The organism is Pseudomonas sp. FG13, from assembly GCF_057809755.1.
In genome coordinates this window covers 1-55343 of the sequence record NZ_JBMDKO010000027.1, presented here as the reverse complement: position 1 = coordinate 55343, position 55343 = coordinate 1, and the positions used below count along the sequence as shown (strand labels likewise).

Annotated in this window: 56 protein-coding genes and 1 pseudogene (1 of these 57 running past the window's edge); 33 read left to right on the top strand and 24 right to left on the bottom strand. The window is 60.5% G+C overall.

Annotation, left to right across the window (positions count from 1 at the left end; translation table 11 throughout):
• Positions 1 to 126, top strand: partial view of a DUF1161 domain-containing protein gene (locus ACODTO_RS19980; protein ID WP_139641599.1) — the 3' portion only. 108 nt of this gene lie to the left of the window's left edge; 126 of the gene's 234 nt are visible here — the last part of the coding sequence; its start codon lies beyond the left edge, outside the window; its stop codon occupies positions 124 to 126.
• Here ACODTO_RS19980 and ACODTO_RS19975 read toward each other — a convergent pair.
• Together ACODTO_RS19975 and ACODTO_RS19970 are read right to left on the bottom strand one after the other, a co-directional pair.
• Positions 123 to 548, bottom strand: coding sequence for a PA0061/PA0062 family lipoprotein (locus ACODTO_RS19975; RefSeq protein ID WP_139641597.1), 426 nt, complete (start codon positions 546 to 548; stop codon positions 123 to 125). The genes ACODTO_RS19980 and ACODTO_RS19975 overlap by 4 nt on opposite strands.
• Before the next feature lie 39 nt (positions 549 to 587).
• Positions 588 to 1001, bottom strand: a complete 414-nt coding sequence (locus ACODTO_RS19970) for a PA0061/PA0062 family lipoprotein (protein WP_175385346.1) — start codon at positions 999 to 1001, stop codon at positions 588 to 590.
• A gap of 60 nt (positions 1002 to 1061) precedes the next feature.
• Between ACODTO_RS19970 and ACODTO_RS19965 the strand changes: the two genes are divergently transcribed.
• Entirely contained in the window at positions 1062 to 2138 is a 1077-nt protein-coding gene (locus tag ACODTO_RS19965) for an aminopeptidase (RefSeq protein WP_175385347.1), read from the top strand.
• Between the two features lie 131 nt (positions 2139 to 2269).
• Here ACODTO_RS19965 and ACODTO_RS19960 read toward each other — a convergent pair whose 3' ends face one another.
• The 3 genes from ACODTO_RS19960 to ACODTO_RS19950 form a co-directional block, all read right to left on the bottom strand.
• Positions 2270 to 2728, bottom strand: a complete 459-nt coding sequence (locus ACODTO_RS19960; RefSeq protein WP_139641591.1) for an REP-associated tyrosine transposase — start codon at positions 2726 to 2728, stop codon at positions 2270 to 2272.
• 187 nt (positions 2729 to 2915) lie between these two features.
• Entirely contained in the window at positions 2916 to 3566 is a 651-nt protein-coding gene (locus tag ACODTO_RS19955; RefSeq protein WP_139641589.1) for an HAD family hydrolase, read from the bottom strand.
• Between the two features lie 67 nt (positions 3567 to 3633).
• Entirely contained in the window at positions 3634 to 4179 is a 546-nt protein-coding gene (locus tag ACODTO_RS19950; RefSeq protein ID WP_139641587.1) for a gamma carbonic anhydrase family protein, read from the bottom strand.
• Positions 4180 to 4278: 99 nt separating this feature from the next.
• On the opposite strand from ACODTO_RS19950, the gene prlC reads away from it, so the two are divergent.
• The 3 genes from prlC to ACODTO_RS19935 all read left to right on the top strand — a co-directional run bounded on the left by prlC (position 4279) and on the right by ACODTO_RS19935 (position 8716).
• Positions 4279 to 6330 (top strand): oligopeptidase A, encoded by a 2052-nt coding sequence (gene prlC / locus ACODTO_RS19945; protein ID WP_489106953.1) that lies wholly within the window; start codon positions 4279 to 4281, stop codon positions 6328 to 6330.
• Positions 6327 to 6605 carry a YheV family putative zinc ribbon protein gene (locus tag ACODTO_RS19940; protein ID WP_024778466.1) on the top strand — a complete coding sequence of 93 codons (279 nt, stop codon included), beginning with the start codon at positions 6327 to 6329 and terminating at the stop codon, positions 6603 to 6605. Before prlC ends, ACODTO_RS19940 begins: the two co-directional genes overlap by 4 nt.
• A 113-nt stretch (positions 6606 to 6718) precedes the next feature.
• Complete coding sequence (locus ACODTO_RS19935; protein WP_489106952.1) at positions 6719 to 8716, top strand: M3 family metallopeptidase; 1998 nt, start codon at positions 6719 to 6721, stop codon at positions 8714 to 8716.
• On the opposite strand, the gene ACODTO_RS19930 is transcribed toward ACODTO_RS19935, so the two are convergent.
• A complete protein-coding gene (locus ACODTO_RS19930; protein WP_139641582.1) occupies positions 8697 to 9377 on the bottom strand; it encodes a phosphatase domain-containing protein in 681 nt (226 codons plus the stop codon). The two genes, ACODTO_RS19935 and ACODTO_RS19930, sit on opposite strands and share 20 nt — an antisense overlap.
• Before the next feature lie 195 nt (positions 9378 to 9572).
• Between ACODTO_RS19930 and ACODTO_RS19925 the strand changes: the two genes are divergently transcribed.
• The 4 genes from ACODTO_RS19925 to ACODTO_RS19910 all read left to right on the top strand — a co-directional run bounded on the left by ACODTO_RS19925 (position 9573) and on the right by ACODTO_RS19910 (position 13955).
• Complete coding sequence (locus ACODTO_RS19925) at positions 9573 to 10631, top strand: PA0069 family radical SAM protein (RefSeq protein ID WP_489106951.1); 1059 nt, start codon at positions 9573 to 9575, stop codon at positions 10629 to 10631.
• A gap of 195 nt (positions 10632 to 10826) precedes the next feature.
• Positions 10827 to 11558: a carbonic anhydrase gene (locus ACODTO_RS19920; protein WP_041020152.1), complete on the top strand. Its 732-nt coding sequence runs from the start codon at positions 10827 to 10829 to the stop codon at positions 11556 to 11558.
• Between the two features lie 92 nt (positions 11559 to 11650).
• On the top strand, positions 11651 to 13180 hold the full coding sequence (locus ACODTO_RS19915) for a SulP family inorganic anion transporter (protein ID WP_139641578.1): 1530 nt from the start codon (positions 11651 to 11653) through the stop codon (positions 13178 to 13180).
• A gap of 232 nt (positions 13181 to 13412) precedes the next feature.
• Positions 13413 to 13955, top strand: coding sequence for a hypothetical protein (locus tag ACODTO_RS19910; RefSeq protein WP_175362225.1), 543 nt, complete (start codon positions 13413 to 13415; stop codon positions 13953 to 13955).
• A 142-nt stretch (positions 13956 to 14097) separates the two neighbouring features.
• Here the strand turns inward: ACODTO_RS19910 and ACODTO_RS19905 are convergent, their stop codons facing one another.
• A complete protein-coding gene (locus ACODTO_RS19905; protein WP_139641574.1) occupies positions 14098 to 14748 on the bottom strand; it encodes a hypothetical protein in 651 nt (216 codons plus the stop codon).
• 373 nt (positions 14749 to 15121) lie between these two features.
• Here ACODTO_RS19905 and coxB point away from each other — a divergent pair, with 373 nt between their 5' ends.
• The 4 genes from coxB (at position 15122) to ACODTO_RS19885 (ending at position 19505) form a co-directional block, all read left to right on the top strand.
• Positions 15122 to 16249 carry a cytochrome c oxidase subunit II gene (coxB, locus tag ACODTO_RS19900; protein ID WP_139641572.1) on the top strand — a complete coding sequence of 376 codons (1128 nt, stop codon included), beginning with the start codon at positions 15122 to 15124 and terminating at the stop codon, positions 16247 to 16249.
• 82 nt (positions 16250 to 16331) lie between these two features.
• Positions 16332 to 17924: a cytochrome c oxidase subunit I gene (gene ctaD / locus ACODTO_RS19895; RefSeq protein WP_024778458.1), complete on the top strand. Its 1593-nt coding sequence runs from the start codon at positions 16332 to 16334 to the stop codon at positions 17922 to 17924.
• 117 nt (positions 17925 to 18041) lie between these two features.
• Positions 18042 to 18593, top strand: coding sequence for a cytochrome c oxidase assembly protein (locus tag ACODTO_RS19890; RefSeq protein WP_464710062.1), 552 nt, complete (start codon positions 18042 to 18044; stop codon positions 18591 to 18593).
• Between the two features lie 24 nt (positions 18594 to 18617).
• Positions 18618 to 19505, top strand: coding sequence for a cytochrome c oxidase subunit 3 (locus tag ACODTO_RS19885; protein ID WP_024778456.1), 888 nt, complete (start codon positions 18618 to 18620; stop codon positions 19503 to 19505).
• A 5-nt stretch (positions 19506 to 19510) separates the two neighbouring features.
• On the opposite strand, the gene ACODTO_RS19880 is transcribed toward ACODTO_RS19885, so the two are convergent.
• Entirely contained in the window at positions 19511 to 19714 is a 204-nt protein-coding gene (locus ACODTO_RS19880) for a twin transmembrane helix small protein (protein WP_024778455.1), read from the bottom strand.
• 70 nt (positions 19715 to 19784) lie between these two features.
• On the opposite strand from ACODTO_RS19880, the gene ACODTO_RS19875 reads away from it, so the two are divergent.
• From ACODTO_RS19875 to ACODTO_RS19850, 6 genes are all read left to right on the top strand, one after another.
• Positions 19785 to 20522, top strand: coding sequence for an SURF1 family protein (locus ACODTO_RS19875; protein WP_208555120.1), 738 nt, complete (start codon positions 19785 to 19787; stop codon positions 20520 to 20522).
• Positions 20488 to 21081, top strand: a complete 594-nt coding sequence (locus tag ACODTO_RS19870; protein ID WP_208555119.1) for a hypothetical protein — start codon at positions 20488 to 20490, stop codon at positions 21079 to 21081. Before ACODTO_RS19875 ends, ACODTO_RS19870 begins: the two co-directional genes overlap by 35 nt.
• A gap of 10 nt (positions 21082 to 21091) precedes the next feature.
• Positions 21092 to 22171, top strand: a complete 1080-nt coding sequence (locus ACODTO_RS19865) for a COX15/CtaA family protein (RefSeq protein WP_175362226.1) — start codon at positions 21092 to 21094, stop codon at positions 22169 to 22171.
• Entirely contained in the window at positions 22159 to 23058 is a 900-nt protein-coding gene (gene cyoE / locus ACODTO_RS19860) for a heme o synthase (RefSeq protein WP_139641563.1), read from the top strand. Before ACODTO_RS19865 ends, cyoE begins: the two co-directional genes overlap by 13 nt.
• Positions 23055 to 23690, top strand: coding sequence for an SCO family protein (locus ACODTO_RS19855; protein ID WP_489106950.1), 636 nt, complete (start codon positions 23055 to 23057; stop codon positions 23688 to 23690). Before cyoE ends, ACODTO_RS19855 begins: the two co-directional genes overlap by 4 nt.
• A gap of 612 nt (positions 23691 to 24302) precedes the next feature.
• Positions 24303 to 24659, top strand: coding sequence for a DUF6124 family protein (locus ACODTO_RS19850; RefSeq protein WP_489106949.1), 357 nt, complete (start codon positions 24303 to 24305; stop codon positions 24657 to 24659).
• A gap of 1411 nt (positions 24660 to 26070) precedes the next feature.
• On the opposite strand, the gene ybiA is transcribed toward ACODTO_RS19850, so the two are convergent.
• Positions 26071 to 26634: a riboflavin biosynthesis intermediates N-glycosidase gene (ybiA, locus tag ACODTO_RS19845; RefSeq protein WP_489106948.1), complete on the bottom strand. Its 564-nt coding sequence runs from the start codon at positions 26632 to 26634 to the stop codon at positions 26071 to 26073.
• Positions 26635 to 26831: 197 nt separating this feature from the next.
• On the opposite strand from ybiA, the pseudogene ACODTO_RS19840 reads away from it, so the two are divergent.
• The 3 genes and pseudogenes from ACODTO_RS19840 to ACODTO_RS19830 form a co-directional block, all read left to right on the top strand.
• A pseudogene (locus ACODTO_RS19840) lies at positions 26832 to 27128 on the top strand (winged helix-turn-helix transcriptional regulator); the annotation flags it as partial.
• A 299-nt stretch (positions 27129 to 27427) separates the two neighbouring features.
• Positions 27428 to 28576, top strand: coding sequence for an ImmA/IrrE family metallo-endopeptidase (locus ACODTO_RS19835; protein WP_489106947.1), 1149 nt, complete (start codon positions 27428 to 27430; stop codon positions 28574 to 28576).
• A gap of 99 nt (positions 28577 to 28675) precedes the next feature.
• The gene (locus ACODTO_RS19830; RefSeq protein ID WP_489106946.1) at positions 28676 to 29041 is read left to right on the top strand and encodes a type II toxin-antitoxin system VapC family toxin; all 366 of its coding nucleotides are present in this window, start codon (positions 28676 to 28678) and stop codon (positions 29039 to 29041) included.
• Positions 29042 to 29335: 294 nt separating this feature from the next.
• Here the strand turns inward: ACODTO_RS19830 and ACODTO_RS19825 are convergent, their stop codons facing one another.
• Positions 29336 to 30409 carry an alkene reductase gene (locus ACODTO_RS19825; RefSeq protein ID WP_489106945.1) on the bottom strand — a complete coding sequence of 358 codons (1074 nt, stop codon included), beginning with the start codon at positions 30407 to 30409 and terminating at the stop codon, positions 29336 to 29338.
• 294 nt (positions 30410 to 30703) lie between these two features.
• Entirely contained in the window at positions 30704 to 31111 is a 408-nt protein-coding gene (locus ACODTO_RS19820) for a winged helix-turn-helix transcriptional regulator (RefSeq protein ID WP_055134950.1), read from the bottom strand.
• Between the two features lie 766 nt (positions 31112 to 31877).
• On the opposite strand from ACODTO_RS19820, the gene ACODTO_RS19815 reads away from it, so the two are divergent.
• Positions 31878 to 32573 carry a DUF1963 domain-containing protein gene (locus ACODTO_RS19815; RefSeq protein ID WP_313931001.1) on the top strand — a complete coding sequence of 232 codons (696 nt, stop codon included), beginning with the start codon at positions 31878 to 31880 and terminating at the stop codon, positions 32571 to 32573.
• Between the two features lie 21 nt (positions 32574 to 32594).
• On the opposite strand, the gene ACODTO_RS19810 is transcribed toward ACODTO_RS19815, so the two are convergent.
• Together ACODTO_RS19810 and ACODTO_RS19805 are read right to left on the bottom strand one after the other, a co-directional pair.
• Positions 32595 to 32837, bottom strand: coding sequence for a hypothetical protein (locus ACODTO_RS19810; protein ID WP_053191937.1), 243 nt, complete (start codon positions 32835 to 32837; stop codon positions 32595 to 32597).
• Positions 32838 to 32849: 12 nt separating this feature from the next.
• Positions 32850 to 33329 (bottom strand): hypothetical protein, encoded by a 480-nt coding sequence (locus tag ACODTO_RS19805; protein WP_489106944.1) that lies wholly within the window; start codon positions 33327 to 33329, stop codon positions 32850 to 32852.
• Positions 33330 to 33551: 222 nt separating this feature from the next.
• On the opposite strand from ACODTO_RS19805, the gene ACODTO_RS19800 reads away from it, so the two are divergent.
• Genes ACODTO_RS19800 through ACODTO_RS19785 form a run of 4 tightly spaced genes read left to right on the top strand, consistent with a single transcriptional unit; the run spans position 33552 to position 39880 of the window.
• The gene (locus ACODTO_RS19800) at positions 33552 to 34673 is read left to right on the top strand and encodes an AAA family ATPase (protein ID WP_489106943.1); all 1122 of its coding nucleotides are present in this window, start codon (positions 33552 to 33554) and stop codon (positions 34671 to 34673) included.
• Between the two features lie 5 nt (positions 34674 to 34678).
• Complete coding sequence (locus ACODTO_RS19795) at positions 34679 to 35116, top strand: bpX5 domain-containing protein (protein WP_139641530.1); 438 nt, start codon at positions 34679 to 34681, stop codon at positions 35114 to 35116.
• Entirely contained in the window at positions 35116 to 36945 is a 1830-nt protein-coding gene (locus ACODTO_RS19790; RefSeq protein WP_489106942.1) for a hypothetical protein, read from the top strand. The genes ACODTO_RS19795 and ACODTO_RS19790 overlap by 1 nt, the downstream gene beginning before the upstream one ends.
• On the top strand, positions 36932 to 39880 hold the full coding sequence (locus tag ACODTO_RS19785) for a bpX6 domain-containing protein (protein ID WP_489106941.1): 2949 nt from the start codon (positions 36932 to 36934) through the stop codon (positions 39878 to 39880). Before ACODTO_RS19790 ends, ACODTO_RS19785 begins: the two co-directional genes overlap by 14 nt.
• Before the next feature lie 141 nt (positions 39881 to 40021).
• Here ACODTO_RS19785 and ACODTO_RS19780 read toward each other — a convergent pair whose 3' ends face one another.
• On the bottom strand, positions 40022 to 40294 hold the full coding sequence (locus ACODTO_RS19780) for a hypothetical protein (protein ID WP_139641524.1): 273 nt from the start codon (positions 40292 to 40294) through the stop codon (positions 40022 to 40024).
• Positions 40295 to 40829: 535 nt separating this feature from the next.
• Here ACODTO_RS19780 and ACODTO_RS19775 point away from each other — a divergent pair.
• Positions 40830 to 41795, top strand: coding sequence for an endonuclease/exonuclease/phosphatase family protein (locus tag ACODTO_RS19775; protein WP_489106940.1), 966 nt, complete (start codon positions 40830 to 40832; stop codon positions 41793 to 41795).
• A 217-nt stretch (positions 41796 to 42012) separates the two neighbouring features.
• Here ACODTO_RS19775 and ACODTO_RS19770 read toward each other — a convergent pair whose 3' ends face one another.
• From ACODTO_RS19770 to ACODTO_RS19750, 5 genes are all read right to left on the bottom strand, one after another.
• Complete coding sequence (locus ACODTO_RS19770; protein WP_175385359.1) at positions 42013 to 42822, bottom strand: alpha/beta fold hydrolase; 810 nt, start codon at positions 42820 to 42822, stop codon at positions 42013 to 42015.
• A gap of 68 nt (positions 42823 to 42890) precedes the next feature.
• A complete protein-coding gene (locus ACODTO_RS19765; RefSeq protein ID WP_489106939.1) occupies positions 42891 to 43748 on the bottom strand; it encodes an alpha/beta fold hydrolase in 858 nt (285 codons plus the stop codon).
• Positions 43749 to 43846: 98 nt separating this feature from the next.
• Positions 43847 to 44494 (bottom strand): ferric reductase-like transmembrane domain-containing protein, encoded by a 648-nt coding sequence (locus ACODTO_RS19760; protein ID WP_489106938.1) that lies wholly within the window; start codon positions 44492 to 44494, stop codon positions 43847 to 43849.
• A gap of 214 nt (positions 44495 to 44708) precedes the next feature.
• Positions 44709 to 46022 carry an ATP-binding protein gene (locus tag ACODTO_RS19755; RefSeq protein WP_139641517.1) on the bottom strand — a complete coding sequence of 438 codons (1314 nt, stop codon included), beginning with the start codon at positions 46020 to 46022 and terminating at the stop codon, positions 44709 to 44711.
• A complete protein-coding gene (locus tag ACODTO_RS19750; RefSeq protein ID WP_139641515.1) occupies positions 46019 to 46759 on the bottom strand; it encodes a response regulator in 741 nt (246 codons plus the stop codon). The genes ACODTO_RS19755 and ACODTO_RS19750 overlap by 4 nt, the downstream gene beginning before the upstream one ends.
• A 286-nt stretch (positions 46760 to 47045) precedes the next feature.
• Between ACODTO_RS19750 and ACODTO_RS19745 the strand changes: the two genes are divergently transcribed.
• The gene (locus ACODTO_RS19745; RefSeq protein ID WP_041023913.1) at positions 47046 to 47312 is read left to right on the top strand and encodes a DUF2790 domain-containing protein; all 267 of its coding nucleotides are present in this window, start codon (positions 47046 to 47048) and stop codon (positions 47310 to 47312) included.
• A gap of 50 nt (positions 47313 to 47362) precedes the next feature.
• Positions 47363 to 47524 (top strand): hypothetical protein, encoded by a 162-nt coding sequence (locus ACODTO_RS19740; RefSeq protein ID WP_175385361.1) that lies wholly within the window; start codon positions 47363 to 47365, stop codon positions 47522 to 47524.
• A gap of 17 nt (positions 47525 to 47541) precedes the next feature.
• Here the strand turns inward: ACODTO_RS19740 and ACODTO_RS19735 are convergent, their stop codons facing one another.
• The 5 genes from ACODTO_RS19735 to def form a co-directional block, all read right to left on the bottom strand.
• Positions 47542 to 47853, bottom strand: coding sequence for a tetratricopeptide repeat protein (locus ACODTO_RS19735; RefSeq protein ID WP_175362237.1), 312 nt, complete (start codon positions 47851 to 47853; stop codon positions 47542 to 47544).
• A 155-nt stretch (positions 47854 to 48008) separates the two neighbouring features.
• On the bottom strand, positions 48009 to 49382 hold the full coding sequence (gene trkA, locus ACODTO_RS19730) for a Trk system potassium transporter TrkA (protein ID WP_139641511.1): 1374 nt from the start codon (positions 49380 to 49382) through the stop codon (positions 48009 to 48011).
• Positions 49383 to 49406: 24 nt separating this feature from the next.
• Entirely contained in the window at positions 49407 to 50717 is a 1311-nt protein-coding gene (gene rsmB, locus ACODTO_RS19725; RefSeq protein WP_139641509.1) for a 16S rRNA (cytosine(967)-C(5))-methyltransferase RsmB, read from the bottom strand.
• On the bottom strand, positions 50714 to 51673 hold the full coding sequence (gene fmt / locus ACODTO_RS19720) for a methionyl-tRNA formyltransferase (RefSeq protein WP_489106937.1): 960 nt from the start codon (positions 51671 to 51673) through the stop codon (positions 50714 to 50716). Before fmt ends, rsmB begins: the two co-directional genes overlap by 4 nt.
• A gap of 69 nt (positions 51674 to 51742) precedes the next feature.
• Complete coding sequence (def, locus tag ACODTO_RS19715; RefSeq protein ID WP_489106936.1) at positions 51743 to 52249, bottom strand: peptide deformylase; 507 nt, start codon at positions 52247 to 52249, stop codon at positions 51743 to 51745.
• Positions 52250 to 52404: 155 nt separating this feature from the next.
• On the opposite strand from def, the gene ACODTO_RS19710 reads away from it, so the two are divergent.
• From ACODTO_RS19710 to tsaC, 3 genes are all read left to right on the top strand, one after another.
• Positions 52405 to 53430 (top strand): LysM peptidoglycan-binding domain-containing protein, encoded by a 1026-nt coding sequence (locus tag ACODTO_RS19710; RefSeq protein WP_489106935.1) that lies wholly within the window; start codon positions 52405 to 52407, stop codon positions 53428 to 53430.
• Positions 53431 to 53511: 81 nt separating this feature from the next.
• Positions 53512 to 54612, top strand: coding sequence for a DNA-processing protein DprA (gene dprA, locus ACODTO_RS19705; RefSeq protein WP_175362238.1), 1101 nt, complete (start codon positions 53512 to 53514; stop codon positions 54610 to 54612).
• Positions 54613 to 54673: 61 nt separating this feature from the next.
• Positions 54674 to 55231, top strand: a complete 558-nt coding sequence (tsaC, locus tag ACODTO_RS19700; RefSeq protein ID WP_003196294.1) for an L-threonylcarbamoyladenylate synthase type 1 TsaC — start codon at positions 54674 to 54676, stop codon at positions 55229 to 55231.
• Positions 55232 to 55343: the final 112 nt, after the last annotated feature.

Below are 55343 nucleotides of genomic sequence, written 5' to 3'. Positions count from 1 at the left end.
GCGAACAAAGTGTCGTCCTACACCTTGGAAATCGCCACGAACGAAGAAGTCCACGATCAAAACATGGTGGTCGGCACCTGCGAAGGCGGTACGAAGAAAATCATCTACCAGAAGAACGACAATTAAGGGACGCAGTTGACCTGCCGCTCCTCAGCGACAATCTTACGCTTGGCATTATAGAGCCGGGCACTTGGGGTAAACGCCAGGTTGCGGGCTTCCAGCCGATAACGCTGGCCAGCCTCGAAATGATCGTAGCGCACGATCATGTAGCACAACCGCTCCTGCGGTTCGGCCTGCATGCCCAACCCACCCCCACTCATGACCTCGAAGTCGAAGCGCACTTTCAGCTCATGGCTGCCCGGCGAAACCTGGAAGAACCGCCCATCTTGCAAGCGTTGCCCATCCAGGCCCTCGGCCATGAGCAGTTTTCCGCCCGGCATGGGGGTCGCAAAATCGACCCAGGCCATGTTCGGATCGACCGGGGGCTGCGGACTTGATGCACAACCGCTCAACGAGACAAGAGCCAGTAACAGGATATGAGGGCGCATGGTGGATTCCCTGAAGTCGGGTGTTGAGCATAGCGCCGATCAACTCTGCTGGCAGCCCGCCGGCGTACCTTGGCCCACCACTTTGCGCTGCTGGTCATAGAGCTTGGCCCATGGTCGGAAACCGATGCTGCCGGCCTGCAACTGGTAGCGCTGGCCTGCGTTGAAGTCCTTGAATTTCACATTCAACCGACAATCCCGCCACAGCGGCTCGGCATCCGGGCCAATATTCCCGGGCTCGACGGCAAATTGATAACGCACGGTCAACTCATGGGCGCCGGGCTGCACTTCGAAATAACGTTTGTCCACGGACGTCTTGTCATCGACTTCCAGCGCTTGCAGCGCCGTGTCCTGATGATTGCCAAGATCGATCCACGCTTGCGAAGGATCAGGGTCAGGCAAGCTGGCACAACCGGTCAGCAGCAACAGGCCACTCGTCAGCATCAACATGCGCATAGCGAAGCTCCGGGCAGGCGGGATAGTCTTGTGCGCAGACTTTTCCCAAGGTGATTCCAATTGATCAGGCCGCGTTCCAGCCATCGGTTACTCGACCGTGTTTTCAGGCTTTTGTTTCCGGGCCTCCTGCTTTTGTTACTCAACGGTTGTTCCAACGTCGGTTACTACGGCCAGCTCATCAGCGGACAGCTGCGGCTGTTGCAGGCCCGGGAGCCCGTCGATCAGGTGATTGCCGACCCCACTCGCGACGCCCGGTTGCGGGAGCATCTGGTGCAGGCGCGTGAGGCACGAACCTTCGCCAGCGCTCACCTGCATCTGCCGGATAACAAAAGTTACCGCCTGTATGCGGACATTGGTCGGCCTTACGTAGTCTGGAATGTCTTCGCCACGCCGGAATTTTCCCTGGCCCCGCAAAACCACTGCTTTCCCATCGCCGGTTGCGTGGCGTATCGCGGCTTCTACAGCCAGAGTGCCGCCCGTGGCGAAGCCGCCTTGCAACGTTTGCGTGGCATGGATGTGTCGATTGGCGGGGTAGAGGCTTACTCGACGCTGGGCTGGTTCAACGACCCGATCCTGAGCTCGATGATGCACTGGGGCGACGAACGCCTGGCCACACTGATTTTTCATGAACTGGCGCACCAGCGGTTCTACGTACAGGACGACACTGAGTTCAACGAGTCCTTCGCCACCTTCGTCGAACAGGAAGGCACCCGGCAGTGGCGCGCCAGTCGCGGGCTGGCGCCGGACAACGGCCAGCAGGCACGTCAGCGCGATCAGTTCATCCAGCTGATCCTCGACACCCGTCAACGACTGGAAAAGCTCTATACCCAGCCCCTGCCACCCGAACAGATGCGTCAGCAAAAGGTTCAGGCGTTCGAACGCCTACGCGCCGAATATGCGCAGCTACGTGACAGCCAGTGGACCGGCGACAAACGTTACGATGCCTGGGTCTATGCGCCGCTGAACAATGCGCGATTACTGCCGTTTGGCCTGTATGACCAATGGGTGCCGGCGTTTGCGGCCTTGTTCCGACAGGAATCGGGTGACTGGGTCGCGTTTTATGCCGCGGTGGAAAAACTGGGCAAGCTGCCAATGGATGAGCGCAAGGCGGCGTTGAAGGCGTTGGCAGGGTCATAGATATCCAGTGATTGAGCCGGCCTCATCGCGGGCAAGCCTTGCTCCCACAGGGAAGTCCTTCATGCCCGATGAGTTCTGTGGGAGCAAGGCTTGCCCGCGATGAGGCCGTCATGAACACCGCATAAGCCGACTCAGATCCATGCTGCATCCCACAACGGATAATCCCCTATCCGCTTAACCAACCCCGCTCGCAGAGGGTTTGCCACGATATAACGCGCCACCGCTTGCAAATCTTCTTCCTTGCGAATGGCCCGGTCGTGGAAACCTTCTTGCCAAAGCGGTCCTTGACGCTGCATCTGTCGATTGAAGGCTACGGTGGTCCGGGACTTCGTGCGCGCAATCAATTTCGAAAGCCCTATATCCTGCAATTCAATCAGCCAATGAAAATGGTCCGGCATGACAACCCAGGCCAGGGAACGGGCGAATTGTTCTTGCTGAGCTTTTCGAAAGGCGTCCACTACCAAACGTCCTGTCTCGAAGCGATTGAAAACCGGATCGCGACGGAGCGCTACTACCGTCAATAGATAAATTTGTCCGGATTGCGAATAACGCCCGAAACGCAATCGATTGGAATGTGCCTGGGTTTTCAATGGGGGATCCTCCTTGATCTGTCTTTGTCCTAAGGCTAGACAGCAGAAGCGGATCTGATCTGAAAAGTTGGAGCAGGATGTGTCTGGGTGGCCTCATCGCGGGCAAGCCTTGCTCCCACAGAACCGACAATTCCCTCATGCCGGATGGATTCCGTGGGAGCAAGGCTTGCCCGCGATGACCATCGAACTACCCTCGCATAAATGCCTGATGCAGCTCATCCACCGTCTGGAAGTGATACGCCGGACTCTCGGCCAGGAGCTCCTCACGACTGCCAAACCCATACCCCACCGCAGCCGCATCCAGGCCATTGCTGCGCGCGCCGATCAGGTCATGTTTACGGTCGCCGATCATCAGGGTCTTCGCCGGGTCGATGCCTTCTTCAGCCAGCAGGTGGGCGATCAATTCGACTTTGTCGGTGCGGGTGCCGTCCAGCTCGCTGCCGTAGATCACCTTGAAGTGCCGCGCAAAATCAAAATGCCGGGCGATTTCCCGGGCAAAGACCCAAGGCTTGGAAGTGGCGATGTACAACTGCCGACCCTGCCCCACCAGGGTTTCCAGCAGCGGCATCACCCCTTCGAAAACGCGGTTTTCGTACAGGCCGGTGACTTTGAAGCGCTCGCGGTAGAAATTCACCGCCTCCCAGGCCTTCGCTTCGTCGAAGCCATAGAACTGCATGAAGGCCTGCAGCAGCGGCGGGCCGATGAAATGTTCGAGGCGGGTCAGGTCGGGCTCGTCGATGCCCAATTGGCTGAGGGCGAACTGGATCGAACGGGTGATGCCTTCACGCGGGTCGGTGAGGGTACCGTCGAGGTCGAACAGTACGGTTTGGTAGTGCATGCAAGCTCCCGAGGTGAATGAATCAGTAGCAAGGGGTCATCTGTGGCGAGGGGACTCACCAGATGTTTCAGGGCTGGTCATAACCTTCAGCCAAGTGCAAATCCTTGAGCTTGACGTAGTTCGCCGCGCTGTAGGTGAAGAAGGCGCGCTCCTTGTCAGTCAGCGGCCGGGCCTGTTTCACCGGGCTGCCCACGTACAGGAAGCCACTCTCCAGGCGTTTGCCCGGCGGTACGAGGCTGCCGGCACCAATGATCACCTCATCCTCGACCACCGCGCCGTCCATGACGATGCTGCCCATGCCGATCAGCACCCGGCTGCCCACGGCGCAGCCATGGAGCATGACCTTGTGGGCGATGGTCACGTCGTCGCCGATCAACAGTGGAAAGCCATCGGGATTGAACGGGCCGGCGTGGGTGATATGCAGCACGCAGCCGTCCTGCACGCTGGTACGGGCGCCGATGCGGATGCGGTGCATATCGCCGCGAATGACCGTCAGTGGCCAGACGGAGCTGTCTTCGCCGATTTCAACGTCGCCGATCACCACCGCGGTGCTGTCGACGAAAGCGCCCCGGGCAAGCCGTGGGGTGTGATTCTGGTACGTGCGAAGGGTCACGATAGGCTCTCTCTTTTCTACTGATAGTCGCTGCTAGCTGCGGTGAAGGTCGATTGTAATTAAGATGGGCCGATGTTTCTTCCAGCCAAGGTGCCAACCGTGAGCGTGAACAACCCTCTTTTACAGCCCTATGACCTGCCGCCATTCTCGGCGATCCGTGCCGAGCACGTGCAACCGGCCATCGAGCAGATCCTGGCTGACAACCGTGCCGCCATCGCGCAGATCCTCAAGACCCAAGGCCAACAGCCAAGCTGGGCCGGCCTGGTGCTGGCGATGGACGAGCTCAACGATCGCCTGGGCGCCGCCTGGAGCCCGGTGAGCCACTTGAACGCGGTGCGCAACAGCCCTGAACTGCGTGAAGCCTATGAAGCCTGCCTGCCAGCCCTGAGCGCCTACTCCACTGAGTTGGGCCAGAACCGTGAGTTGTTCCAGGCCTTCGAAGCCTTGGCGAACAGCCCTGAGGCCGCCGGTTTCGACGTGGCGCAAAAAACCATCCTGGAACACTCCCTGCGAGACTTCCGTCTGTCGGGTATCGACCTGCCACCGGAGCAGCAGAAACGCTACGCCGAGGTGCAGAGCAAGTTGTCCGAGTTGGGCAGCCGGTTCTCCAACCAACTGCTGGACGCCACCCAGGCCTGGACCAAGCACGTCACCGACGAAGCGGCGCTCGCCGGCCTGACCGATTCGGCCAAGGCACAAATGGCTGCGGCCGCCCAGGCCAAGGAACTGGACGGCTGGCTGATCAACCTGGAATTCCCCAGCTACTACGCGGTGATGACCTACGCCGAAGACCGCGCCCTGCGTGAAGAAGTCTACGCGGCCTACTGCACCCGTGCGTCGGACCAAGGCCCGAATGCCGGTCAGAACGATAACGGCCCGGTGATGGAACAGATCCTCGACCTGCGCCAGGAGCTGGCCCAATTGCTGGGCTTCGCCAATTTCGCCGAGTTGAGCCTGGCGACCAAGATGGCCGAGTCCAGCGACCAGGTCCTCAGCTTCCTGCGTGACCTGGCCAAGCGCAGCAAACCGTTTGCCGCCCAGGATCTGGAACAACTGAAAGCCTTCGCCGCCGAGCAAGGCTGCCCCGACCTGCAAAGCTGGGACAGCGGTTTCTACGGTGAAAAACTGCGCCAGCAGCGCTACAGCGTCGCCCAGGAAGCCCTGCGCGCGTACTTCCCGATCGACAAGGTACTGAGCGGTCTGTTCGCCATCGTGCAACGCCTCTACGGCATCGAGATCACCGAGCTGAAAGGCTTCGACGCCTGGCACCCGGACGTGCGCCTGTTCGAGATCAAGGAGAACGACCAGCACGTCGGACGTTTCTTCTTCGATCTCTATGCCCGCGCCAACAAGCGTGGTGGCGCCTGGATGGACGGCGCCCGGGACCGTCGTCGCACGATCGATGGCGTGCTGCAAAGCCCGGTCGCCAACCTGGTATGCAACTTCACCCCGGCCGACAGTGGCAAACCGGCCCTCCTGACCCACGACGAAGTCACCACACTGTTCCACGAGTTCGGCCATGGCCTGCACCACCTGCTGACCCGCGTCGAGCACGCCGGCGTATCCGGCATCAACGGCGTGGCCTGGGATGCCGTGGAGCTGCCAAGCCAGTTCATGGAGAACTGGTGCTGGGAGCCTGAAGGCCTGGCACTGATCTCCGGTCACTACGAGACCGGCGAACCGCTGCCCCAGGACCTGCTGGAGAAGATGCTCGCGGCGAAAAACTTCCAGTCCGGCCTGATGATGGTCCGCCAACTGGAATTCTCGCTGTTCGATTTCGAACTGCACGCCACCCATGGCGACGGCCGCAGCGTGCTGCAAGTGCTCGAAGGTGTGCGCGACGAGGTGTCGGTGATGCGTCCTCCGGCCTACAACCGGTTCCCCAACAGCTTTGCCCACATTTTCGCCGGCGGCTACGCGGCGGGCTACTACAGCTATAAGTGGGCGGAAGTGCTGTCGGCTGATGCGTTCTCGAAGTTCGAGGAAGACGGCGTGCTCAACGCCGACACCGGCCGCGCTTTCCGCGAGGCGATCCTGGCCCGTGGCGGTTCCCAGGAACCGATGGTGCTGTTCGTCGACTTCCGTGGCCGTGAGCCGTCGATTGACGCACTCTTGCGCCATAGCGGCCTGAGCGAGGACGCGGCAGCATGAGCGAGGGGCCTGTGATCACGAAAAAACGCTTTATCGCCGGGGCAGTCTGCCCGGCGTGCAGCGAGCCGGACAAGTTGATGATGTGGAACGAAGACGGCGTGCCGCACCGCGAGTGCGTCGCCTGTGGTTATTCCGACACGCTCAACGAACAAGGCCTATCGGTGCCCAAGGAACTGGGCACCCGGGTCAATACGTCGGCGCTTAAAGTGCCGGACGCCAAGGTCCAGGCGGTGCAGTTCTTTCCCAACCCCAAGTTGAAGAAAAAAACCGACTGACATGTCCGGCATCACCTTCCGGGCCACCCGGCCCGGGAGCGATACATATATACCGCCAGGCTTCACGCCTTCCTGCCCAGACTGGTCAGCCCAGACAGACAGGAAGGCCCTCCATGCCCCACGACGATAACCCGCTGCTGCAGGCGTATGACCTGCCGCCTTTTTCGCAGATTCAAGCCGAACACTTCTCACCCGCCCTCGACCGCCTGCTTGCCGAAAGCCGCGATCAGGTCGCCCATATCATCAAGACCCAGACGCCCTTCCCCACTTGGGACGACCTCGTGTTGGCCATGGATGAAATCCACACGCGATTGGAAGGCTTCGCTTACCTGCTGCACCTTCTGACCACGACCCGGACAGCGGACGCCTGGGCGCGGGCCTCCCTGGATTGCAGTGAACAACTACATGATTTCCAGGCTTCGCTGAAACAACACCCCACGCTGTTCGAGCTCTATCAGCGCTTGGCGGACAGCCAGATCGCCAGGCATTTCGCACCGACTCGCACACGGGTCCTGAAGAAAATCCTGCACCAATTTCACCAGCACATGCCGGCAGGCCAGAGCCTGCTGAAGCTGCGCATCAAGGAGGTCCAGGGGTTATTCCTGGAGAACCTGCAACTGGCCAACCAGGCCTGGCGCAAAACGTTTGACGATGAAGCTCAGCTGAGCGGCCTGCCGTCGCGGTTCAAGCAACAAATGGCCCGCCAGGCGCGGGAAGCCGGCCGCACGGGATGGCTGCTGACACTTAGCGATGAATCATTTGGCATCGTCACTCACTACGCCGACAACCGTTTCCTACGCCAGCAGATGTACGAGGCCTACAGCACCCGCGCATCGGATCAAGGCCCACACGCGGGCCAGTTCGACAACGCCGACATACTCAGGCAATTGCTCGATGACCGTCATCAGTACGCCACCTCCCTGGGCTATTCGAATTTTGCCCAGCTGGCGATCGAGCCAGAGCAAGCCGCCTCCACTGAAGAAGTCATGACGTTCCTGCGGGCACAGCTCGAACGGCAGCAGCACACATTCAAGCGGGACGCCGACCAGCTCAAGACCTTTGCCACGCAGCAAGGTCTCAGCGACCTCCAGCCCTGGGACTACCCCTACCTGGCGAATCAACTTCGCCAGCAGGCAGCAGGCGTTTCCAGGGAAGCGCTGAGTGTCTGGTTTGCATTGGAGCCCACGTTTGCCCAGCTGTTGCGGATGGCGACGGAGTTGTTCGGCGTCGACTTCGTCGAGCGACAGGATGTAGCGACCTGGCACCCCGACGTGCGTCTGTTCGAAGTCCGCGAATGGGACGCGACCATTGGTTACATTTATTTCGATCCGTTTTCGGATGCCAACCGAGACGGTTTTCCCAATACCACCACCCTGCGAAACCGCCACATCACCGCCGAGGGCCGTCCACGACACCCCATCGCAGCGCTGCATGGCTGGCTACCGCGCAGCGAGGGACCAGACCCGGTCCTGCTCGACCATCTGCAACTGCGAATCCTTTTCCATGAGTTCGGCCATTGCCTGCAGCATGTCCTGACCCGCGCCGACTATCGCGATCTGTCGGGCATCAACAGCCTGTCTCGCGACACCGCCGAATTTGCCGGGATCCTGTTCGAGCAATGGTGCTTCTCAAGGCAATGCCTGGTGCGGATCTCGAAGCACTATCAAACCGGAGAAAAGATGCCTGACGAGGTCGCCACTCAACTGTTGACCTTTGCCCGCACCCAGAACAGTTGGGAAACCGCGGTGCTGTTGCGCAGCGCTTTATTCGACATGGAATTACACCGCACCCACGGCGACGGGCGGACCGTCCAACAGGTATTTGATCAAACCAGCGCGCAGGTGGGGCATCTGCCGGTGTCGCCGAGCGAGCGCTGGCCCAATGGCCTGGACTACCTGGTGACCGGCTATGGGGCGACGATCTACGCCTACGCCTGGGCAAAGGAATTGGCCATGACCGTGTTCCAGCGATTCAAGCGCGACGGGCTGTTCAACCCGGTAACCGGCCGCGCGTTGCGTGAAACCATTTTTGCGCCAGGTGACTCGCGACCGCTGTCCGTCTCCATCGCCGCCTTTTCAGGCACGTCATCGATCAGCGCTCGGGCAGGGTGATCTGCGGCTCAAGGTGATGGGCTGTCGTGGTCGAGTTGACCCAGCTCTTCAAGGAGCAAAGGGCAAACACGCTAGTGCTGCATTCGCCGTTCGCCAATGCAAGACGGAGTTTTTCCACATCGGCCTGCATCATGTAACGAACCCCATCCTTGAAGTGATGGCTGTCGCCGAAGCCGCCTTCGGTCATTTCGTTCAGCGCGTCTTCTTTGCTCCAGCCCTGCACGACCACCCTGTACATCGCCGCCACCAGCCCGGTGCGGTCCGAGCCGTGCTTGCAGTGCATCAGTACGGGGCCCTTGGCTTCGGCCGCCTGGACGGCACGCAAGGCCCGAAGGATGTCGCTGTCGTCGACATGGTTGGTGCGATACGGCAACCGTACCTGCTCAATACCGGGGGTGGAGAGCCAGCGTGCATCCGACTCTGGCAGGAAGGTGATGACCGTGCCGATCCTGAGCTTCGTCAGCAGGGGCAAGGCTCCACCATCCGGCAAGGAACTGCGGTAAAGGGTGGGTGACATCTGGTAAAGGTTGTAATCCTTTTCTACAGGCTGGGCCCACTCAGCGGGCCTCGTCTGTACGACATCAGCGGCCTGGACCGAGGGCACGGCCAGCCCCATCAGCAAGGCCAGGCAACACAGTGAACGGGAGCGAAACTTGAACATGCACGGATGACCGGAAACAAGAGAGTTCGAAGTGGAGCAGTTTCGGCTCTGCCCAGTTAAAAACCCGTAACAAGGACGTCAAAGTGTTGTGAATTGTCATCGCAGATGCGCCAACGCCCCTCAGGCGCTGAATGGCACTGGTCCAATCCGAATGCAGGAGATACTGTATGCACATACAGCATCGGAGTATTTCTCATGTCGGCCTCTCTTCCGCCTCGCGGTCGTGGCACCGCTACCAACCCACACAACCGCTTCGCCCCGAGCCGCTCGGTGGTCGCAGATGATGGTTGGTATCAGGAAGTACCACTGACCCAAGGCACCGAAGTGCGCTTCGAGGCGGCGAAGACCATCATCACCCGCAATACCTCTCCGGATATCCCTTTCGATCGCTCGATCAACCCTTACCGGGGCTGTGAACATGGCTGTATCTACTGCTATGCAAGGCCCAGCCATGCGTATTGGGACATGTCGCCGGGGCTGGATTTCGAAACCAGACTGATTGCCAAGAGCAACGCCGCCGACGTGCTGGAGGAGCAACTGTCCAAGCGCGGCTATCAGTGCGCGCCGATCAACCTGGGCTCCAATACCGATCCTTACCAGCCCATCGAACGCGAACAGCGCATCACCCGCCGGATCCTGGAGGTGCTGCTGCGCTATCGCCACCCGGTGACCATCGTGACCAAGGGCTCGCTGATCCTGCGGGACCTGGACCTGCTCACCGAGCTGGCCCGGCAACGGCTGGTGGCGGTGATGATCAGCCTCACCACCCTGGACGACGAGCTCAAACGTATTCTCGAACCCCGCGCGGCGGCGCCCAAGGCGCGGTTGCGAGCGATCAGGGTGATGCGGGAGGCGGGCATTCCCGTGGGGGTGTTGTGCGCGCCGATGATTCCGATGATCAACGACAGCGAAATCGAAAGCCTGCTGAACGAAGCCCATGCCGCCGGTGCCCAAAGTGCTTCCTACATCATGCTGCGTTTGCCGCTGGAGGTCGCGCCACTGTTCGAAGAGTGGTTGCAGGCCCACTACCCGCAGCGCGCCGCCCATGTGTTGAGCCTGGTCCGCCAGAGCCGTGGCGGCGAGCTGTACGAGAGCCAGTTTGGCAAACGCATGCGCGGCGAAGGCCCCTTTGCCGACCTGCTGGCCCAGCGCTTCGCCAAGGCGATCAAACGCTTGGGGCTCGATCGGCGCGAAGGGTACACTCTCGACTGCGAGGCCTTTTGCCCGCCGGGCCGACAGATGTCATTGATTTGATTAAAGTTGACCCAGCAGCACAGGCTGGACAGGAGGGCACCTGCACTTTAGGTCATGCCCGTAATCATTGTCCTAGAGCCTCCGATTCAGTTTGAGTTAAGTTTCGACCGCTACCTTGTTCATCGAGTGACTGACGGGTCGAACCCTTTGACCTGGACGTTTTTTAACCAGCCACTGGCGTTATGAGGATGAATCATGAGTGACAAGGATAAACAGCCGTTGGCTGCGTCGGCTTCAGCCCAACCCGAGGCGGAAACCGCCGATGCAGCGCTGCAGCATATTGTTGACGGCTTTTTGCATTTCCATCACGAAGTCTTCCCGCAGCAGGAAGAACTCTTCAAGAAACTCGCCACCGCCCAATCGCCCCGGGCGATGTTCATCACCTGCGCCGATTCGCGCATCGTGCCCGAGCTGATTACCCATAGCTCTCCAGGCGATCTGTTCGTGACCCGCAACGTCGGCAACGTCGTTCCGCCTTATGGACAAATGAACGGCGGCGTCTCCACCGCCATCGAATACGCCGTACTGGCCCTTGGGGTGCAGCACATCATTGTGTGCGGTCATTCCGATTGCGGCGCCATGCGCGCGGTGCTCAACCCCGAAACCCTGGAAAGAATGCCCACGGTCAAGGCCTGGCTGCGCCACGCCGAAGTGGCCAAGACCATGGTCCACGACAACTGCCCGTGCGGCGACGAAAAACAAACCATGCCCATCCTCACTGAAGAAAACGTGATCGCGCAATTGCAGCACTTGCGAACGCACCCTTCGGTGGCCTCGCGCATGGCCAGCGGTCAGTTGTTCATCCACGGCTGGGTGTACAACATCGAGACCAGCGAGATCAAAGCCTTCGATGCGGACCAGGGTCGTTTCCTGCCGCTCGATGGCAGCCATCCGATCCCGGTCGCGACGCCCAAAGCGCGCTTCTAATCGCTCCTAAATAAATCCTTGCGTGGTCAAGCCTTCCTGCTCTTCGAGCGGGCGGGCCTTGCCATGCCTGAAGAATCTTCAGGAGAACCGCCATGCGTGCTGCTCAATTGAAAGCTGTTCTGCCACGGGAGCTGCTGGCTTCGGTGGTTGTGTTTCTGGTGGCGCTGCCCTTGTGCATGGGCATCGCCATTGCGTCCGGTCTGCCGCCCGCCAAGGGTCTGATCACCGGCATTGTCGGTGGACTGATCGTGGGCTTTTTCGCCGGTTCGAAGCTGCAAGTCAGCGGGCCGGCCGCCGGGTTGGCGGTGCTGGTTTTCGAACTGGTGCGCCAACATGGCGTAGGCATGCTCGGGCCGATCCTGTTGCTGGCCGGGCTCCTGCAATTACTGGCCGGGCGTTTTCGCCTGGGCTGCTGGTTCCGGGTCACCGCGCCGGCCGTGGTCTACGGCATGCTGGCGGGTATCGGCGTGCTGATCGTGCTGTCCCAGGTCCACGTGATGCTCGACGCGGCGCCCAAGCCGTCAGGGCTGGATAACCTGGCGGCATTCCCCGGCGCAGTCGCCCAGGCGTTGCCGTCGTTCGGCTGGCAGGCCGGCCTGCTGGGCCTGTCGACGATTGCGGTGATGTGGCTGTGGGAAAAATTTCGCCCTCACGGCCTGCGCTTCATACCCGGTGCCTTGCTCGGCGTCGGCTTGGCCACCGTGGCCAGCCTCGTGCTGGCCTTGCAGGTCAAGCGTGTCGAAGTACCGGACAACCTAGCCGAAGCCATCGACTGGCTGCGCCCGGCAGACCTGATGAACCTGGCTGATCCAATGTTGCTGGTTGCCGCCCTGACGGTCGCGTTCATCGCCAGCGCCGAAACCCTGCTGTCGGCGGCCGCCGTGGATCGCATGCACAGCGGCGAGCGGGCAGACTTCGACCGCGAACTGTCCGCCCAAGGTATCGGCAACATGCTCTGCGGCCTGCTCGGTGCCTTGCCGATGACCGGGGTGATCGTGCGCAGCTCGGCCAACGTCCAGGCCGGAGCCACCACGCGGATGTCGACGATTTTCCATGGCCTGTGGCTGCTGCTCTTTGTCCTGCTGCTGTCCAGCGTGCTGCAAAGCATTCCGGTGGCGAGCCTGGCGGGGGTGCTGGTCTACACCGGTTTCAAACTGGTGGATCTCAAGGCGTTTCGAGGCCTGGGCCGTTATGGCCGGATGCCGATGTTCACCTATGCCGCGACGGCGTTGGCGATCATCTTCACCGACCTGCTCACCGGCGTGCTGATCGGTTTTGGCCTGACCCTGGCGAAATTGGCCTGGAAAGCCTCGCGACTGAAAATCAGCCTGGTGGATCTGCCCCAGGAAGGTGAGATGGAACTGCGCCTGGTCGGCGCGGCGACCTTCCTCAAGGTGCCGGCGTTGACCCAGGTGTTGGGGACCATCCCCGAGGGCGTGACGGTGCATGTGCCGCTCAACAACCTGAGCTACATCGACCACTCCTGCCTGGAGTTGTTGGAAGAATGGAGCCGGGCGAACGCCAGCAAGGGATCGAAGCTGCTGATCGAGTCCCGCGGGCTCAAGCGCCGACTGGAAGGACGGTTGCGAACGACGACGGGGATTGGCGCTGCGGCGTCCTGACACCCTGATAAACGAATGTGGGAGCCAGCCTGCTCGCGATAGCGGTGCGTCAGACAACATTTTCGTTAGCTGATACACCGCGATCGCGAGCAGGCTCGCTCCCACAGGTTTTTTGTTGGCACTTGGAACAGTTGTACACACGTACACCTGTCAGCTATGACAGTAGACGCATTCGTTGAGCGAGACTTAGTTTGTAGGGGAGGTATCTTCCCTATCTCCCATGGAGCATTCCATGAACTACGCGCTGCTATACGAGTTCAACGACTCTAATGACGATGGTGTGTCAGAAGCCATAATCTCCCGATATAACAACGGGTATAGGCCCGGACTCAAGCCCGATGTCGTCGTCACGGCCTATGCCAATTCCACCACTGGCCAATATGAAACCGCTGAAGGTGTGGACGATGTCGAGGGCGACGACGACATCGACGCCGATGACGCGTCTTACTACACCCTTGCCGCCGACCTGGCCAGCGCCATGGTCACGTTGAGTAGCATGGATGAGCGGCGGCTGTACAAATGCATCCTGGTGTCGTTTGGCAGCAATAGCCGAAACACTGCACTGCCTGACGTCAACATCGGCCTCTACAAGAAAGATTCCGACATGACCGCCCCCGATTCAATCGTGACGGTGACCGGCTACAACAAGGGACTTTATCGAGAGGTCATCAACGCCACCGACGCCGACAGCGATGGCGATACGGATCTGGACGATCACTTGATCTACCGCAAGATCGCGAATTCCTTTGCCTCGATGAAAGACTTCAAGGCCTGAAAGCGAAGGGCATCCTTATGAACGAATGTGGGAGCGAGCCTGCTCGCGATGGCGGTGCATCAGACTACATTTTAGTCAGCTGATAGACCGCTATCGCGAGCAGGCTCGCTCCCACAGGGGGTTGGTGAGAGTCAGCTCTTGATCAAGCCGCCGGCTTATCCAGTTCCAGCCCGACCCCCAGGCGCCGCGACATGCACGGCCAGCGCTTCCAGGCGGCGCCGGTGTTCGGGCTGCTGAGTTTCTCGCGGTAGGTTTCCACCGACTCCAAGGCAAATGTCTCTTCGTTGAGCATCTCATCAAAGGCGTGATGCACCACTTCGTCGAGCTGGTTGGCAAAGGCTTCGCCGATCAACTGGTGGGCAATCAGATTGGCGACCGTCATGTCCAAGGGGATCAATGGCTGGCCGAAATGCTTGATGTACAGGTCATTGACCTCTTCGACGAATCGGTGGGCCAGGTAGGCCTCGTCCAGCAGGCTGTCGAGCCCGACATGGCCGGCCATGATCGTCGGCGGCTGGAGGAAATACTGTTCGGCGATTGTCAGCACCGGTTTGATTTGCGGCTCGATGCCCGCCTCCTTGGCGACCTCGTTGGCCGCATCCAGCAGGTCGGGGACTTCGTCGATGTAGGCGGCGACAAACCGCGCCAGGACGTCGTTGGCATTCGTCTCTGGCAATTGGATAGCCCGGTGCAGGTGCGGTAACTGGCCTTCCAACTGACGGGCCAATTGGCCGGTCTCGGCTTCGTGTTGTTGGGCTTTTTGGATCTGCTCGCGCAATGCGGCGGTGTTCATGAAAACTCCAGGAAAACAAAGGCAATGAAATAGGGAAGACATAACTTAGCTGGCGAATAAACACGCCTAAGACCTATTTGTCATAAATGCCTCTTCCTTGATGCAGCGCTGTTATATCGGTTTGCCATCATCTGGTTTCGCATCCTTCTCCATTCGCGGCCTCCAGCGCAAGTCCCGTCTGTTTCAAACGATTTACGCCATCGCGTTGCGAGGTTGCAGTCGCTGTCTATACTCGGTTCTGAATGGAGTTAGCTGATGAACCCGATGTACGGCAGCAAGGCACGGCGGTTCGAGTTCGTAGTCTGATGTAGCCGCTCTCCTTGCCGCGGGCTTTATGCCTACGGGATAACAAGAACGATAAGGGGAACCCGCAATGACGCGACATCCACATGTTTGGATGGGCCTCCTGTTGTGTTCGATTTTCAGCCAGGCACAAGCGGCCTGGACTGTGAATATGGCGCCTGGAGCGACACAGATCAGCAATGCAGTTTTCGACCTGCACATGACCATCTTCTGGATCTGTGTAGTGATCGGCCTCATCGTCTTCGGCGCCATGTTCTGGTCGATGATGATGCACCGCCGCTCGACAGGCCAGAACGCGGCCCACTTCCACGAGAACACCCGCGTCGAGATCCTCTGGACCATCGTGCCCTTCCTGATCCTGGTGGCCATGGCGATTCCCGCCACCGCGACCCTGATCAAGATGTACGACTCCAGCGAGTCGGACATCGATATCCAGATCACCGGCTACCAGTGGAAGTGGCACTACAAATACCTGGGCCAGGACGTCGAGTTCTTCAGCAACCTGGCGACACCCGCCGAACAGATCCATAACCAGAGCGCCAAGGGCGAACATTACCTGTTGGAAGTCGACAAGCCGCTGGTGCTGCCGGTCGACGCCAAGGTGCGCTTTCTGGTGACCTCCGCCGACGTGATCCACTCCTGGTGGGTGCCGGCCTTCGCGGTCAAGCGCGACGCCATTCCCGGCTTCGTCAACGAAGCCTGGACCCGGGTCGACAAGCCCGGCCTGTATCGCGGCCAGTGTGCCGAGCTGTGCGGCAAGGACCACGGTTTCATGCCCATCGTGGTCGAGGTCAAGAGCAAGCCCGACTACGAAAAATGGCTGGCCGAACGCAAGGCTGAAGCCGCGCAGCTCAAAGAGCTGACCAGCAAGGAATGGACCCTCGACGAACTCAAGGAACGTGGCGACAAGATCTACCACACCACCTGCGTGGCCTGTCACCAGGCCGAAGGCCAGGGCCTGCCGCCGATGTTCCCGGCACTCAAGGGCTCGAAGATTGCCACCGGGCCGAAGGCCGATCACCTGAGCCTGGTTTTCCACGGCAAACCGGGGACCGCCATGGCAGCGTTCGGCAAGCAGCTGTCGGAAGTCGATATCGCCGCCGTCGTGACCTATGAACGTAACGCCTGGGGCAACAACAAGGGCGACATGGTTACGCCGAAAGAAGTGCTGGAACTCAAACAGGCGGAAAGCAAATGAGCCGGCCTGACGTGTGTTCCCGCAACCGGTCGGGGCTCATCGCCCCGCGCCGTCCAGCCCATTCGTTCGAAGGAGACAGGACATGAGTGCTGTGATCGATGACCACGGTCATGCCGGCGCCGACCACGCCCACGGCCCCGCCAAGGGCCTGATGCGCTGGGTACTGACCACCAACCACAAGGATATCGGCACGCTGTACCTGTGGTTCGCCTTCTCCATGTTCCTGCTGGGCGGCTCGTTCGCCATGGTGATCCGCGCCGAGCTGTTCCAGCCCGGCCTGCAGATCGTGGAACCGGCGTTCTTCAACCAGATGACCACCATGCATGGCCTGGTGATGGTCTTCGGCGCGGTGATGCCGGCCTTCGTCGGCCTCGCCAACTGGATGATCCCGTTGATGATCGGTGCGCCGGACATGGCCCTGCCGCGCATGAACAACTTCAGCTTCTGGTTGTTGCCGGCCGCCTTCCTGCTGCTGGTGTCCACGCTGTTCACCGCGGGCGGCGGGCCGAACTTCGGCTGGACCTTCTACGCCCCGCTGTCCACCACCTATGCGCCGGAAAGCGTGACGTTCTTCATCTTCGCCATCCACCTGATGGGGATCAGTTCGATCATGGGCGCGATCAACGTGATCGCCACCATCCTCAACCTGCGCGCCCCCGGCATGACGCTGATGAAAATGCCGCTGTTCGTCTGGACCTGGCTGATCACCGCGTTCCTGCTGATCGCGGTGATGCCGGTGCTGGCCGGCTGCGTGACGATGATGCTGATGGACATCCACTTCGGCACCAGCTTCTTCAGTGCCGCCGGCGGCGGTGATCCGGTGCTGTTCCAGCACGTGTTCTGGTTCTTCGGGCACCCCGAGGTGTACATCATGATCCTGCCGGCCTTCGGTGCCGTCAGCTCGATCATCCCGGCGTTCTCGCGCAAGCCGCTGTTCGGCTACACCTCGATGGTCTACGCCACGGCGGCCATTGCGTTCCTGTCGTTCATCGTCTGGGCGCACCACATGTTCGTGGTGGGCATTCCGCTGGTGGGCGAGCTGTTCTTCATGTACGCCACCCTGCTGATCGCCGTGCCCACCGGAGTGAAGGTGTTCAACTGGGCCAGCACCATGTGGCAAGGCTCGCTGACGTTCGAGACGCCGATGCTGTTTGCCGTGGCGTTCGTGATCCTGTTCTCCATCGGTGGTTTCTCCGGGCTGATGCTGGCCATCGCCCCGGCGGACTTCCAGTACCAGGACACCTACTTCGTGGTCGCGCATTTCCACTACGTGCTGGTGCCCGGCGCGATCTTCGGGATCTTCGCCTCGGCCTACTACTGGCTGCCGAAATGGACCGGCCACATGTATGACGAAACCCTCGGCAAGCTGCACTTCTGGCTGTCGTTCATCGGGATGAACATGGCGTTCTTCCCCATGCACTTCGTCGGCCTGGCGGGCATGCCCCGGCGGATTCCGGACTACAACCTGCAATTCGCCGACTTCAACATGGTTTCGTCCATCGGCGCGTTCATGTTCGGCACTACGCAGATCTTCTTCCTGTTCATCGTGATCAAGACCATCCGCGGCGGCCCGCCAGCACCGGCCAAACCGTGGGATGGCGCCGAAGGGCTGGAGTGGAGCGTGCCGTCGCCGGCGCCGTATCACACCTTTACTACGCCGCCGGAAGTGAAATGAACACGGTTGCCCTTGTGGGAGCGAGCCTGCTCGCGATAGACGCGACTCGGTGTGCCAGATGCACCGCTATCGCGAGCAGGCTCGCTCCCACAGGGGTTCGTGGGGAGGTTGAGAGCCATGGCTGAGTCGATTTCGCTGAAGAAACTGGTCACCCGCCTGATGATCGTGGTGGTGGCGATGTTCGTCTTCGGCTTTGCCCTGGTGCCGATCTACGACGTGATGTGCAAGGCGTTCGGCATCAATGGCAAGACCGCCGGGCAGTACGAAGGCGAGCAGGTGGCCGATGCGTCGCGGCAGGTGCGCGTGCAGTTCCTGTCGACCAATGCGGTGGACATGCCCTGGGACTTCTACCCCAAGGGCGATCAGTTGGTGGTGCAGCCGGGCGCGGTGAACGAGATGGTCTTCGTGGCCCACAACCCCACCGACCGGCCGATGAGCGCCCAGGCCGTTCCGAGCATCGCGCCGAGCACCGCGGCGGCGTACTTCCACAAGACCGAGTGTTTCTGTTTTACCCAGCAAGTGCTGCAACCCGGTGAACGGATCGAAATGCCCATGCGCTTCATCGTCGACCGGGACATGCCCAAGGATGTGAAGCACCTGACGCTGTCCTACACGCTGTTCGATATCACCGCTCGTCATCCACCGGTGGCTCAAAACACTGAACGATAGCGTGCCCGATAAGGAGAACAATAAATGGCAACTCACGAACACTATTACGTTCCGGCCCAGAGCAAATGGCCGATCATCGCCACGGTCGGGATGTTCGTCACGGTGTATGGCCTGGCGACCTGGTTCAACGACCTGAAGGCCGCCCGACCGGAATCCCACGGCCCGCTGATCTTCTTCGTCGGCGGCCTGCTGGTGGCCTACATGCTGTTCGGCTGGTTCGGCGCGGTGGTCAAGGAAAGCCGCGCCGGGCTGTACAGCCCGCAGCTCGACCGCTCGTTTCGCTGGGGCATGAGCTGGTTCATCTTTTCCGAGGTGATGTTCTTCATCGCCTTCTTCGGTGCGCTGTTCTACGTGCGCCACGTGTCGGGACCGGCTCTGGGCGGCGAAGGCACCAAGGGCCTGGCCCATATGCTCTGGCCGAACTTCCAGTTCACCTGGCCCTTGCTGAACAACCCCGACCCGAAACTCTTCCCGGCGCCCAAGGAAGTCATCAGCCCCTGGGGCCTGCCGCTACTCAACACCGTGCTGCTGGTCAGCTCCAGCGTCACGGTCACCATCGCCCACCATGCCTTGAAAAAAGGCCACCGTGGCGCGCTGAAGCTCTGGCTGGCGATCACCGTGCTACTGGGTTGCGCGTTCCTGAGCTTCCAGGCCGAAGAATACATCCACGCCTACAAGGAACTGGGCCTGACCCTGGGCTCCGGTGTCTACGGCGCGACGTTCTTCATGCTCACCGGTTTCCACGGCGCCCACGTCACCATCGGCACGATCATCCTGTTCGTCATGCTGATGCGCATCATGCGCGGGCACTTCGACAACGAGCATCAGTTCGGCTTCGAGGCGGCGAGCTGGTACTGGCACTTCGTCGATGTGGTGTGGATCGGGTTGTTCATCTTCGTCTACGTGCTCTAGCGCTCTTACCAAGGCGCATGGGACACCAACTGGCCGCTGAAGAAGCCCCAGGCAATCAAGCCGACGGTGACAGCGGCCAGGCTGACCCGAATCGCCAGGGCGATCATCAGGCGATTGGAATCGCTTTCGTCCTTGACCAGAAAAAACAGACCGCTGAACAGGCTGACAACCGTGGCGATCAGCATCAGGACGATGGCTGCTTTTAGCATCAGGGACACTCCGGGGGGACGCGATGCACGTGAGTATAGCTTTCCCGTTCGACGACTTTCGGGCGGCGCCATGAAAGGCTTCCGGCCGGGCCTCGTACCGACACTGGTGGTGGCCATTCTGGTGCCGGTGATGGTGTGCCTGGGCTTCTGGCAATTGAGCCGGGGCGAACAGAAGCGCGTGCTCATGGCGAACTACGCCGAGCGTCGCGTGGCGCCGCCAATGGACAGCGCCGAGCTGCAACAGACGGCGGATCCAGCCTTTCGGCCGGTGCAGCTCAGCGGTCAGTTCGACGCCGAGCACAGCATCCTGCTCGATAACCGCCAGCACGACGGCAAGGTCGGCGTCGAGTTGCTACAACCCTTTCTCGACCACCGCACCGGGCTGTGGCTGCTGGTCAATCGTGGGTGGCTGCCCTGGCCTGACCGCCGCACCCCGCCGGTCTTCGACACCCCCGAACAGCCTTTGAGCCTGGAGGCCTGGGTCTATGTCGCGCCCGGCACCACGTTCCAGCTCCATGCCGACCCCAGCGGCGCACCTTGGCCACGTCTGGTCACCGCCATCGAGCCGGACAAGCTCTGGGCCGAGCTGGGCCGCCACGGTTTCGCCTATGAATTGCGCCAACAAAACGGCCCCGGCGCCTACCGGACCGATTGGCCGGTGGTGAGCATGGGCCCGGAAAAACACCTCGGTTATGCCGTGCAGTGGTTCGCCATGGCGGCGGCACTGTTCGGCCTTTTTCTTTATCTCGGATGGCATAACGCAGGGAGACACCATGGGAACCGCCATGAATCCAACCAACACGTCTGAGGCACCCTCCGCGCGCGACCGTCGCAAGGGACGCCTGCAACTGCTGCTGATCGTGTTCGGCGTCATCGGCCCGATGATCCTGGCCACCGGCATGTACAAATTCCAGTTCTGGGTCCCGGACAGCCGCAGCTATCACGGCGAACTGATCGGCACCGGCCAGACCCGCGCGGAGATCGGCGTACAGGCCGATGAGCAGCGCTGGCAGATCCTCGTCACAGCGCCGAAGGAATGCTCGGCGGACTGCCGGCAACTGGTGTACCTGGCCCGACAGGTGCAGATCGGCCTCGGTCGCGACGCGTCCCGCGCCAGCCATGCCCTGGCCATCGCCCAACCGCTGGATGCCGAATATGACGCCCAGCTGCAGCGCGAATACCCACAACTGCAACGCTACCCGCTGGACTTGCCGGTCTATCAGAAAGACGTCCAGAACACCGACGGCGCCCAGCTGTGGATCATCGATCCCCACAGCAACCTGGTGCTGCGCTACGACGCCCGGGTCAAGGGCAAGGACCTGCTCAACGACCTGCGGCACCTGCTGAAACTGTCGAACATCGGATGAGGGCATCGACATGGCCAAACCAGGATTTCGCCTTGCGCTGTTTGCCACCCTGCTGGCACTGATCGTCGTATTGCTGGGCGCCTACACCCGCCTGACCCACGCCGGCCTCGGTTGCCCGGACTGGCCCGGTTGCTACGGGTTCATCAGCGTGCCCAAGAGCGAAGCCCAACTGGCCCATGCCGAACTGCATTTTCCCGATACCCCGGTGGAAGCCCACAAGGGCTGGAACGAGATGGTCCATCGCTACTTCGCCGGGACCCTGGGCTTGATGATCGTAGCGTTGGCGGCACGGTCCTGGATGAACCGCCACCGCCCGGGCCAGCCCTTGAAGTTACCGCTGTTCCTGCTGGCGGTGGTCTTCGCGCAAGCGGCATTCGGCATGTGGACCGTAACCCTGAAGTTATGGCCGCAGGTGGTGACCGGACATTTGCTGGGCGGCTTCGCGACGTTGAGCCTGCTGTTCCTGCTCACCTTGCGATTGTCCGGGGTGCTGCCGGCGCTGACCGTGCCCAAGCGCCTGCAACATTGGGCCACGGCCGGGCTGCTGCTGGTGATCGGGCAGATCGCCCTCGGTGGTTGGGTCAGCTCCAATTACGCCGCGGTGGCCTGCATCGACTTCCCCACCTGTCACGGCCAATGGCTGCCAGCGGCGGACTTCGCCAATGGCTTCCACCTGACCCAACACATCGGCCCGAACTACCTGGGCGGCCAACTCGACAGCGACGCCCGCACCGCCATTCACCTGACCCACCGGATCGGCGCGTTGCTGGTGACGGTGGTGCTGCTGGGCCTGGCCTGGCAACTGAAAACCGTGGGCATGACCCGCCTCGCCGGCCTGGTGCTGGTCGCGCTGACGGCGCAGATCACCCTGGGCATCAGCAACGTGTTGTTCCACCTGCCGCTGCCGGTGGCCGTCGCCCACAACGCCGGGGGCGCAGCGCTGCTGCTGACCCTGGTGCTGGTCAATTATCACGCCCGTACCAGCCTGGTCCGGGTCAAGCATCAAGTCCCGCTGCGCTGGCGGTTCAACCCGCATAAACACGGCACCAGCCCCATCACAATAAAAGGAGAGATGCCATGGCAACCCTGACCGGTGCACGCCGCAGCCAGGCGATCTGGCGCGACTATCTGGAGCTGACCAAGCCGAAAGTGGTGGTGCTGATGCTGATCACCTCACTGGTCGGCATGTTCCTCGCCACCCGCGCCGGCGTGCCGTGGACGGTGCTGGTGTTCGGCAACCTGGGGATCGCCCTGTGTGCCGGTGGCGCGGCGGCGGTCAACCACGTGGTGGACCGACGCATCGACGCAGTAATGGCCCGCACCCACAAACGGCCCTTGGCCGAAGGCCGGGTTTCGCCGGCCGCCGCACTGACCTTCGCCCTGGCCCTGGCGGTGATCGGCCAGGCCCTGCTGCTGGCCTTCACCAACCCGCTGACGGCCTGGCTGACCTTGGCCTCCTTGCTGGGCTATGCAGTGGTCTACACCGGTTTCCTCAAGCGCGCGACGCCGCAGAACATCGTCATCGGCGGCCTGGCCGGCGCTGCGCCGCCGTTGCTGGGTTGGGTCGCCGCCACCGGCCATGTCAGCGCCGAACCGCTGTTGCTGGTGCTGATCATCTTCGCCTGGACCCCGCCGCACTTCTGGGCCCTGGCGATCCATCGCAAGGAGGAATACGCCAAGGCCGACATCCCGATGCTGCCGGTCACCCACGGTGAGCACTACACCAAAATCCACATCCTGCTCTACACCCTGGTGCTGCTGGCGGTGAGCCTGATGCCGTTCGTGATCCAGATGAGCGGGCTGCTCTACCTGGTGTGTGCGCTGGTGCTGGGCGCGCGGTTCCTGCAATGGGCCGTGGTGTTGTACCGTGGCAGTCGGCCGCACGCGGCGATCAACACGTTCAAGTACTCTATCTACTACTTGTTCCTGCTGTTCATCGCCCTGCTTGTAGATCATTACTTACTGTTGAGCCTATGACCCGAACCCAGAAAACCGTCTTCATCCTCGTGGCCGTGATCGCGCTGATTCTCGGCCTCACCGTCAACAAAGTGCTGTCCGGCAAAGGTGAAGGCGACCCGACGGGGCTGATCGACGCCGGCATCATCCTGCTGCCCCAGGCGCGCACCCTGCCGGAAGTGAAAATGACCGACCAGGACGGCCAGCCCGTGGCCGTGGACGGCTTGAAAGGCAAATGGAGCCTGCTGTTCTTCGGCTACACCTTCTGCCCGGACATCTGCCCGACCACCCTCGCCCAACTGCGCCAGATCAAAAGCGAGTTGTCGAAAGAGGCTGTGGATAAGTTGCAGATCGTACTGGTCAGCGTCGACCCGAACCGCGACACGCCCAAGCAGCTCAAGCAATACCTGGGCTACTTCGACCCACAGTTCATAGGCCTCACCGCCGCATCCATCGAAGATCTGCAAAAACTGGCGAATGCAGTGAGCATCCCGTTCATCCCGGCGGACACCAGCAAACCCAACTACACCGTCGACCACAGCGGCAACCTCGCCGTCATCGGCCCGGACGGCAGCCAACGTGGGTTCATCCGAGCGCCGTTGAACAACCAGAAGCTGGTGGCGCAGTTGCCGGAGATGCTGAAGCGCAAATAGCACCTACCCACACCTCTGTGGGACCAATGCTGTTCACCAGAGAAAGTAGATAAACCTGTGGCGAGGGGATTCATCCCCGCTGGGGCGCAAAGCGCCCCCAAAACCCGAGCACGGGACGCGTCAGACGAGTCGAGAAGAACTGCGCTCCCCCCGCCACAACTGAATCGACAAACCTTTAAGCGAACCGCATCCCCCTGTGGGAGCGAGCCTGCTCGCGATGAACTCAGCGCGGTTCCAAGCGAAAACCACCCCCTGCATCACCCAAAGCCCTCCTCCTACAGCCCCCACCTACACCCCACCACCAAGCCACGCATCCTTGCGCCTTTGCCTACAACTACGCCAGAATCCGCCCGCTTGTGCGCCTTGTTCCGGGGTTCTATTGTTTTCCTGCCACTGCTCATCAGTGGTCGGGTTTAGTAGCCCGGGGTTGTGTCAGTAAGATGCATGAGCTTTCATCCAGGCAGGTTCCTACCATGCCCTTGATGGTGGCTGTGCGCAGGGCGCTTCGGCGCGCCGGCAATGCTGATCTCCCCGGTCTACTAACCTGCGTACAGCCGCCACCCTTCTTTTAGTAGGGAAAAGGTTGCGGCTTAGCCATGGAGTAATCAGCACATGTTCAAACCTTCACCGAATCCGCCAGAGGCGGACCCTACTTCCCCCCAAACCAAATCCAAGACCAAAAAGCTCGACGAAGCCGCCAATCGCGCTTTGGATTTCTATCTCTTACCAAAAGAGAAACCCGACGATCCCAAACCGGGCCAGGTCTTCACCGTTGTGAAGGACCTCGATGATGAGTGCCTGCTCGCCAACCTCACGGAAACCCTGGCGTCGGCGGATGCCATGGTCAGTGATTTGGCGTTTGAGTTGGACGGATCGCGGCGTCATGTGGCGCTGGGGATTCAGCAGTTGATTGAGCTGAGTTCATTGTTGGCGAATCGGGTGTTGGATAACGCGGAGCCGAGGCAATAAGTAAGCGTTTCTCAACGAAAAACCCGGCGTTCTGCGCCGGGTTTCCATTTTGACTCCGTCCTCCTTAAGTGGCAGAGAACGGCCAGAAACGGACGCTAAGAACAGAAGAAACAAATTTGACCCACTTCTTTCTCGAAATATGTCAGCGAGAGGGTGATACGCGCGTTTCCATTTTTTGCATAGGTTGTGAAATTTTGGCGCTTTAACTCAACTCCCTGAGGTAGGATTGAGTTAGGACGATCCTCGCTAAGCCAGGACGTCTTAGGGGGGTGACTCCTCCGACTGCGACCCCGTCAGGCCGCTTAAGGTGATTGTGTACGAGCCCGTTCCCGGTGGATGCCGATCGGATAACTCAAACACTTGAGCCGATGCTTGCGGCCATTCGCGGTAAGCCAAAAGCAAGCGCCCGGCAAGGCGCTTTATAAATAACCAACCCTTAAAAGTTGGCAGCGCTGTCAGCACTTCGCAGGGCTTTTGCCATGTTCAAGTTGCGGACAAAAGCGGTACAGGTGGAAGTCAGTCTTTGGGCGCTAGCATTTATTGCGAGTGGTCTTTTAGACAGATTTGTTTCCTAGGCTGATGGGGGGAGGGATACCTCCCCCCTGATCCTGGCCACTCAATTCGATTACGCGCTCAAAGATTAAAAGTTTGATTTGTCGTTTAGAAAAGTAGAAAAGGGGGACAGATTTATTTTCAAAAAATAGATCCGCCCCCTTTTCCGGTGGAGTTATCGACCGTATTAGCCCCCGAAACCGATAAACCAAGGTGACATTGTCCGACCTCTATGTCCTTCGTACTCCGACTTCCTTTCAAGCTGCCTTCGGCAATAAAATAAATTGATGACGGCCGGGATAAATAATAAGTTGAACAGCCATTGAAACGCATCTGTTGATCCTAGGATAATCGCCGCAAGCAGATTAATTAGAACCATTCCAATTATTAAAAGGTCGTACCTAATATATCTGCGCTTTATTAAAGCAAAGCTTTCCCAATCATAAATCAACCAATCGTGGGAAAATTCGCCGCATTTGGGGCAGTTAAGGGTAGGCGGAAGGCTGCCTACAATGTAACCACAGCCAGGGCATCGAAGCTTCATGGTGCTACTCCGAACGCTTGCTCATTAGGTGACATGCCATGTCGTGTTTCTTATCGCGGCAACCAATATATCTATCGAGGGGAAACGCGACTGGGCGACGATGAGCCTGACTACAGAAAAAGCGTAGCAGGACACGACCTATTCGCCACCCGTCTTCCACCGACCGCTTCGGCAGGTACATTGGGGCGTGGTGTCTGTCTAGCCCTGAAACAGGTGTAAACCTATTTCAGGGCTAGACAGTGTACCGACGACCTATCCCCGGGCTCATGAGATAAATCTATCCCCTTTTCGATTTCCATGCGTAAGGTCAGGACATTACCTCTGGGCCGGTATGCTAGCCCCGTCCCGCACCTGCATCAGCGCAAATCCCAGCAGATTCAAGCCTTTCCACAGATTCGGATTGTTCGCATCCGCGTTGTCCTGCGCGAGCCCTATCCCCCAGATGCTATCAACCGGACTGGCTTCGACAATAACGCGCGAACCGGTTTGTAGAAGGTATTCGTGCAACAGCGGATTCTGAGAGAACTTGGCTTGGTTCGCTCGGACGACGATGTCGTAGCGGTGTTGCAGCCAAATATTGTCATTGAATCCGCGCACGTTGCGGCCAAGTGCTTTGGCGGCATTAGGAGTAGGCGCGTGGAGCACCTGAGTACGGATTTCCTGATCGTCGAACAGGGCTGCTTTCTCAGCCATCATGAAGTGCTCGGCTGTTGGGTAACACTGACCGTCGACAGTGAAGCCGGCCTCGAACCATTGGCTGAAGCACGAAGCCGTGACGCCGGTTTTGCTGCGCTGGTGTCCCCAGAAAAAAGTGAACTCCAGATGTTCTCCAGAGTTGAAACGGGTGCACAGATCCTTCAGATGTTCAGAGTCGTTCAATGACATATCCTCGCTAGCTGAGGATCGACGTTACAGCTACTTTATTGACCAAGGCAATAACGAAGCTCCGCTATTGCAGCGGAACATACACATCCGTCTGCCACTGATCCGGCGGTGTCTAGAATAAGCGGGAGTAAGGGGACGAGTAAGGGGACAGATTTATTTTCAGTAAATAAATCTATCTCCTTTTCTCGGAGGTCCTCAAGCACATGACCAGCCGCTGGGGCGTGCTGGTGCTGGTCATGCTGCTGGGCGGGATGCACCGCTTCAGCGAACTGCGCCGCAAGATCGGCGGGTTCAGTGAGAAGATGCTGTCGCAGACGTTGCAGGAGCTTGAATAGGATGGGGTGGTCAACCGCAAATCGCTGCCGGTGGTACCGCCGCATGTGGAGTACAGCTTGACGCCGTTGGGGCGGGAAGCGGCGGAGCATCTTGAGGTGATGGTGAATTGGATTGAGGAGAAGATTCCGCAGACTATGGCGGTGCGGCGGAGTCGGTTGGGGGTTGAGTTGGGGAGTGATTGGGGCCTATCGGCGGAAGAGACAGGTCTGGACCTGACCACACCTCCAAGCCACGTATCGTCGCGCCTTTGCCTACAACCGCACCAGAATCCGCCGGCTTTTCAGCCCTGCCCTCGAGCTCTATCGTTTCCTCACCACTGGCCGAGCCGGTATCGATGACACTCCGGCATGCTAGCTCCCCGGGAAAGTCATAGGCCCGACCGCATCAAGCTTTCGGCAGCTAGCTTTGGTGGCTCATGTTCACCGGTACACACCGTCTATATACTCAAATCATGGAACGTATCCAATCAATCAATCTCGCGCGGATAGACTGGTGTTGTACCGATCACGGTATGACGCGGGACGAGCTCGCCCGTGAGATCGATATAGCACCTGCCAGCTTTGAAAAAGTGATGGCCGGCGAGACGGGACTGACCTTCAACCAGTTGCGTAAGCTCGCGGCCTTTTTCGGGCGAGGCACCTTGTTTTTCATAGAGCCAGGGCCGGTCAACGAGGCAAAGGTGCACTCGCCGCAGTTCCGCACCTTGAGCAATCAGAAACCGGAGCTTTCGCACCGCCTGAAGCTGCTGGTTGAGCGAGTGGAGCACCATCGCACCGTGTACCTTGCACTACGTGAGGAGCTTGATCCGACGGAGGTCGTGCGTTTCTCGCCGCCCGACCTGGCAGGCCTGAGCATCCCCGATGCGGCCAGCCGTGTGCGTGAGTGGCTAGGCCTGGCGAGCCGCAACAATTTTGACAGTTATCGTAAGGCCATCGAAGCGCGCGGTCTGCTGGTCTTCCGCAGCAATGGCTACAACGGTAAATGGCAGATTGCCAAAGAAAACCCGATTCTCGGTTTTTCGCTCTACGATTCTGAATGCCCGGTAATCGTCGTCAAAAAGCAGGATGCAGATACCCGCCAAAGCTTCACGTTGATGCATGAGTTGGGGCACCTACTTATTCATCGTGCAAGCTCGATTGATGATGAAGAGGATTTGTATTCGGCGGACGATAAAGAGCAAGAGGCGAATGCCTTTGCCGGCCATCTATTGGTCCCCGATCGGTTTTTGCTAAGCATTCATGACAATGAGCGCCCTGCTGAGGCGGCCGAATTTGATGGCTGGCTGGAACCACAACGCAGGGCGTGGGGTGTGAGCGGCGAGATGATCCTACGGCGTCTGATGGATGCCGGACGTTTGCCAAGCGAAGCCTATGCGGCATACCGGCGGTGGAGCACGCAACGAGTAATGCCTGAAAAAGAGGGTGGCAGCCGAGAGCACCGCAATCGCGAACCCCGGCACATTTTTGACGATGGTTACGTGCGCACAGTGCTGGAAGCCATGAACGCTCGTCGTATCACTCTTGCCAAGGCAAGCAGCTATCTCGACAACCTTAAGATCTCGGACCTGCACAAGCTGGAACGCTTCTATGCAGGTGTTTGATGCCTCATCCATGCTTTACGCATGGGATAACTACCCTATCGCGCAGTTTCCGGGTCTTTGGGCATGGATGGCGGATCGAGTGATACAAGGGGGATTCGGATGTCCGAGGTTGCCGCCGAAGAGGTTGGGCACAAAGCACCGGAGTGCGTGACTTGGCTGAAGGATGCAGGTCTGCAAAAGATGCCCGTGACCGAGGCGATCCTGTTGGAAGCCTTTCGTATCAAAGGATTGCTCGAAATCGAAGAAGACAGATACGGTGCTGGGGTCGATGAAAACGATTTATACATCATTGCCACCGCGAAGCTACATGGCTGCGAATTAGTCACGGATGAGGCGTTTCAGCCTTCTGCGAACAAGCAAAAGCGCAATTGGAAGATTCCTGCTGTTTGCAACATGGAAAGTGTGCAACCCCCCTGGATCAACTTCCTCGACTACATCAAGCGATCACAAGCGGTTTTTGGGTGATGACTTCAACTCATTGAGTACAAAATGGGATATTTTCTGATATTCCATTTACCCCTTCTTCTCCTTGGTCAACCTGCTCAAACCGCCGCCGTTTCATGAACAACCTCATCCCGTAGCCACGGCAAAGACCGACAGCAATCCCAGATCAAACCCGAACAAGTGGTTCTGACCTGCCACAACGCAGCCAACCGCACCCGCCGCCGCCAACACCATTCCCAGCCACTGCTTAACTGATCGGCATTAGACGAGGGGACGGATATATTTTCAGAAAATAAACCCGCCCCCCCTTTCTACCTATGCAACAGAAAACGCTGGGTAATCGGTATATCCCTGCTCGTTGCCACTGTAATAGGTACTCTGGTCGGCAGGCGCCAGCGGTGCACCAACCTTGAACCGCTCCGGCAGATCAGGGTTGCTGATGAAAAGGCTACCGAAGGTCACCGCATCCGCTAAGCCACTCTCCAAAGCCTGTTCGGCTGTTTTCTGGTCGTAACCGACATTCACCACAAACAGGCCCGTGAAGCGTTTTCTTGCTTCAGGTGCCAACAGTTTCAGGCCCTCGGGCAATGCGGGCGGCTCCATGAAGTGCAGGATGCCCACTTTCTTCTTTTCCAACGCTTCGACGACAAACATGTAGGTTTGCTCAAGCGAGGAATCGCCCATGTCGTTGTAAGGAATACGCGGTGAGAGCCTTACAGAGACCCGCTCTGGTCCGAATACTTTGATAGCAGCGTCCGTGGCTTCCAGCAGGAAACGGGCGCGCTTTTCAATGGTGCCGCCATAAGCGTCGGTTCGTTTGTTGGATCCGTCTTCCAGGAACTGAGCCGGCAAGTAGCCGTTGGCACCGTGAACTTCGACGCCGTCAAACCCCGCCGCTTTGGCTGCGCGGGCGGCGGTTTCGTAATCGTTCAGGGTGGCTTGGATTTCGTCGAGGGTTAGTGCCCGTGGCACAACGGACGGCTTGATCCCCTCGTCAGTGAAGGCTTGGCTGTTGAAAGGTACCGCCGATGGCGCAACAGGTAATTCGCCATTGTGGAAATCAGGGTGGGAGGCACGGCCTGTGTGCCATAGCTGGGCGAAGATCAGCCCCCCCGCTTCATGGACGGCTTGGGTGACCTTCTTCCATCCAGCAATTTGCTCCGATGTATGGATACCGGGCGTGTTAGTCCAACCAATGGCCTGGGAGCTGATCTGGGCTCCTTCCGAGAAGATCAGACCTGCGGATGCGCGCTGTGCGTAATAAGTTGCGGTGAGTTCATTGGCGATTCGGTCTTTCGAACGCCCTCGGGTCATAGGTGCCATGAACACACGGTTTTTGAAGGTCAGCTGTGCATTGCCGACGGGCGTTAATAGTTTTGAATGGCTCATGAGATTCTCTTTGGCTAACGATGATCTTCAATCGAATGTCCACCCAGCAGCGTTCGCGACGCACATGGCGACCCGTTACGTGAATCCGTAAATAGTTTTCGGGAATATTGATGGGCGCACCGAGGTGCTGACGCGATCACGGTATACCGAATAAATCTGGCGTCAATCAGGCACCTTGAGTCGCGTTAGTAGGTCTGAGGAAACCTGGTTTCCAGGCGGATATCTCAAACGACAGGCGCAATGCCTGTCGTTCAGCGGATCAAAATATGGCTGGGTTACTCGCGTCCGATCCGATCAACCAGGTTGGGAAAACGACGCGATCGCAAGCCCTGACACGTCTTTGGCCTGGTCGAATATTTCCCTGGCGGCTTCAACTTCGGACAGTTTTACAAGTGTCCATTCATGGAGTTGGCTCAGGGGCCGTTGCAACGTGCGACCAAGCGCTGTGATCTGGTATTGCACCGCCACTGGCGAGAGCGATATCACCTGGCGCGACACCAGGCCATTGCGCTCGAGACGGCGCAAGCACTGCGTCAGCGCCTTCTGGGTAACGCCCTCCAGCCTGCGCCTGATTGCATTGAAACGCTGCGGGCCCTCGTCCAGCACGACTAACACCATCATCGACCACTTGTCAGATATCTGCTCGAAGAGGGCACGGCTGGGGCATGCCGATGAAAAGCATTGGGGTTCGATTTCGAGCATTGCGGTTTCCTCTGGATGCCAAGGCGATCTTGGGCTTTCTATTCGTCGCCGGTATCCAGAATATACCGTTAGGAAGCGGCGGATCTATTACCGCTCAGCCACGGACCAGATGGCTGTCGATCAAGCTCGCGACTGCATCTGCATGGGTAAAGCCCCGGCTGTGATCGGCGCCAGGGAAACATGCAACTGCGCGTGGGCAACCGTTGAGCAAGACGCTGACCAACTCGAACGGGGCTGATCGGATCCGCATTGCCCCACAGCAGCAGGACCGGCATGCGCAGCTCGGCCAGCCGCAACGAGAACTCGGTACGGTCGTCGAGAAACCACCTCGGCAGAGTCGGGTTGGCGGCGGCAAATTCCGGGCGCCAGGGGATGAATCCCCTCACCACAAGGGAGGCGGCGCTTGATATATTTTTGTGAGTGCTTCGCACTCAAGCGGGAGCAAGCTCCCTCGCCACGGGGCGAATCTGCCCGCTTTTTTTCAGTCTGCCTGCTCGAAGCGCTACTCAGCTAACTAAACTCGAATCCGCCGGCTTGTCCGCCTTGCCATTGGGCTCTATCGTCTCCTCACCACTGGCCGAGCCGGTATCGATGACGCTCAGACACAGGTAAGACCTTCAGGAAGGTCGTGGCCCGTGCTGTGTGCGAAATCCCACTCCTGGAAGCCACCGATGCACCCTGGCTCAGGAGAAAAGCGCTGCCACCCGAGCCCGCACACCGCCAATCTGCGGCCTTTACACCTGTAGCAAAAGGAAGGGTTACATCCATGGACATCCAGGAAATCAAACAACGCCTAGCCCGCCCCGCCGTAAAGCTTATTGCCGGCGGCTTTCGTCCTGCCGGTACCGATGAAGAAAGCTGGCTGGGCAACGTCTTTCTATTCCGCCCCGATGAAGAGGTACCCACCAATCAGTCCGGGCAACAGCTGCTCCCCTATGCACAGTTTTACCTGCCCGCCCTGCCCGTCAACAATCCGCTGCTGGCGGGAGTTCGTGTGCTGACGGTGTTCATTTCAAACCCGTTTCCCGAGCACTTTGAGCCAATGGGGAATAATTGGGTCATCCGTGAATATGGGCCGGATGATGTACTGGTACGCAAGTCTCTGCCGGTGGCAGGTGCATTTCTCAAACCCTTCCCGCTGAAAGCGCAAGCGGTGCCGGAGGACTTTCCACTCTGGGATGGCGGTGGTGTGCCGGAGGACCTTGAGCAAGCGATCCTCGCGCTGGAACGCGCGGGCGAGATACAGAGCTATTACGACCTGGTCACCCACTCCTACGAACACAAGTTCGGCGGTTACCCCTCGTTCTGCCAATCGGGTGTTGATCCGGGGGAAGGCTTTGAGTTTGTGTTCCAGATCTCATCGGACGCGAAGATCAATCTGAACGTGGTCGACAGTGGGAGCCTGATGTTCTGGAAGCACAACGAAACTGGGGAGTGGGCGTTTTATTATGATTTTTACTGATGTTTTGCCATCTTCTTTCCTTCAGCAATCCTCTTCAAACCGCCGCCGCTTCATAAATAACCCCATCCCTATAGGCACAGCAAAAACCGACCACAACCCCAGATCAAACCCCAACAAGCGTGTCTGGCCTGCCACAACGCAGCCAACCGCACCCGCCGCCACCAACACCACTCCCAGCCACTTGCGCAGCAGATACGGCTTGAGAAACCGATCGAGCAGAAAGGACAACACCACGGCAATAACCATCTGGGTAATGTCGGACATATAGGTCTCCAGTCAGGTCTTGATGATCAATGTCGAGAGGGTGCGTTGCGGGCCGATACCGCCGTTGACCTGTGCCTCGATGCTGACCAGTACGTCGCCCGCATGGTAGGTGGGTAGGGTTTCATTAACATACGTGCGCACACCGGCCCCTACGGGTACATACACGTAAGAGGGGGCCACGACCTTGGTGGCGGCAGCACAGGCACTGGCAGCAAGATTGGCGATCGCGGTGCGTTGGGCATTGAGGACATCGCCCTGTTGTCGGGTCAGCGGCTTGGAGATGCCGATCATCATCACACAAGGCAGGTTCTTGGCCTGCATCTTGTCGTACACCTCGACGACCTTGCTATTGACCTCATAGTGGGCGCTTTTCGCCTCGCCAAAATGCAGCTCGCGCAGGCGTCCGCGTTCGCTGTCGGTGAGGGAAATCTGCGAGACGTTGAAGACGATCCCGTGATTGCCCACGTATTGGAAAGTCCCTTCGAACTTCATCGCTCGTATCCTTTCGAGGTAAAGGCGGCGATTCTCTACAACGAGCGCATTGGATTCAAATCATTTCACCTTTGCGAGGCAAAGTGCATGGACGCATGAGGCCATGAGTGACGAGGCAATGGCGCACACCGCCTCAAGCTTGCGCCTCACATGCCGATGAACTTGCCAGCTCACCCTCTCCTTCAGGCAAGATGTGCCCTCCAGATTCAAGGAAGATGCCCCATGTCCGCTTCGCTCGACCTCGCCGCCAGTCAGATCCGTCACGCCGTTCGCGCCGCCACTGAGGGCTTGGTCGGTCGCGAGCAGTTGGCCGAGTTGATCGTATTGGCGGCTGTCGCCCAGGAACACATTCTGGTGGTGGGTCCGCCCGGCACGGCGAAAAGCGCCGTGGTGCGTCGGGTTGCGCAGTCCATGGGTGGTCGCTATTTCGAGTATCTGCTGGGGCGCTTCACCGAACCTTCGGAGCTGTTTGGTACGGTCGACCTGAAGAAGCTGCGCGAAGGCACTGTGGAAACCGATATCAGCGGCATGCTGCCCGAAGCCGACATCGTGTTCCTGGATGAAGTGTTCCTGGGCTCGACGGCAATCCTCAACACCCTGCTTGGCGTGCTCAACGAACGACGTTTCCGCCGTGGTCACACCCAGGTCCAGTGCCCCTTGCGCGTCTGTGTCGCAGCGGCGAACGGCCTGCCCGACGACGAATCGCTGGCGGCCTTCGGCGACCGCTTTCTGCTGCATCTCTTCGTGGACGCAGTCCCCGACAACCAGCTCGAAGCAATGCTGGCCGGCGGCTGGCAGTCGGAGCAGCGCCCGGTTCCACAACTGCTGGGGCTGACTCAGCTGGACACGCTGGGCCACGCGCTCAAGGACGTCGATTTGTCACTGGTGCGGCCAGCGCTGGCACAGGCCATCCGCCGGTTGCGAGAGGCCGGTATACAGCTATCTGACCGACGTATCGTCAAATCCCAGCGTCTGATCGCAGCGGCGGCTTTGCTGCGCGGGCACCTGCAAGCCAGCGAAGCCGACCTCTGGCCGTTGCTTTATGTGCTGCCAACCCGGGAGATCCAGCAACACGGTCGCGAGGTTTTGCAGGATCTTTTTGCCCAGTGCAGCAACAGCCATTTGTTCAGTGCCGTCGAGGAGGCGACGCTGCAACCGATGGCTCGCCTGCATCGTCTGCTTGAAACGGCAGAGGATTATCTGGCTCGCAGCGAACCGCCCGCATCCCCGTTGTTGGAAGCGCTGCTGCGCGAAATCGATGCCAACTTCAACATCCAGACCATTCCCCCGCGCCTGTATGAGGCACGCGGACAAGTGGCCCATCTGCTGACAAACCAGGCATGACGAACATGGCCGACGCCATTGCCATCGATTGGAACTGGCGAGTACGGCCCGAGCCAGGTCGAGCACAGGCCGCCGTGGCTTGGGGCGAAGTCGCTGCGCGCCTGCTCGCACGGTTGCTGCGCATGCCCGAAGACCAGACCATGCGGCTGCATGCTACTGCCAACCGTGACGTGCTGATCGTCACAGGCAATGCCGACGACCTGCCGTGGGTCGAAGGTGTGGACTACGCCTGCACCGAGCCCGCCGCACCCGGTCTCTGGTTGCCCACCAGTTGGGAACCCGATGCACCGCTGGACCTGATGGGACAAGCGCTGCTCGGCCGATTCGCGCGTGCGCCACTGCTGCTGTGGCATGCCCCCAGGGCAGTGGTGCCGCTCGACCGATGCCTGCCCGTCACGGCCCGGCATCTGCAACGCATTCAGAATGGTTGGGCAGGTCGCTGATGCAATTACCCCAATCCCTGCAACCCTGGCGAGACTGGCTGCACTGGTTTCCCCCCGAACAGTTGCCCTTGTTGGCGGACCTGTTTGCACGCCTCAACCCGTTGCTAGGCCCATTGCGCGGCATGCAGCAGGGCGGCGTGCCCGAACCCGACGGCCTTGGCGATCTGCAACGCCGTGGCCCGTATGAGCGACTGCTGACCAGCGAGTGGTTGCTGGCCGACGAACTGCCCGACGAGTTCCTGCGCAGAGCGGCAGTTGGCGAACATCTGTTTCTGGCGCCGCAATACCGCACTCATCAGGCCAACCGCATGATCGTCGTGCTGTTCGACGCCGGCCCGCTGCAACTGGGCGGACCACGGCTGGTACACCTGGCGCTGCTGATCCTGCTCGCCCGCCGTGCCAGCGAAGCCGGGGCCGAACTGCGCTGGGGTATTTTGCAAAACGCGCCACAGTTGCATGAGTTCAAGAGCGCTGCGCATTTGAAGCAACTGCTCGCCGCCCGCTCTTATCAAATAGTCAGCGATGAGCACTGGCATACCTGGCGCATCTGGCTGGCGGGACAGGAACATGACAACGGCGAACGCTGGCTCGTCGGTCAGCGACTGCCTGCTACCGACGCCCGTTCCTGTACTCATCGGGTCCAGATACAGGGCAGCCTCGATGGCCGCAGCCTGATGTTCGCGTTGCAAAACGGAAGCACCCGACAAGTCGCCCTGCCCAACCCCAACCAGCGATTTGCCTTGCAACTGATCAAGGGTGAGTTCGATGTCGCACGACAGCTGGCTCGCACCCCGGTCAAGACCCTTATTCCAAGGGTTGCGCTGACGTTGCCCCCGGTCATTGCTAGCAACGGCTCCCATGTCGCCCTGAAACTGCTCGACGAACCCGGGCTCGTGTTGATCAAGCTTCCAGCTCCACGACAGAAAAAGCCGCTCGACGTTCGCCGCACTCTCTGGACCAACTGCGCTACGCCGCTGGCGATCATGTTCCGCGGCCGCACGCCCAGCGCGATCCTGAGCATCAACGAGCAGCTGGTTTTCTGGAACATGACCGGCCTCAAACCCATCGCCCGACCTGAACGTGACCAACTGCAACTACCCGTGGGCACTGCCACACTGCTGCCCGCGGTGTGGCTGCACAACGGCACCTACGGCAGGGTTTTCCTGCTCGACAGCCAAGGTCATCTGGCCTTCTGGGTGGTCGAGAACCAAAAGCTGCCTACTCCGCACCAGCCTGGTGTCACCCACCCGATGGCCGATAAGGTGGTGGGTATGGCGCAGGTCGATCTCAGTATGCTGGCCTATCTGCGCCATGATGCCGGTCGACTGTACGTCCACCGGATCAATCCCTGGATCAGCCAATCTCCCGGCCATGTGGTAGGCACCACGGACAAGGTCGACCAGGTGCTGTTCCCGGCAAGTCCGCGCTGGAACAAAGCCTTCTACGGTTGCGCATGGATGCGTCTGGTCGACGGGCAACAGAAGTGGCAGATGGTGGCCTCCGACCTTCAGACCAGACAGGTGGACCTGGCACCCGGCTGGAAAGGGCTGGGATTGCTGATAGGAGAGGACGAGGAGTTTTCCATGGTCCTGCTCGGCCCTAACCAGCAGACCGTCGCCCTGTACTGCCGGGGTGAGCAAGATGTGCTGTTCACTACCAGCGAAACCATTGCCAGAATCAGCTTTTGCCCGATGAGCGGGCTGATCGCCGCTTTGACCAATGCTCGGGAACTAGTGGTGTATTCGGTGCGGGACGAGCTCAGGATATTGCAGGTCATGTGCAATCAGGCCCAAACGCAGTCGGAGAGCGACGCCCATGTCCGGACTTGAAGCAGTCATGATTCGCCGTCCAGCATTGAGCGGTTATCAGCCGATCGAGGCGCTGTGGTTCCCCGTCGAACGCTTCAGCGAGAAGGAACGGGCGCGGCTGATACTCAGCCACTGGCAAACCGACGCCAGGGCCTATCGCTTTGCCGACGGCGACTTGCTGCGCTTTCCCAAGGCGCGCGCCATGCTGTGTGAAGGACTCGCTGGCTGGCCACTGATCCGCCAAGGCGGAACGCTTTGCTCAGCGCGGCTGAGCCCTGAAGAAATGCAGCGTCTGGCCCACGCCGATGTCTGGTTGGTACGCGGCACGCAGGTCAATACCCTGCACCTGCGGGAAGCCAATATTCTGGCTCCCAGCCAATGGATCGACGTCAACCAGTACGCCTTGCTCGACACTTACAACTGTCAGGACGTATTGCCGGAGCCGCAAGCCGATCCGCTGGCGGTACAGACCGACATACGGGAAATCCTGGGTGACTCGCTTGCGCCGGTCAGTCCCGAGCGAGAGGCGGTGATGCAAGCCCTGCTAGAACGCCAGCGTCAGACCGCTACTCCTGGCGTACCTACGGCGCGTCACAGCCCCGCGAATAATCCGCAGAGTACCGGCTCGTTACACTTCCTGCGGGGTCTCATTGCATTGGCAGTGGGTATTGGCCTTTACCAAATGCTTTCCCTCAACGGCCCGCAGTTACCAGCCGCTACCCGTGCTGCTGAGACAGCCAAGCCGCCACGCTCTGTGGATCCCTCCACGTTCGATCTGGGCAGCGTCTTGATCTGGACAGTAATTGGCGCGGTACTTTTCACCTTGATACTGATGGCGATGCGTGCCTGGATGCGACGCAACGGCACCCATTCGGCAGCAAGCCATGCGCCCCCTGCCGCTGCCGCCAACGCCGCCCGACCATCGAAGCCGCCGATGCCGCCACGGGCGTCGGGCCAACCACGAGGCCCGGCCAGATGGCGGCGCTGGCTGACGCGCCTGACCCAGAATTCGCGTCTGTCAGCACTCTACGGGAAGCGTCAGGCCGCTTACATGCAGCGCATGTTGGAGATGTTCGAAAACGGCGACTTGGAAGAAGCATTGCGCCATGCCATCCCGCTGGGCGGCGGCCAGGGCAATGCAGGTCAGGCCTTCGGCACGCCTAACAGGCGCCAGGATCTGACGCTTAGCCAGCATTCAGGGCCCCGCACCAGCATGCTGTTTGAGGCAGGTCTTGAGACCCATCTCAAGCAGATCTACCGGCAGTCCTTTGAGCGACTGGATCGCGAAGGGCGCATCGAGGAGGCCGTGTTTGTCCTGGCCGAGCTGTTGAGGGCACGCCACGAAGCGCTCGACTATCTGGAAAAGCACCAGCGCTATCAACAGGCGGCTGACCTTGCGCTGGCCTGGGATATGCCCACCTCGACCATCGTACGTCTGCTGTGCCTGGCAGGGGATTGGCAGCGAGCTTTGCAAGTGGCGCGGCGCGACAACGCGTTCGCCGATGCCGTCCTCATGCTCGAAAAGAAATGGCCGGAAGCCGCCGCGCGTCTGCGCTTGGAATGGGCGCTGGCCCTGACTGAAAAAGGTCTGTGGTTGCAGGCGGTGGACGTGGTCTGGAGTCTGCCGGCAGAGCGCGAACGCGCCACGCAATGGCTGCTGGCCGCCGAGGCTGCGGGAGGTAGCCTGGCTATCAACTCACTGGTGAAACGGGCAATCCTGCTTCCCGACACCCTTTCGACATACGACAGCTGGGTCGAAAAACTGCGCAACGAACCCGAGCGGGTCATGGAACGCGCCACCCTGGCCCAGGCGCTGCTGGCACACAAGGCCCACAGTCCCGCCCTGGCTTGGCTGGCTGCCGCGACCGTGCGGGCGATGATCTGTGACCAGACCAATCAACAAGCTTATCTCACTCAGAACCAGTTTCAATCGCTGGTGAAAATGAGCAAGGACAAACTGCTCCAAGCGGACCTGCCCGGTAGCGCCCTGCCCCGGAACAAAGTCCTCAATCAGAACCTTGAGCGGGTAAGCACCCCTTTGTCGTTCACGGCGCCGGAAAGAGGCAACCGGACTATCTGCGATGCCGTGCCCTTGACCGACGGACGTTACCTGCTGGCACTGGGCGAAGCTGGCGCATTGGTGGTCGAGGCTAACGGCAATACAGTCTTCCACTTTCCGGTGCCCACCCAGACCATCGTGCTGGGCCACAGCCGACGGGTCGCGCTGGCGCTGGCGCGTCGCGGCGACGTCTGGCGCATCTGCAAGCTGGATCTGGTCAATCGCAGCGCCAGCGATCTGGGCGTGCTGATGCTGGACGCTTTCGCCAAGCATTTCGACGGCACGGCCTGGACCATCGGCCGAGGCTCGCAATTGCGTGTTGTGGATGTGGATCGCCGGTTCGACACTCTCTGGCATGTTGGCGATCTTCCTGGACAGGTTGCCTTCCTTCGGGATGACGAGCGCAACGAATCCGTATTGCTGGACACCCCTCACGATTTCCAACTCTGGCATTACCGCCTGCCTGACCGCCGATTGCTCAGCCGCGAATCCATGCCCGCCCGGCGTGAGGAGCGCAGTTGGCAGGTGTATAACGCGGCCGGTCGGACCACTGAATTCTGGATCGAGCATGAAGCCAACAGCGATCCCATGCTGAGGGCCTACGAGGGCGGCACGAGCACGCGCTATCCCTTGCCCGATCTGATTCAGGGGTGTACCGATCCGTTGCACATCTATTCGTTCGAGCAGTGGCTGGTGGTCTGCTACGCAACCGGCGACGATGACGCACGTTGGCACTTTATCCACCGCCATAGTCAGCGGTTATGTACCGTTTTGGACTGGCCGCTGCAGGATGCGAAATTGCGTTGCGTGGGCGATGAATGGGTGCTCTTCGACCATCAAGGCCGGCTGTGGCATATCGATATAGTCAGCTCTATGGTGCGCAGTTTGTCGGTGTAGTGAAGCGTCGCCGAGGTGGAGGGTTTATGAGCGCTTCGCACTCAAACGGGGGCAAACTCCCTCTCCACGGGGTTGGGTTGCTATGGCTTTGTGGTGTCAGAGGCGGCGGTCTGATTTCTGCTTGCCTCTCAATTGATTCGCCTAATCAAACTGGCCCTTATATCTCGCGACCTTTTCAGGAAACAACTCTTCGTAAAGAGGACGAGGAATGCCGAGAATGTTTATCTCGATCAATTCGAGCAGAAGCTCTTCCGAGTAGTCCAGAATGCCAATGCCAGCACATGGAATAACCAAGCCCGCTTCGGTTTGAGCACAAAGCGCTAAAGCCGATTGATCAAGGTGATTTACGCGGCATTCTTGCTGGATAGCCTGGTACCCATCGGCTGGGACGAATTGACCGAAAGCAACGCCCATTGGAGGATCTCCATTCTCCAGGGCTGAATAGCCCACCAAAACCGGTCCGCTGTAGATTGAAAATCGCGCCAATTGATTGTCCCTTCTTGCCGAGTAAGTCGGACATTACAGATTTCGTCACTTGTCTGCGAAAAAGCGAGGGCCTGCCATGCTCTGCGCCAGCCGAAACAGGCAATCACGACTGACCGTTTTTGCCACTTGCTTTTCCTTTCAGCCAACTTGCTCAAACCTATGAGTCAGGCGCTTGCGTCATTCATCAGTTGGCGCCGGACCTGCAATGAACACCTGAATAATTACGGGCATGTACGTCTCCAGTCAGGTCTTGATGATCAACATCGAGAAGGTGCGTCGCGGGCCGATACCGCCGTTGACCGGTGCCCCGACGCTGACCAATACGTAGCCCGCATGGTAGGTGGGTAGGATTTCATTGGATACAACTCTGTAGCAACACGATGGGCTGCTACGCTCAAACAGCGGCTAAAAGCAGTGCCGTTTCCTGGACTCCCACCGCCATCGCGCTTGGAACTCTCCCGCCATGAAACCACTGTATTTGGCCTTATCGCTTACCTGCCTCTCATACCCTGCCCTGGCCGAAACCCTCACCTTCGCAACATGGAACCTGGAGTGGCAGCGGTCGGCTCCGCTCAGCCAGCGTGAGTTCGAGGAGTGCTCCCAGATCAAGGCCGCTGATCGCGAGCGACTTGAAGAAACACACCCCTACCGGTGGGAATGCAAATCGCCGGCGCAGATAGCGGACATGAAGGCCGTGGCGGCACAGCTGAATGCTGATGTGATTGCCGTGCAGGAAGTCGAGAGTCCTGAGGCGCTTCAGCAGATCTGGCCGCAGGATCAGTACGATTTCTACGTGAACATGCAGAGCCCTTGGATACAGCGCACGGGGTTTGTTGTCCGCAAATCCAGCAGGCTTGAGGTCGGGAGGCTCGGCGATGTTCGCCCGCTTGGAGAGGCCTTCAAGAGTCATGCTCGCCATGGCGCGGAGTTACCCGTGACGATCAAGGGCATGACCCTCAAGCTTTTATCCGTACACCTCAAAAGTGGCTGTTTTGACCAGGCATTGAACAGCGGGTATGCGACCAAGCGTGATAAAGCTAACGGGGTCGTCACCTGCGACGTGCTTAGAAGGCAAGCACCAGCTCTGGAAGCCTGGCTCGATAAGGCAATCCAGTCTGGCGCTTCCGCAGTGATTATCGGCGATTTCAATCGTCGATTTGACGCGGAGGTTGAACACGAAACAGCGCCAGAAGTGAGTCTTTTTGCTGAGCTTTCAGATGGCGAGCCTTCTGCTGCCAGGTTGTTTCGCCCAACCGAAGGTTATGAGGCCCTTCCCGAATGCCGGGGCGGAGGCTCCAAATGGTTCATTGACCACGCATTGATAACTCGCGAGTTAAGAAAGCGCTATGTGGCCGGTTCGTTATCGGAGTTTCCTGTGCCGATGAAGGGTTCTGACCATTGCCCGCTTGTTTTCAGGATGAGGTTCTAAGCGGTTGATCGACTGGCCCATAACCTGTGGGAGCGAGCCTGCTCGCGATAGCGGTCTGTCAGTTGACGAAGTGTAGGCTGGCAGGGCCCCATCGCGAGCAGGCTCGCTCCCACAGGGGGAATGGGATTTGATCTTTAATTGAGCGGCGCTTTTTGGGGGCGCTTTGCAATAAAAAACCCGGCGTCCTGCGCCGGGTTTTTTAGTCAGTACGCGATCATCATTTGGAACTGGCTTGCGCCGCTTCAACGATCAGATCCGCCACTTTCTCCGGGTTGGACGTCATCACCACGTGGGAGGCGCCGGGGACGGTGACGGTCTTTTTCGAGCCCGCACGGTCGGCCATGAACTTCAGGGCAGCCTCGGGGATGTTCTTGTCCGCCGAACCGTAGATGAACCAGGACGGCAGTTTTTTCCAGGCCGGATCGCCAGAAGCTTCCTTCAAGGCCGCCTCGCTGATGGGCCGTTGGGTGGCGGCCATCAGTGCGGACTCAGCCGCTGGAACGTCGGCGGCGAACTGTTGGCCGAATTTGTCCTGCTGGATGTAGAGGTCCTTATTGCCGTCGTCCAGTGGCACCGGTGCGGCCAGGGTCGGCCCGAGGGTGCCGCCCGGGTAACGGCCGGACAGTTCGATGGCGGTTTCGCCTTTGTCCGGGGCGAAGGCCGCGACGTAGACCAGCGCTTTGACCCGCGGGTTGTCATGTACGGCGTTGGTGATCACGGCGCCACCGTAGGAGTGGCCTACGAGGATCACCGGGCCGGCGGTGTGCTCGACGATGTCAGCGACATAGTCGGCGTCTTGCTTCACGCCGCGCAGCGGGTTGGCGGCTGCCACCACCGGGTAGCCCTGGCTCAGCAACCGGGTGGCGACGCCATTCCAGCTGGACGATTCGGCGAAGGCGCCATGCACCAGCACGACGGTGGGCTTGGCGGCGTCGGGTTGCGTGGCGGCTGTGCTCTGAAGGGAAGTCAGCGCCATTGCTGCGGTGATGGTGGCGGCCAAGAGCGATTTGAGACTGAGCATGATCATTCCTTTTCTTTTATAGGGATGCCGGGCTCATGTGCGGCGCTGGGCGGCACATGAGCCCGGCGATGGGCTTACTTGCCGAGGAAATTCAACAGGTCCTGATTCAGGCGGTCCTTGTGGGTGTCGGTCAGCCCGTGGGGCGCACCCTGATAGACGATCAGCTCGGCGTTCTGCACCAGCTCGGCGGCGGCATGGGCGGAGGCCGCGATCGGGACGATCTGGTCATCGTCGCCGTGCACAATCAGGGTCGGCACGTCGAACTTGGCCAGGTCGGCGCGGAAGTCCGTTGCCGAGAACGCCGCGATGCAGTCGTAGGTGTTCTTGTGGCCCGCTTGCATGCCCTGCACCCAGAACGAATCGATCAGCCCCTGGGAGACCTTCGCCCCGTCGCGGTTGAAGCCGAAGAACGGGCCCGAGGCGATGTCGCGATACAGCTGCGAGCGGTTGTCCAGTGAGGCCTGGCGCAGGCCGTCGAACACTTCGATCGGCAGGCCGCCCGGGTAGTCTGCGGTCTTGAGCATCATTGGCGGCACGGCGCTGATCAATGCGGCCTTCTTCACCCGAGCGGTACCGTGGCGACTGATGTAGCGGGTGATTTCGCCGCCACCGGTGGAGAAGCCCACCAGGGTGACGTCTTTGAGATCCAGGGCGTTGATCACAGCGGCCAGGTCATCGGCGTAGTGATCCATGTCGTTGCCTTCCCACGGCTGGCTGGAGCGGCCATGGCCGCGGCGGTCGTGGGCAATCACCCGGTAGCCTTGGTCAGCCAGGAACAGCATCTGAGATTCCCAGCTATCCGAATTCAACGGCCAGCCATGGCTGAAGGTGACAACGGGTCCATCCTTCGGACCCCAATCCTTGTAGTAGAGCTGTACGCCGTCCTGGGTGGTGATGTAGCTGCCGTTCTGGGTAGGGATGCTGGTGCTCATTTTTTTGCTTCCTTGTTTTAGGCGGTCGGGATGACGGCCTCTGAAATGTATTGGAGAAATATGTCGTGTCTGAGAAGGCCGCTTTGCTGGCTGCGAGCTCAGGAGATCACCGCCGCCCGGCGTACCGATGCCTGCCTGGCCTGGCTGCGTTTATTGGCCTGGGCCAGCTTGCCGACCAGTCGGATCGCCACGGCGGCGCAGGTGATGCCGAAGGGCAGCACGTACCAGTCGCTCATCGGGATGCGCTTGAAGTTGGAGAGGGCGAATACGGCGGCGATGACCCACATGCCAGTGACGTGCAAGGTCTTCCATGCCTTGGGGCCCAGCAGCCGGGCGGGTGCTTTGAATGAGGTCAGCGCCATCAGCAGGATGAAGGTGTAGGCGGTCCCGCCTGGAATGTTGTTCGCCACGGTGCGGGCCGGCCAGAACTCGGTATTGAGCTGCCCATAGGCGTAGATCAGCACAGCATGCACCAGGTGCGAGAAGGCAAAGGCGAGGCCGATGAAGCGTCGTTCGCGAACCAGTGCCTTGGAAAGCGGCGAAGGCACCAGTACGGCGAAGGCCGACGCGGTGAACGCGATCAGGAACAGTGCGAAGGAGGAACGGGCGGTGGCGCGGATGGCGCTGCGCAGTCCCTCGACCAGGTCGGGTTGGACAGCGACTGCCGTGATGCTCATCGCCACCACCAGGGCTGCGACCAGGCCGAACAGCTGCCAGCCCTGGGGGCGGTAGGATGGGGTATGCATGGCAAGATCTCCTGTCGTATGGGTTCGCCATTCAGGGGGCCTGATGGCGATTCGATGGGGAAAATTCTTGCAAGGAGATGTATACCGCCTATGTTCGACAACCGGCGGTTATACGTTCTTTTGAGTACGCGAATGCGCTAGATACAATGGCTTACAAACGCACGTCTATGCGTCCCGCCGGTAGCGGCTGCACTTGATGTGCAGCCAGCATGGCCTACCGATTGAGGCCGAAGTCGAGGGTCACGCAAAGACCGCCACCGTCGCGGTTGCGCAGACTCAGTGCCCCACCAATCGCGACAGTCAACTGCTGGGCGATGGCCAAACCCAGGCCGGTGCCGCCGGTGCTGCGGTTGCGTGAGCTTTCCACCCGATAGAACGGTTTGACCACCTCGGCGAGGATTTCCTCGGGAATGCCCGGGCCCCGGTCGAGCACGCTGATCGTAACGCCCGTGCTCGCGTCGCCGCTGATCTCCACTTCGGCGGTGCCGGCGTACTTCAGCGCGTTATCCACCAGATTCACCAGGATACGGCGCAGGGCATGGGGCCGTGTCTCGATGACCGCGCCGTTCGTGCCGCGCAGGCTGACCTCCCGGCCGGTGTCCTGGTAGTCGCACACCAGGCTGTCGAGAAAGGAGTCCAGGCTGATGCGGCAACTGGCCTCGGTCGCCCCATGGACGCTGCGCGCATAAGCCACGCCTTCGCGCACCAGGTGCTCGATTTCGTTCAGGTCGTTGCCCAGTTTGTCTTTCTCCAGCGAGTCGTCCATGAACTCGGCGCGCAGCTTCATGCGCGTGATGGGCGTCTGCAAGTCATGGGAAATGGCCGCCAGCAGTTGCATGCGCTCCTTCAGGTAAGCGGCGATCCGCGCCTGCATGCTGTTGAAGGCCCGGGCGGCGTAGGCCACCTCACGTGGGCCGCTTTCATCCAACTGCACGGGGTGTGCGTTCGGGTCGAGGTTCTCCACGGCCTCGGCCAGGCGGCTGAGGGGGCGTATCGCGATCCGCACGGCCAGCCAGGTGCAGCCGATCAGCAACACCAGCTGACCAACCAGGACAAAGGGCAACCAGGGCGACAACGGCTTGACCGAGGGGCGCACGTCGATGGTGACCGGGCTGCCGTCGGCCAGTCGCACCTGGGCCTGGAAATGCTGCTGCGGCCCGGGGATCTCGACGAAGGTCAGGTCATAGTTGCTGCCCAGCGAGACCTGAAGGGATTGCGCCGCTGTCGCCGCGAGATCGTTCGAGGCCAGTGGAATGCCCGGGTCATGTTCGCGCAGCAAGTAATCATAGTTACGCCGCTGCAGACGCTTGGTCCACGCCAGGCGCTCGTCGGCAGGCAGACGGTCGAGGATGGCAATGGAGGTCGCCGTGTCGTGTTCGAAGTTGCCCAACATGGCCGTCTTGGTGCTTTGGTAACGTTCGTAGTACTGGGCTGCGAACGTCAGGGACTGGGCGAGTATCAGACCGACCAGGAACACCAGCCACAGCCGCGAGGCCAGCGTGCGGGGCCATTGCAACGCGAGCTTCATGCCTGCTCCTCGAGCATTTCGACGGCGAAGGTAAAGACGTAGCCTTCATTGCGCACCGTCTTCAGGTAGAGCGGTTCCCGGGCGTCATCCAGCAAGCGCTGACGCACGCGGCTGACCAGCAGGTCAATGGAACGGTCGAAGATGTCCGCGTCACGGCCCTGGGTCAGGTTGAGCAACTGGTCGCGGCTCAGTACCCGCTGAGGATGATCGAGGAACACCCGCAGCAACCTGTATTCGGCGCCGCTCAGCGAGACGAGGGTGTCGTCTTCATCGAGCAGATGGCGGGCGGTGGTGTCGAGGCGCCACCGGCCGAACTTGAGCAGGCGACCGCTTTCGGTGACGACGAAGTTGGGCGGCAGCATGCGGGTACGCCGCAGCACGGCATTGATACGCGCGAGCAGCTCCCGGGCGGCGAAGGGCTTGGCCAGGTAGTCGTCGGCGCCCATTTCCAGGCCAATGATGCGGTCGGTCTCGTCGGTGCGCGCCGTCAGCATCAGCACGGGGGTCGCCTTATGCTTGCCGGCGCGCAGTTCGCGGCACAGCAGCAGCCCATCGTCCCCCGGCATCATGATGTCGAGCACGATCAGGTCTACCTGGTTGGTTTCGAGAAAGGCCCGCATCTGCCGGCCATCCGCGACCACGGTGGTGCGCAGACCGTTCTTCTTCAGGTAGTTGCCGACCAGTTCCCTGATCTCGCGATCATCATCCACGATCAATACGTGATCGACATGTTCCATGCCCTGCTCTCCGAAATACGCGCATCGAGTGCGCAGTGTGACGATGCCCGGTTGCCGGTTGGCAGGGCAGCGCGGTTCTGCTTTTCCAGCCCGAGATTAAGCCAGAGCCCAGCCAAAACAGCAGCGATTGTATCGCTCTGTATCGCAACCCACCTCAGATACGTAACGCATCCAACCGAGGTGTTTCTCGACACGGCCGAGATACCTCACGGGCCTTAAATGAGCTCCATCGAGACAACATGAATCGCCTCGATGAAACCATCGAACTCATTGAAGGAAAACGACCATGAAACTGAAAACCATCGCTACCGCTTGCCTGATCACTGCCCTGAGCGCCGCCGCATTACCCGCCTTGGCCCAGGACAAAGCCGCCAGCGAGACCTACACCTACGGCACGCACCTGGACATCAAGCGAGTGGTCTCGCTAACTGAGGACGGCGGCCAGACCTGCGGCTTGGTAAATGCGCAGATCAACTACCTCGATTCGATGGGTGAGCAGCGGTCCCTGACGTACCTCAAGCAGGCAGACACCTGCAACAACGAAGGGAGCTGAGCTTCACGGCCCTCATTAAAGCCGCAATCATCGTGCAAACAGGAGTCACTATGAAGAAACTCAAGACCTACCTGACCGCTTTTGCCCTCGCATTGGGCGGCATGGCTGCCCACGCCAATGCCGCCGGTGAGCACAACCGAGGCAACAACGGCCTCTGCTACCAGCTCACACCGCTGAAGAAAACGCCCTCGCCGCGGGCAGTTGGCCTTTGAAGGCGTTGTGGGGTGTATCAGGAATGGCGGTCCAGTTTCTTGAGAAACACCGTCATTTCCTTTTCGGCCTGTTTGTCGCCATGGGCGCGGGCGGCTTCCAGGCCTTGTTCCCAGGCACTGCGCGCAGCCGCTAAGTCGCCCTGGCCCTGGTGAGCCTTGCCCAACAGTTTCCAGGCGGCCGAATACTTGGGGTCGAGTTCGACGCAGCGTTGCAGGTGTTCGGCGGCGCGGGGGAATTCGTTGAGGTCGAGATAGCCCTTGCCCAGGCCGAAGCGCAGCAGCGGGTTATCCACACCCTTGGCGAGCATTTTTTCCAGGGATTCGAGCATGGGGGCTTCCTTGTTGGTTGGGTCAGGATCGTTCCCACGCTCTGCGTGGGAATGCCTCTACGGACGCTCTGCGTTCGGCTCTTGAGGGGACGCAGAGCGTCCCTGGCTGCATTCCCACGCGGAGCGTGGGAACGATCGGCACTGCACATCCAGGGTCAGAAGAAGCTCAAGCCTACATGGAACAGCTTCTCGACATCGCGAATGTGCTTCTTGTCCACCAGGAACAGGATCACATGGTCGCCGGTCTGGATCACGGTGTCGTCATGGGCGACCAGCACTTCTTCGTCGCGGATGATCGCGCCGATGGTGGTGCCCGGCGGCAGGCCGATGTCGCGGATGGCCCGGCCGATCACTTTGCTGGACTTGGCATCGCCGTGGGCAATGGCCTCGATGGCTTCGGCCGCGCCACGGCGCAGGGAGTGGACGCTGACGATGTCACCGCGACGCACATGCGCGAGCAAGGTGCCGATGGTTGCCAGTTGCGGGCTGATGGCGATGTCGATGTCGCCGCCCTGGATCAGGTCGACGTAGGCCGGGTTGTTGATGATGGTCATCACTTTCCGCGCCCCCAGGCGCTTGGCCAGCAATGACGACATGATGTTGGCTTCGTCGTCGTTGGTCAGGGCCAGGAAGATGTCGGCGTCGGCGATGTTTTCTTCCAGCAGCAGGTCGCGGTCCGAAGCACTGCCCTGCAGCACCACGGTGCTGTCGAGGGTGTCCGAAAGGTAGCGGCAGCGGGCCGGGTTCATCTCGATGATCTTCACCTGGTAGCGGCTTTCAATGGCTTCGGCCAGGCGCTCGCCGATCTGCCCGCCGCCAGCGATGACGATGCGCTTGTAGTTCTCGTCGAGACGGCGCATTTCGCTCATCACCGCACGAATATTCGCCTTGGCGGCGATGAAAAATACCTCGTCGTCCGCCTCGATCACCGTATCGCCCTGGGGCAGGATCGGACGATCACGGCGGAAGATCGCCGCGACCCGGGTTTCCACGTTCGGCATGTGCTCGCGCAACTGACGCAGCTGCTGCCCCACCAACGGTCCGCCGTAGTAGGCCTTGACCGCCACCAGCTGCGCCTTGCCTTCGGCAAAGTCGATCACCTGCAGGGCACCGGGATGCTCGATCAGGCGCTTGATGTAGTTGGTCACCACCTGCTCGGGGCTGATCAACACATCCACCGGGATCGCTTCGTTGTCGAACAGGTCGGCGCGGGTCAGGTAGGCCGCTTCCCGCACCCGGGCGATCTTGGTCGGGGTGTGGAACAGGGTGTGGGCGACCTGGCAGGCGACCATGTTGGTTTCGTCGCTGTTGGTGACGGCCACCAGCATGTCGGCATCGTCGGCGCCGGCCTGGCGCAGCACGGTCGGTAGGGAACCCCGCCCTTGCACGGTACGGATGTCGAGACGGTCACCGAGGTCGCGCAGGCGTTCGCCGTCGGTGTCGACCACCGTGATGTCGTTGGCCTCGCTGGCCAGATGCTCCGCCAGCGAACCGCCGACCTGTCCTGCGCCGAGGATGATGATTTTCATCCGTTCACTCCTATCGAATCGGTCTTAGCCGCGTGCGGCGGCGATCTTGATCAGCTTGGCGTAGTAGAACCCATCGTGCCCGCCCTCTTGGGCCAGCAACTGGCGGCCGTGGGGCTGTTTCAGGCCGGCCTGGGTGGCGATGTCCAGTTCCCGGGCGCCGGGGGTGCGGGCGAGGAACGCTTCGATCACTTCGGTGTTCTCGGTCGGCAAGGTCGAGCAGGTGGCATAGAGCAGGATGCCGCCGACATCGAGGGTCTGCCACAGGGCGTCGAGCAACTCGCCCTGGAGCAGCGCCAAGGCAGCGATGTCGTCCGGTTGGCGGGTGAGCTTGATGTCCGGGTGACGACGGATCACGCCGGTGGCCGAACACGGCGCGTCCAGCAGGATGCGCTGGAATGGCTTGCCATCCCACCAGGCTGCAGTGTCGCGACCGTCGGCGGCGATCAGCTCGGCGTCCAGGCCCAGGCGCTCGAGGTTTTCTTTCACGCGCACCAGGCGTTTGGCTTCCAGGTCTACCGCCACCACGCCGGCCAGTTTCGGCTCGGCTTCGAGGATGTGGCAGGTCTTGCCCCCCGGTGCGCAGCAGGCGTCCAGCACCCGTTGCCCAGGCGCCAGCTCCAGCAGGTCGGCGGCCAGTTGGGCGGCTTCGTCCTGGACGCTGATCCAGCCGTCGGCGAAGCCCGGCAGGGCGCGCACATCGCCCGGGGTTTCCAGCAGGATGCCGTCGCGGCTGTACACGCATGGCCGGGCCGGAATGCCATTCTCGCCCAGCAAGGCCAGGTAGGCATCGCGGGTATGGTGGCGACGGTTGACCCGCAGGATCATCGGCGGATGGGCATTGTTGGCCGCGCAGATGGCTTCCCATTGCTCTGGCCAGAACGCCTTCAAGGCTTTCTGCAACCAGCGCGGATGAGCGGTGCGCACCACCGGATCATGCTCCAGCTCGGCCAGCAGGCTTTCGCTTTCCCGTTGGGCACGACGCAACACGGCATTGAGCAAGGCCTTGGCCCAGGGTTTCTTCAGTTTGTCGGCGCAGCCCACGGTTTCGCCGATGGCGGCGTGGGCGGGCACGCGGGTGTAGAGCAATTGGTAAAGTCCCACCAACAGCAGCGCTTCGACGTCGGCGTCGGCGGCCTTGAATGGTTTCTGCAACAGCTTGGCCGCCAGGGCCGACAGCCGAGGCTGCCAGCGAGCAGTGCCGAACGCCAGGTCCTGGGTGAAACCGCGATCACGGTCCTCGACCTTGTCCAACTGGGTCGGCAAGGAACTGTTGAGCGATGCTTTGCCGCTGAGCACGGCGGCAAGCGCCTTGGCGGCGGCCAGACGCGGGTTCATGAAGCCTCCACCGCTTGGCCGAGGACGCTGCCAACGGCGAATTTCTCACGCCGACTGTTGAACAAGTCGCTGAAGTTCAGCGCCTTGCCGCCGGGCAGTTGCAGACGGGTCAGGCACAGTGCCTGCTCGCCACAGGCCACGACGAGACCGTCCTTGCTGGCTTCGAGGATCTGCCCCGGAGCGCCCTTCCCTTCGGCGCACTGGGCGGCCAGTACCTTCACCGCTTCGCCGTTCAAGGTGCTGTGGCAGATCGGCCACGGGTTGAAGGCGCGGACCAGCCGCTCCAGCTCGACCGCTGGACGGCTCCAGTCGATGCGGGCCTCGTCCTTGTTCAATTTGTGCGCGTAGGTGGCGAGGCTGTCATCCTGCACTTCGCCTTCCAGGGTACCGGCGGCCAGGCCGGCAATGGCCTCGACCACGGCCGGCGGGCCGATCAGTGCGAGGCGGTCGTGCAGGCTGCCACCGGTGTCTTCGGCGCTGATGGGGGTGGCGACCTTGAGCAGCATCGGCCCGGTGTCCAGGCCCGCCTCCATGCGCATCACGGTCACGCCGCTCTCGGCATCGCCCGCTTCCACGGCGCGCTGGATCGGCGCCGCACCGCGCCAGCGCGGCAGCAGCGAGGCGTGACTGTTGATGCAGCCCAGGCGCGGGATGTCCAGCACCACTTTGGGCAGGATCAGGCCATAGGCAACCACCACCATCAGGTCCGGCTTCAGCGCGGCCAGTTCGGCCTGGGCTTGCCCATCACGCAGGGTCGGCGGCTGCAACACCTGCAAACCGTTTTCCAGGGCCAGTTGCTTGACCGGGCTGGGCATCAGTTTCTGCCCGCGGCCGGCCGGCCGGTCCGGCTGGGTGTAGACCGCGATGATTTCATGGGGGCTGGCCAGCAGGGCCTTGAGGTGTTCGGCGGCAAACTCGGGAGTGCCGGCAAAGACGATGCGCAGTGGCTCAGTCATGGAAGCTCTCAATCAACAACAGTCGCATAAAGAAAAAAGGCTTGCCGCGGCAAGCCTTTGAAGGGGGCATCAAGCATTCTGGCGATGGATCTTTTCCAGCTTCTTCTTGATCCGGTCACGCTTGAGGGTCGACAGGTAATCCACGAACAACTTGCCGTTGAGGTGGTCACACTCATGCTGGATGCACACCGCCAGCAACCCTTCGGCGAGCAGTTCGTATGGCTGGCCGTCACGGTCCAAAGCCTTGATTCTGACTTTCTGTGGACGGTCGACGTTCTCGTAGAAGCCCGGTACCGAGAGGCAGCCTTCCTGGTATTGGTCCATCTCGTCGGTGAGGGTTTCGAACTCGGGGTTGATGAACACCCGTGGCTCGCTGCGGTCTTCGGAGAGGTCCATGACGACAATACGCTTGTGCACGTTGACCTGGGTCGCGGCGAGGCCGATGCCTGGCGCTTCATACATTGTTTCAAACATGTCATCGACCAACTGACGCACTTCGTCGTCCACTACGGCCACCGGTTTGGCAATCGTGCGCAGGCGCGGGTCCGGAAATTCGAGAATGTTCAAAATGGCCATAAGCTTGATAAATGCACGTGTGAGGTAAAGTCGGGTGGCTGGCCTGGCGTGTATTGGGATGCAGGCTACCGTTGTAAAACGTTGCTCTTGATACGGAGCGAGCCACGGGGGCTCTGGCGTTTTACGCGAACGCACATGATAAAGGGATTCACCGCATGAGGAAATCACTACTCGCCCTGCTGCTCCTGGCCTCGGCCGGTATCGCGCACGGGCAAGTGCAACTTCGGGAAGGTTTCCCGCAGCAATACACCGTGGTCGCTGGCGACACGCTGTGGGACATTTCTGGCAAATACCTGCGCGAACCGTGGAAATGGCCCGAACTCTGGCAGGCCAACCCGCAGATCGAGAACCCGAACCTGATTTACCCCGGCGATACCCTGTCACTGGTCTACGTCAATGGCCAGCCACGGCTGACCCTCAATCGCGGCGCCTCCCGGGGCACCATCAAGCTGTCGCCGCGGATCCGCAGCTCGCCGGTGGCCGATGCCATCCCGAGCATCCCGTTGCAGGCCATCAACAGCTTCCTGCTGAGCAACCGCATCGTCGACACGGCGGCGGATTTCAACAAGGCGCCCTACGTCGTCGCCGGCAATGCCGAACGGGTGCTCAGCGGCGCCGGGGACCAGATCTTCGCCCGCGGCGCATTCGACACCGACCAGTCGGCCTACGGCATCTTCCGCCAGGGCAAGATCTACACCGATCCGCAGACCAAGGAGTTACTGGGCATCAACGCCGACGACATCGGCAGCGCCGAAGTCGTGGCGGCCGAGGGCGACGTCACCACCCTCACCCTGCAACGCACCACCCAGGAAGTACGCCTCGGCGATCGACTGTTCAGCGGCGAAGAACGCTCGATCAATTCGACATTCATGCCCAGCGCGCCGAAAACGGACATCAACGGGCTGATCCTCGACGTGCCACGGGGCGTAACCCAGATCGGCGCGCTGGATGTGGTCACCCTGAACAAGGGCCGGCGCGACGGGCTGGCCGAGGGCAATGTCCTGGCAGTGATGAAGACCGGTGAAACCGTGCGCGACCGCGTCACCGGCGAACCGGTGAAGATCCCCGACGAACGGGCCGGCCTGCTGATGGTGTTCCGCACCTACGACAAGCTCAGCTACGGCCTGGTGCTGTATGCCTCGCGCTCGCTGGCGGTGCTCGACAAGGTGCGCAATCCATAACGGGTCTCACAACTTACCAACAGAGTTATCCACAGCTTGTTCCCGTTTGAACGGGATATATGACGATCAAGGATTGATCACATGACATTGCCTGAATGCCCCCCGGTTTCCCCTGCGGAACTGGAGGCTCGCCTGCGCCTGCACCGCTTGCCGGAGCTGGGACCCAAACGTTTCATGACCCTGATGGAAGCCTTCGGCTCGGCTTCCAAAGCCCTCAGCGCGCCGGCCAGCGCATGGCGGGCGCTGGGGTTGCCCGTGGCGAGCGCCGAAGCCCGGCGCAACCCGGATGTGCGCGACGGCGCCGCCCACGCATTGGCCTGGCTGGAGGGTTCGGGCCAGCATTTGCTGATGTGGGACCAGCCTGACTACCCGGCACTGCTGGCACAGATCAGCGATCCGCCACCGCTGCTGTTCGCCGCTGGCGACCCCACCATCCTGGAAAAACCGCAGTTGGCGATGGTGGGCAGTCGCCGCGCCTCGCGTCCGGGGATGGACACGGCCGCGGCGTTTTCCCGCAGCCTGGCCAGCGCCGGTTTTGTCATCACCAGCGGCCTGGCCCTGGGCATCGACGCAGCGGCCCATCAGGCGGCACTGGATGTCGGCGGGCAAACCGTCGGGGTGCTCGGCACCGGCCTGGAAAATTTTTATCCACAGCGCAACCGCCGCTTGGCGGACGCGATGATTGCCCAAGGCAGCGCGGTGCTCTCGGAGTTTCCGTTGGACGCCCCACCCCACGCCAGCCATTTTCCGCGCCGCAACCGGATCATCAGCGGTTTGTCCCTCGGTGTTCTGGTGGTTGAAGCCAGCGTCGCCAGCGGTTCGCTGATCACGGCGCGCCTGGCGGCGGAACAGGGGCGCGAGGTGTACGCCATTCCGGGATCGATCCATCACCCGGGTGCCCGGGGTTGTCATCAATTGATCCGTGACGGTGCGGCGCTGGTGGAAACCGTGGAGCACATTCTCGAAGCCTTGCGCGGGTGGCAACGCCTGCCGCCGGCCCTGGAGCCGGCGCCTGTCAGCCATCCGCTGTTGCGCCTGCTCCATGCCGCACCGCTCACCAGCGAAGCGTTGGCCGAGGCCAGTGGCTGGGGATTGCCCAAAGTGCTGGCGGCGCTGACCGAACTGGAGATGGAAGGACGTGCCACCTGTGACAACGGCCGCTGGTTTGCGCGCACGCGCTAGGTTTTATGGGGAAGATCGGTAAACTGCGCACAGCCTTATCTTGTGTTGCGGAGAATCTTTCATGGTCAACAGTTGGCGTGTGCAACAAGCCGCGCGAGAAATTCGCGCCGGGGCGGTGATTGCCTATCCAACCGAAGCGGTCTGGGGCCTGGGTTGCGATCCATGGAACGAGGAAGCGGTGGAGCGCCTGCTGGCGATCAAGTCGCGGTTGCCCGACAAGGGTTTGATCCTGGTGGCGGACAACATCCACCAGTTCGACTTCCTGTTCGAAGACTTCCCCGACACCTGGATGGACCGCATGGCCAGCACCTGGCCGGGACCCAACACCTGGCTGGTACCGCACCAGAACCTGCTGCCGGAATGGATCACCGGGGTGCACGATACGGTGGCGCTGCGGGTCAGCGATCACCCTACCGTGCGGGACCTGTGCTCGCTGGTCGGGCCGCTGGTGTCCACCTCGGCCAACCCCCAAGGCCGCCCGGCAGCGCGCACGCGGATTCGCGTCGAGCAGTACTTCCGCGGGCAGATCGACCTGGTACTCGGCGGCAACCTGGGCGGGCGCAAGAACCCCAGCGTGATTCGCGACCTGGCCACCGGGAAAGTGGTACGGCCGGACTGAGCCCGGCCCCAACCTCCGGATTCAATACCTATCCAATGTGGGAGCGAGCCTGCTCGCGATAGCGCCGGGTCAGACGAATGAGTGTTGTCTGATACACCGCCATCGCGTGCCG

Bases quoted from the DNA above. Each gene is read 5' to 3' on its own strand.
- ACODTO_RS19745 (WP_041023913.1), top strand. From the start codon at position 47,046: ATGAAACTGAAAACCATCGCTACCGCTTGCCTGATCACTGCCCTGAGC.
- ACODTO_RS19735 (WP_175362237.1), bottom strand. From the start codon at position 47,853: ATGCTCGAATCCCTGGAAAAAATGCTCGCCAAGGGTGTGGATAACCCG.
- ctaD (WP_024778458.1), top strand. From the start codon at position 16,332: ATGAGTGCTGTGATCGATGACCACGGTCATGCCGGCGCCGACCACGCC.
- ACODTO_RS19815 (WP_313931001.1), top strand. From the start codon at position 31,878: ATGGACATCCAGGAAATCAAACAACGCCTAGCCCGCCCCGCCGTAAAG.
- ACODTO_RS19875 (WP_208555120.1), top strand. From the start codon at position 19,785: ATGAAAGGCTTCCGGCCGGGCCTCGTACCGACACTGGTGGTGGCCATT.
- ACODTO_RS19850 (WP_489106949.1), top strand. From the start codon at position 24,303: ATGTTCAAACCTTCACCGAATCCGCCAGAGGCGGACCCTACTTCCCCC.
- ACODTO_RS19890 (WP_464710062.1), top strand. From the start codon at position 18,042: ATGGCTGAGTCGATTTCGCTGAAGAAACTGGTCACCCGCCTGATGATC.
- ACODTO_RS19870 (WP_208555119.1), top strand. From the start codon at position 20,488: ATGGGAACCGCCATGAATCCAACCAACACGTCTGAGGCACCCTCCGCG.
- tsaC (WP_003196294.1), top strand. From the start codon at position 54,674: ATGGTCAACAGTTGGCGTGTGCAACAAGCCGCGCGAGAAATTCGCGCC.
- dprA (WP_175362238.1), top strand. From the start codon at position 53,512: ATGACATTGCCTGAATGCCCCCCGGTTTCCCCTGCGGAACTGGAGGCT.
- ACODTO_RS19765 (WP_489106939.1), bottom strand. From the start codon at position 43,748: ATGAGCACCAGCATCCCTACCCAGAACGGCAGCTACATCACCACCCAG.
- coxB (WP_139641572.1), top strand. From the start codon at position 15,122: ATGACGCGACATCCACATGTTTGGATGGGCCTCCTGTTGTGTTCGATT.
- ACODTO_RS19820 (WP_055134950.1), bottom strand. From the start codon at position 31,111: ATGCTCGAAATCGAACCCCAATGCTTTTCATCGGCATGCCCCAGCCGT.
- ACODTO_RS19975 (WP_139641597.1), bottom strand. From the start codon at position 548: ATGCGCCCTCATATCCTGTTACTGGCTCTTGTCTCGTTGAGCGGTTGT.
- rsmB (WP_139641509.1), bottom strand. From the start codon at position 50,717: ATGAACCCGCGTCTGGCCGCCGCCAAGGCGCTTGCCGCCGTGCTCAGC.
- ACODTO_RS19955 (WP_139641589.1), bottom strand. From the start codon at position 3,566: ATGCACTACCAAACCGTACTGTTCGACCTCGACGGTACCCTCACCGAC.
- ACODTO_RS19930 (WP_139641582.1), bottom strand. From the start codon at position 9,377: ATGTTCAAGTTTCGCTCCCGTTCACTGTGTTGCCTGGCCTTGCTGATG.
- ACODTO_RS19750 (WP_139641515.1), bottom strand. From the start codon at position 46,759: ATGGAACATGTCGATCACGTATTGATCGTGGATGATGATCGCGAGATC.
- ACODTO_RS19880 (WP_024778455.1), bottom strand. From the start codon at position 19,714: ATGCTAAAAGCAGCCATCGTCCTGATGCTGATCGCCACGGTTGTCAGC.
- ACODTO_RS19785 (WP_489106941.1), top strand. From the start codon at position 36,932: ATGTCCGGACTTGAAGCAGTCATGATTCGCCGTCCAGCATTGAGCGGT.
- ACODTO_RS19780 (WP_139641524.1), bottom strand. From the start codon at position 40,294: ATGGGCGTTGCTTTCGGTCAATTCGTCCCAGCCGATGGGTACCAGGCT.
- ACODTO_RS19920 (WP_041020152.1), top strand. From the start codon at position 10,827: ATGAGTGACAAGGATAAACAGCCGTTGGCTGCGTCGGCTTCAGCCCAA.
- ACODTO_RS19925 (WP_489106951.1), top strand. From the start codon at position 9,573: ATGTCGGCCTCTCTTCCGCCTCGCGGTCGTGGCACCGCTACCAACCCA.
- ACODTO_RS19935 (WP_489106952.1), top strand. From the start codon at position 6,719: ATGCCCCACGACGATAACCCGCTGCTGCAGGCGTATGACCTGCCGCCT.
- def (WP_489106936.1), bottom strand. From the start codon at position 52,249: ATGGCCATTTTGAACATTCTCGAATTTCCGGACCCGCGCCTGCGCACG.
- ACODTO_RS19790 (WP_489106942.1), top strand. From the start codon at position 35,116: ATGCAATTACCCCAATCCCTGCAACCCTGGCGAGACTGGCTGCACTGG.
- ACODTO_RS19940 (WP_024778466.1), top strand. From the start codon at position 6,327: ATGAGCGAGGGGCCTGTGATCACGAAAAAACGCTTTATCGCCGGGGCA.
- cyoE (WP_139641563.1), top strand. From the start codon at position 22,159: ATGGCAACCCTGACCGGTGCACGCCGCAGCCAGGCGATCTGGCGCGAC.
- ACODTO_RS19795 (WP_139641530.1), top strand. From the start codon at position 34,679: ATGGCCGACGCCATTGCCATCGATTGGAACTGGCGAGTACGGCCCGAG.
- ACODTO_RS19740 (WP_175385361.1), top strand. From the start codon at position 47,363: ATGAAGAAACTCAAGACCTACCTGACCGCTTTTGCCCTCGCATTGGGC.
- ACODTO_RS19770 (WP_175385359.1), bottom strand. From the start codon at position 42,822: ATGATCATGCTCAGTCTCAAATCGCTCTTGGCCGCCACCATCACCGCA.
- fmt (WP_489106937.1), bottom strand. From the start codon at position 51,673: ATGACTGAGCCACTGCGCATCGTCTTTGCCGGCACTCCCGAGTTTGCC.
- ACODTO_RS19805 (WP_489106944.1), bottom strand. From the start codon at position 33,329: ATGAAGTTCGAAGGGACTTTCCAATACGTGGGCAATCACGGGATCGTC.
- ACODTO_RS19905 (WP_139641574.1), bottom strand. From the start codon at position 14,748: ATGAACACCGCCGCATTGCGCGAGCAGATCCAAAAAGCCCAACAACAC.
- ACODTO_RS19915 (WP_139641578.1), top strand. From the start codon at position 11,651: ATGCGTGCTGCTCAATTGAAAGCTGTTCTGCCACGGGAGCTGCTGGCT.
- ACODTO_RS19970 (WP_175385346.1), bottom strand. From the start codon at position 1,001: ATGCGCATGTTGATGCTGACGAGTGGCCTGTTGCTGCTGACCGGTTGT.
- ACODTO_RS19710 (WP_489106935.1), top strand. From the start codon at position 52,405: ATGAGGAAATCACTACTCGCCCTGCTGCTCCTGGCCTCGGCCGGTATC.
- ACODTO_RS19865 (WP_175362226.1), top strand. From the start codon at position 21,092: ATGGCCAAACCAGGATTTCGCCTTGCGCTGTTTGCCACCCTGCTGGCA.
- ACODTO_RS19800 (WP_489106943.1), top strand. From the start codon at position 33,552: ATGTCCGCTTCGCTCGACCTCGCCGCCAGTCAGATCCGTCACGCCGTT.
- ACODTO_RS19830 (WP_489106946.1), top strand. From the start codon at position 28,676: ATGTCCGAGGTTGCCGCCGAAGAGGTTGGGCACAAAGCACCGGAGTGC.
- ACODTO_RS19775 (WP_489106940.1), top strand. From the start codon at position 40,830: ATGAAACCACTGTATTTGGCCTTATCGCTTACCTGCCTCTCATACCCT.
- ACODTO_RS19835 (WP_489106947.1), top strand. From the start codon at position 27,428: ATGGAACGTATCCAATCAATCAATCTCGCGCGGATAGACTGGTGTTGT.
- ACODTO_RS19885 (WP_024778456.1), top strand. From the start codon at position 18,618: ATGGCAACTCACGAACACTATTACGTTCCGGCCCAGAGCAAATGGCCG.
- ACODTO_RS19810 (WP_053191937.1), bottom strand. From the start codon at position 32,837: ATGTCCGACATTACCCAGATGGTTATTGCCGTGGTGTTGTCCTTTCTG.
- ACODTO_RS19825 (WP_489106945.1), bottom strand. From the start codon at position 30,409: ATGAGCCATTCAAAACTATTAACGCCCGTCGGCAATGCACAGCTGACC.
- trkA (WP_139641511.1), bottom strand. From the start codon at position 49,382: ATGAAAATCATCATCCTCGGCGCAGGACAGGTCGGCGGTTCGCTGGCG.
- ACODTO_RS19910 (WP_175362225.1), top strand. From the start codon at position 13,413: ATGAACTACGCGCTGCTATACGAGTTCAACGACTCTAATGACGATGGT.
- ACODTO_RS19855 (WP_489106950.1), top strand. From the start codon at position 23,055: ATGACCCGAACCCAGAAAACCGTCTTCATCCTCGTGGCCGTGATCGCG.
- ACODTO_RS19755 (WP_139641517.1), bottom strand. From the start codon at position 46,022: ATGAAGCTCGCGTTGCAATGGCCCCGCACGCTGGCCTCGCGGCTGTGG.
- ACODTO_RS19760 (WP_489106938.1), bottom strand. From the start codon at position 44,494: ATGCATACCCCATCCTACCGCCCCCAGGGCTGGCAGCTGTTCGGCCTG.